The following is a 57,401-nucleotide window of genomic DNA, read 5'->3' on the forward strand; positions in this document are numbered from 1 at the left end:
GCCACGTCAACGTACCCGGCCAGCTCCCCGCGGCCCACGCCGGCGGCGGCCCACTCCCTGGCGGCCGCGACCGCCGCCGCCACCACCGCGCTCGAGAACGCCCGTCCGGCGAGATCGGCCAGGGCGGCCTGCCCCGGTCTGGCGCCGACGAACTCGTGCACGAGACCCACCTGCACGAGAAATCTGGCCAGCGCGGATGCTTCCAGCTCACTGCTCGTCGCCATCAACTCATACTGGGTGAGCGCCCAGGGCACCCGGCCGGGCCCGAACCCCGCGGCCACCCGCAGCAGAGCCTGTCGCACCGATTCGGTGACCGGGGCGGCCCTGTCGCAATCGGCGAGGGAGGCGGGCAGAACGTCCAGGCCCGCATCGACATCCACCCAGAGCAGATCGCTCTTGGCCGAGAAGTAATTGAAGAAGGTGTTGCGGCTCACCCCGGCCCGCCGGGCGATATCTCCGATCGTGGTACCGGCGTAGGTCTGCTCCAGGAACAGCTCCGCCGCGGCTTCTTCGAGCATGGCCCGGGACGACGCCTGGGGTCGACCGGGGGCACGGGAATCGGACACGGCTCTCCTGTGTTCTACGATGAGACTCAACACATCTTTTTTTGGACTGAGTCCAATAATGCCACAGCAGGCTTCCCCCGTATTTCCCCTGAACCGCACCGCTTTCGTGAAAAGAGACCGCCGCATGCCCCGTCCGGGAATCATTCCTTCGCGCTCCACCACCCTCGCCGCCCTGGCCGGTGCGGCCGCCCTCGGCCTCGCCCTGACCGGCTGCACGAGCGCCGCGTCCTCCGGAGGCGGCGACGAGCCCACCAGCGGTGGAACCCTGACCTACGCGTCCGGTGACGCCGAGCCCACCTGCCTGGACCCCCACGTCGGCGGCAACTACCCGCAGGCCCTGGTCAGCTCCCAGTTCCTGGAATCCTTGGTCTCCCTCGACGCCGACGGCGCCATCATCCCGTGGCTGGCCGACAGCTGGACGGTGAGCCCCGACGGCCTCTCCTGGGAGTTCACGCTGAAAGACGGCGTGACCTTCACCGACGGCACCCCGCTGGACGCCGCCGCGGTGCAGGCCAACATCGCGCACCTGCAGGACCCGGAGACCGGTTCATCGACCGGATACCTGGCCCTGGCGAAGGTCACCGGTACCGAAGCGGTCTCGGATTCCGTGGTGCGGCTTACCCTGGCCCAGCCAGACAGTGCCCTGCTCGAGTCGCTCGCCCAGCCGTGGCTGGCCATCGAATCCCCCACCGCGCTCATGCGCAGCCAGGACGAGAACTGCGCCGCACCGGTGGGCACCGGACCATTCATCGTCGACTCCTGGGTGAAGCAGAACGCCATCACCCTGGTGCGGAACGAGGACTACAGCTCTCCCCCGGCCGATGCCGAGCACGACGGGCCGGCGTACCTGGAAGAAATCGTCTGGCGCTTCATCCCGGACTCGGCCTCCAGGTACGCCGCCCTGCAGGCCGGCGAGGTCGATGTGATCGACAACGCCCAGCCCGACACCATCAGCCAGGCGGAGGCCAGCGACACCATCGTTCACCTCGACGCGCCGCGCCCCGGCGCCTCCAATCGCATCGAACTGAACTCCGGCAAGGCACCGTTCAACGACGCCGCGGTGCGTGAGGCGTTCATCCGCTCGGCCAACGTCGACGACGCCGTTGCGTCGTTGTTCCAGGGCAGCGCCGAACGGTCCACCTCCGCACTGTCCAGCGTCGAACCGCTCGGGGTGTCCAGGCCGGATCTGTTCGATTACGACCCTGACGCCGCCGCCGAGCTTCTCGACGGTGCCGGCTGGGCGGAGAAGGACTCCGACGGCTACCGGGTCAAGGACGGAGTGCGACTCACCGTGGTCTTCCCGGTCAGCACCAACCAGTCCATCCCCGCCGAACAGTCGCTGTTCGAGCAGATTCAGGCGACGGCCAAGGAGACCGGGTTCGACGTTCAGCTGACCAAGCTGGACCTCTCCAGCTGGTACACCGCCCTGGGCAGCAACGCGTACGACGCCGTCAGCGCGCCGTACACCAAGATCGGCCCCGACGTGCTGCGAATCCTGTTCCACTCCGACGGCATCACCCCCGCGCCCAGCGGCTACTTCGCCAACCACGCCCAGGTGAACGATCCCGAACTGGACTCGCTCCTCACCGAGGCGAACCAGGTCTCGACAGGCTCGACCAACGGTGGTGACGCCGACCAGCGCGCCGCGCTGTACGAGGACGCTCAGGACCTGATCCTGGAGGGCTTCTACATCCTGCCGCTCTACGACCAGCAGAATCACTTCCTGCTCGGCACGGCGGTCGAGGGCGCTCGCGCGCTGCCGACGGTGTCGACGCCGGCGTTCTACGACGCGTGGCTGAACCGCTGACGACAGCCGCCCGGCGGGGCGCACGGCCTCGGCTCCGAGGTCTCGCCCGGCGACTCGCGGGCGCGGTCTTCGTGCTGTGGGCCGTCGCCACCGTCACGTTTTTCGCCGTGCGACTGATCCCGGGCGACCCTGCCGAGGCGATCCTCGGCGGTCCGGGCTCACAGACCTCACTGGAGGCGCTCGCGGCGGTGCGCGCCGAGTACGGGCTCGACCAGCCGCTGCTGGTGCAATATCTGCAGCAGCTGGGCCGCCTGGCCACCGGCGACCTCGGCCGGTCCTATGCGCTCAACATGGATGTCGGCCCGCTCGTGCTCAGCCAGCTCGGCGGCACCCTGGTCCTGGCCGTTCTCTCGCTCGCGGTCGCCTGGCTGATCGCCCTCGTCCTGGCCACGTGGTCCACCGGGCGCGGCCGCCTCGCGGCCCGGATCGGCACCGGCCTCGAGATCGTCGCTGCGGCTCTGCCGCACTTCTGGCTGGCCACCACGCTCATCGTGGTCTTCAGCGTCTGGTGGGGGGTGCTGCCGCCGATCAGCACCGCGGATGCCCGCGGCCTGGTCCTGCCCGTCGTCACCCTGGCCATCCCCCTGGCCGGTTTCCTCGGCCAGGTCATGCGGGAGAGCCTGAACACCGCCCTGGAATCACCGTTTGTGCTCTCGGCCAGGGCCAGGGGGGAAAGCGACCGCGGGGTGCTCTGGCGGCACGCCCTGCGGCACGCCGCACTGCCCGCGATCAGCCTGTCCGGCTGGGCGTTCGGCTCCCTGATCAGCGGCGCCGTGGTGGTCGAGACGATCTTCGCCAGGCCCGGCCTCGGCCGCACCCTGCTCAACGCCGTCACCGTGCGCGACGTTCCGGTGGTGGTCGGCGTGGTGATGGTGGTCGCTCTGGCCTACATCCTGATGACCATCGTCACCGACCTCGCGTCCGGCCTGGCCGACCCACGACCCACCGAAATCGGGAACGGAGCGCTCTCGTGAGCGAACTGGAGATTCAGGCGTCGGCGACCGGTCACAGTGCCGGCCGCTCCCAGTCATCCGCTCCCGGCGGGTTCGGCAGCATGCGGGCCTCCGTGGTGGAGCTCGCTGCCGTGCTGGTGGCCATGCTGCTGCTCACCGCGGCGATCGCGCCGCGCCTGCTCGCCCCGGGCGACCCGCTCGCCATCGACCCGCTGGCCGCGTTCGGCGCCCCGTCGTGGGACCACTGGTTCGGCACCGACGAATCGGGCCGGGACATCTACACCCGCGTCGTCGACGGCGCCAGGGACTCCCTCCTGATCGGCCTCACCGCCACCGTGATCGGGCTCGGCCTCGGTGCGGTCCTCGGCACGATCGCCGGCACCCTCGGCGCGGCCGTGGACTTCACGGTCAACAGGTTCCTCGAGGTGCTGTTCGCGTTTCCCGGGCTGCTGCTGGCGCTGCTGTTCATCCTGGTGTTCGGTCCGGGTCCGGGCAGCGCCATTGTGGCGGTGGGGCTCTCCACGGCGCCGGGCTACGCGCGCATCATCCGAGCCCAGCTGCTGCGGGTGCGCTCCTCGGCGTTCGTGGAGGCCGCCACCGTGCAGGGCCTCGGTCGCGGCCGGATCCTGGCCAGGCACATCCTGCCCAATACGCTAACGCCGCTGTTCGTTCTCGGCACCCTGGGAATCGGTCAGGCCATCGTCTGGGCCGCCGCGCTGAGCTACCTGGGGCTGGGCGCGCAACCGCCGGCCGCCGAGTGGGGCGCCATGCTCTCCGCCGGCCGCACCTACATCACCTCGGCCTGGTGGATGAGCTTCTTCCCCGGTCTGTTCATCGTGCTCACCGCTGTGTGCGCGACGACCCTCGGCCGCTCGATCGAACGACGGATGAGGCACGCATGAGCGCCACGGATTCACGCAGCGCCGGCCCGCACCCGGCGGTCGCCCTGCGGGTGCGCAACCTCCGGGTGGGTTTCGGCGATGCGTCCGCCGCCGATGTCGTGCGCGGCGTCTCGTTCGAGCTCCCCGCCGGCGAATGCCTGGCCATCGTGGGCGAGTCCGGTTCGGGGAAGAGCGTCACCGCGCGGAGCATCCTCGGACTGGCCGGCACCGCCGCTCGGGTCAGCGCCGACGAGCTCAGCCTCGCCGGCGAGTCCGTGCTCGGGTTGTCGGAGGCAGCCTGGCGCCGCCGCCGCGGCCGGGACGTGGGTCTGGTGCTGCAGGACGCCCTTGCCTCCCTCGACCCGCTCCGCCCGATCATTCGCGAGATCGGCGACTCGCTGCGCCTGCACACCCGCCTCGACCAGACCGAACGCAGCCGCAAGGTCCTCGAGATCCTCGCCGCCGCAGGACTGGCGCAGCCGGAGCTCTACGCGGGCCGGCGCTCCGGGGAGCTCTCCGGCGGCCAGCGCCAGCGGGCGCTGATCGCCGCCGCCCTCGCCCTCGATCCCCCGCTGTTGGTGGCCGACGAACCCACGACGGCCCTCGACGTGACCGTGCAGGCCCAGGTGCTCGACCTGCTCGAGCAGGTGCGCGGCCGGGGAACGGCCATCGTGCTGATCAGCCACGACCTCGCCGTGGTGGGCCGCATCGCCGACCGGATCGCGGTGATGCACGAGGGCCGCATCATCGAGACCGGCACAACGGCCGAGGTGCTGCAAAACCCCCGGCACGCCGAGACCAGGCGGATGCTGGCCGCGGTTCCCGTGGACAGGCCGCGCGGGTCCAGGCTCGCGCCGGCGACGGCCGTGCGGGAGCCTGTTGTCGCGAACCCGCCCGCGCGCGTCCCCGAGCGGATCCCCGTCAGTGTTGCGTCCCGCACCCCGCCGGTAGAGTCCGTTGCCGAACCGGTCATCGCCCTGGAGGCCATCGGGCTGTCCAAGTCGTTCCGCGGCCCGCACGGCACCATGCACCACGCCGTCGACGAGGTGTCCTTCCGGCTGCCCGGGGGAAGCACTCTGGGCATCGTGGGCGAGTCCGGCTCCGGCAAGACCACCACCGCCAGGCTCGCCCTCGCGCTCACGGCCGCCGACACCGGTGAAGTGCGCCTGCTCGGCGAGGCGTGGAGCACGTTGCCCGAACGCGACCGCCGGGCCAGGCGGCCCCTGGTCGGCGCGGTCTACCAGGACGTGCTGGGATCATTCGACCCCCGGCTGAGCGTGCGCGAGATCCTCCGCCATGCCGTCGCCGCCACCGCCGGGAGCAGCACCGGAGGTGGTTCGGCGGGGCGCCGCGCCACGGCCGCCCGCGTGTCCGCACTTCTTGACGATGTCGGCCTGGCCGAGACCCTGTTGGATCGCCGGCCCACCGACCTCTCCGGCGGGCAACGCCAGCGGGTGGGCATTGCCCGGGCCCTGGCCTCCAGCCCCCGGATCCTGATCTGTGACGAACCCGTTTCGGCGCTCGATGTGAGTGTGCAGGCCCAGGTCCTCGACCTGCTCGACGAGCTGCAGCGTGAGCTGTCGTTGAGCCTTCTGTTCATCTCCCACGACCTTGGCGTGATCCAGCACGTCAGTGACCACGTCGCCGTGATGAACGACGGCCGGATCGTCGAGACCGGCACCGCCGCCGAGGTCTTCACCAGGCCGGCGCATCCCTATACCCGTGCGCTGCTCGCCGCCGTCCCGCGTCTGGCCTAGTACCAGCGAAAACGAATTCTCGCATCCCGTAAAATTTTGGTGGATTAGTTTCCCACCGTCTCGGCAGTTCGGGCTGCGACTGAACACTGTCTAGTTTGCTGCCTCAGGTGACGAAGCGCCCCCTCGCATCAGTTTGGGGGCGCTTCGCCGAATTAGGTTACGTTAGGACCAAGCGAAACCCGCGCGGGTGTCACCTTGACGGTAGATCGCGGTGAGTGCAAAAACCTTCTTCGCGACCAAGTTCAAAACTGCTGCGGCCTTCGCTCTATTACCTTTTTGCGCATAGTCCCGAAATTGAGCGGCAGCCTGCTGCACTCCTGCTGATCCAGCTGGCACGGTCCCGGCAAGTAACTCGAGAGTGTTATTCGCCTGTCGGATGGCTTCTTCCCTGTTTGCCTGTGGGGTACTTCCTGTCGCGATCCTATTCGCATAGGATTGCAAGTCTGAAGCCATGTTATCGAGTGCGCTGACGTTGGGCTGGATTGCCGCGCTCGCTGATTGCGGCAGGCCGAGACCTAGGGCCAGGGCCAGCGCCGCGACCAAGGCCACAATCAAGACGGGAATCCGTCTGGCTGAAGTGTCAGTGGGTGATGATTGTGAACTGCCTAATGCCAAAGCTCCGTTTACCATGATGTTCCTCTTTCATTTGATGAGTCGATCACTACCGGCTAAGTTGCGGGCGAAATTTCCCCCCCTGCATTCACCGTTGGGGTGAGCCTAGTGGGTCAATAAATCTACGAAGGCTAGTGAAGGCGATCGTCGTGGTCCGGTCCGTCTGCCGTTATGCCAACCGACAGCGGATGCCAACCACGAGCCGTGACCATCAGTTGGGTGACAAGGGCGCTCCCCATCCGCGTAGAAGGTTATTCTTCAGCGTGTTGTTGCGATCGGCAGCGCCAGAGGCGCGTCCTCTCGCGAAGTTTTGGTCGCGTTGCCCTCACCGAAACGGGCGCAAGAACCTTGTTCTGACGCTCGCCGTGCTCCAGTCTGCTCGACTGTAAACTTACATTCGCGACCGCTCCGCGGTGTTTCGGCAGACCCCAGGCCGACCATTGGACGACGAGAGTCTCACCAGCCGCAGGAAGGCCTCCAAGCTCGGCTTCCCATCCTCGTCAACCAGAGCACCTCAGTTCTATGATCAATGAGGCACCCGCCTCGTCGGTCAGTTCACGTTGGTTCGGGCGGCTTTACCCTTGGCGCAGTCAGCGGGGCTAAACGCGTGTGAGCGCTCAGCAACACCGGCATTCCCGCCCGAGGAGGTGCTACACGCCTTCGAACAGATCGCCATCCCAGCAGCATCGACGCTACGTCCACCGCTTAGGGAGCATCTTGAAGGTTTGTGCACGCCACCACCCGATCGGCTTGGAGTCGCGACCCGTTTTGACGCAAAAGGACCGGGTCTTCTCAAAACTGGACAAGAGCAGTCGAGCATCACCACCAAACAGCGTTCCACCTGTGATTTTGACTGGGAAGTCAGGGCAGCAAGGCTGCGGGACCTAGCTGTACTGAGCCGACAGGTTGGTGACATTCGGGGTTAAAAAGGGGAGAACCTCCGGTTCTTGGGGAGATGTCAAAGTCGCCACGAGCACGGAGGTTCTCATGCCCCACGCTAATACCCGTTTGACCCTTCATGGAAGGTCGTTGCTGATCGAACGGGTGATCGTCGCTCTTGGCGATTTCGAGGGTGGCGGGACATGTTAGCGAGCGAAGGGACCGTCGATGCGTCCGGGTCCGCGGCTCCTCCACAGGCGGCCGGTTTGAGTGCCTTTCCCCACCCGGTTCTGAAGGGGCTGGAGTGTCGGTGGTCGGTGCAATTATCGGGGTATGAGCAGCCCAGCAGAGCGGTTCCCGACCGACCCGGAGGACCCGGGTCACGACGCCCGCGACAGCGCGGGCGGACCCAATCCCAGCCCGAATCCCAACTCTGAAGCAGCCCCCGATGCCGGCGCAGCGGCGCACGCCCGCCGGCGCCGCCGCACCCTGCAGGAACAGGCCCAAGCCACCCTCGCGCGGAAGGTAGCCACGGCCAGGAAGGCCCACCGCAGCATCGCGAAGGCGACCGCCAAGCGGGCTCGCGCGCTGGCGGACCTGCAGCGGTGGAGTTCCGACCCGGCCACCGCGAAACTGCTCAACCCCGACTACGCCGCCGAGTCGGTGCGCGGGCCGGTCCTCGCCGACGCCGACGCCAGCCCGCGGAAGATCCCGGCGTGGGAGGACCAGGAGATCGCCCGCCGCACGATCACGACCGAGGTCGCCTGCTCGCTGCGCCTGGCCGATCGCACGGCGGAGAACCTGATCGGTGAATCCTCCTTGTTCGCCGGCCCGATGAAAGCCACCCTCACCGCGATGAGCTCCGGCGACATCAGCTACCGGCACGGGCAGGTGCTGATGGACCAGCTCAGCTTGCTCCCGCTCGAGGAGGCCGCCGAGTTCGAAGCGAGGTTACTGCCGGAAGCGAAAGACCTCACGGTCGGCAAGCTCGCGGTGAAGGCGAGGCGGATGCGGGAACGCGCGCACCCGGAGACCCTCAGCACACGGGCCACCGCGGCGGTTGCCGAGCGCGGGGTGTGGTGGGAGGGCCGGGCCGATGGCATGGGCACTCTGACCTGGTACGGGACCGCGGTGCAGACTCAGGCCGCACTCGACAGGTTGACCAGCATCGCCGAGAGCACCCAGGCCTTAGAACGACACGACGCGTCGATTCCCGAGATGGACCGGCGCACGATCGGTCAGATCTGCGCCGACGCCATGGCCGACCTGGTCCTGGACGGCGTCACCGCCGCCGGCACCGGCGGCGGCATCCGAGGCAGCGTGATGGTCACCGTCCCGGTCTTCACCCTGATGGGAAAAAGCGAAGCACCCGGTTTCCTGGAAGGGTACGGGCCGATCCCGGCCGACGTGGCCAGAGAGATCGCGGCCGGAGCGCCCAGCTTCACCCGGCTGCTGGTGCACCCGGAAACCGGGGCGGTGCTCTCAGTCGGTAAGGAGCAGTACCGGGTCCCGGCCGATACACGCCGGTGGTTGGGGTTACGGGACGGCACCTGCCGTTTCCCGGGCTGCACCCGGCCCGCATCCCGCAGCGATATCGACCACACCATCGCCCGAGAACACGGCGGACCTACCGACTTCGACAACCTGGCCCACCTCTGCCGCGCCCACCGCCGGCCCAAACACCAAACACTATGGGCCGTGGTGCAAGAACCCGGCGGGGTGCTGCGCTGGACCTCCCCGGCCGGGGAAACCCACCGCACCTACCCCGAAACCACCCTCGGGCCACCACCCACCCTGGCCCCCACACCCAAACCACCAGCGACACCGGCACGGCCGCGGACAAGCGACCTGCCCGACGATCCGCCGTTCTGATCGGGCGGGTTCGGGCGAACTCCGCTATTCCACGACTACGGAGCGATCGTGAAACCGGGGCTGACCCCCGCCGCGAGGGTCCCCGACGTCGCGGTGAGCGTGTAGCTCCCCGCCCGATTCACCCGGCAACCGGCGAACGTCGCCACACCGGACACCGCGGCACGAGGGTTACTGGTACACGTGAGAGTGGCGCCTGCCGGGGTCGTCAGCCTGACAGTGACCGAGGCCGAACTCGCAACGACGTTGCCGCTCGCATCCTGGATGGCCACGCTCGGCTGGGTGCCCCAGACCTGGTTCACCGACCCACCCGACCCAGCCGCAACGAAGACCAGCTTGCTCGCGGCACCGGGCGTGACCGTGAATGCGGGACTCACGGTCGTCAGGGTGCCGGCGGTTGCGGTGAGTGTGTATGTACCGGCCTTGTCGATGCTGCATCCCGAGAAGATGAATCCCCAACCGACGTACGACGGCGCGGGATTTGTCGCGCAAGCCAGTGTTGCGCCGGCAGCATTGGTCAGGGCAAGCGTGGCCTGCCCGGTCGCGGTGACAGCGTTACCGCCTGCGTCTTGCACGGTCACTGTCGGCGTGTTTCCGAACGTGGTCGCCGAGGTCGTCGACCCTGGTGAAGAGACGAAGACCAGCCGGGCAGCGGGCCCGGTCGCGATCGTGAAGCTTGCGCTCGTGGCGGCGGTGAGATTGCCGGACACCGCCCGCAGTGTGTAGCTGCCGGCGCGGTCGACGGCGCAGCCGGCGAATGCGGCTGCGCCCGACAGCGGGGAGACCGGGTTCGTCGTGCAGGTCAGAGTGGCTCCGTTTGCGGTGGTCAGGCTCAGTGTCACCGGCGTGGTGCCGGTCGCGATGTTGCCGCCGGCGTCCTGCACCACGACCGTGGGTTGGCCGGAGAACGCCACGCCGCCGGTCGACCCACCGGGGTTGACGCTGAAAGCCAGTTTCGCTGCAGGACCAGGGGTCACCGTGTAGCTGCCACTGACCGCCGGGGTCAGGACGCCGGATGTGGCGGTCAGCGTATAGCTGCCTGCCTTGTCGATCCTGCAGCCGGAGTACGTCGCAACCCCGGACGCTGCCGCCTTGGGGTTTGCTGTGCAGTACAGCGTGGCCCCGGCAGCGGTCGTGAGCTTCAGGGTCACTGCGGCGGTGCTCGCGACGGTGTTGCCGCCGGCGTCCTGAATCGCGACCGCGGGTTGGGTGTCAAAGGTGGTGTTGTACCGGGTCGTGCTCGGTGCCGACGTGAAACCCAGTTTCGTGGCGGGTCCGACCGCGATGGTGAAGCTTGCGCTCACGGCCGCCGTGAGTGTTCCCGAGCTGGCGGTCAGGGTGTAGGTGCCCGCCCGCCCGATAGAGCAGCCGACAAATGCGACGGTCCCGGTGCCCGTGGCCGGGTTCGCGCTGCAGGCGAGGGTTGCCCCCGCCGCTGTGGTGATCGCCAGGGTGACCGGCATGGTGGTGGCGACGGCGTTGCCACCCGCGTCCCGTACGGCGACCACGGGCTGGGTGCCAAAAGCTCTCCCGCCGGTTGAGCCGGACGGGCTGGTGGTGAAGACGAGGCGAGCGGCGGGACCAGCGCTGATCGCGACGGATCCGCTCACGGCCGCGGTCAACCCGGCCGAGGTCGCGGTCAGGGAGTAGTTCCCGGGCTTGGTGATCTTGCAGCCGGCGAAGGTAGCGGTTCCGGCCACGGCAGCTCTCGGGTTGGCCGTACAGGTGAGGCCGGCCCCTGCTGCGCTGGTCAGGCCCAGGGTGACGGCCGCTGTGCTGCTGACGGTGTTCCCGCCGGCATCCTGGATCGCCAGTATCGGCTGGACGGCAAAGGCTGTGTCCACCGATGTGGAACCCGGTTGGGCCGTGAAGACCAGCTTCGAGGCCGGGCCCGTCGTGATGGTGAATGTGGCGCTGAGAGCGGCGGGAAGTGCGCCGGAACGGGCGGTCAGGGTGTAGGTTCCGGCCCGGTCGATGCGGCAGCCGGCGAATGACGCCCGGCCGGAGACGGCGGCTACCGGATTGGCCGCGCAGGCCAGGGTCGCCCCAGCCGGATTGGTCAAGGTCAGGGCCACGCTGGCGGTGCTCGACGCGGTTTCCCCTTCGGCGTTCTGGATGGCCACGACGGGTTGACGGGCCCAGGCGACGCCGCCGGTTGACCCGGAGGGGGCGGTCGTGAAGGCCAGTTGGGTTGCGGGGCCGGCGGTCTCCCAAGAGCTGCCGGCCATGGTTGTGGAGGCGCTGAAGGCGGCGGTCACCTCGGTTGGCGGTGCCGCCACCAGTGTGACGGCGATCAGGGTCGCAACGACTCCCACTGCAGCCAGTTCGGCCGGAGCAACCCGCGGGCCCCTCCCCTGGCGGGACGGTCGGAAGTGACGTCCACGGGGCCGGCGCGGCCGGGGGTTCGCGGCGCCGTCCAGCGCGACGACGATGACGGCCGCGGCGGTGAGGATCAGCCACAGCACTAGCGGAGTAATGGCCGTCGTGGTCAGCCAGAAGGCGGGCAGCCCGATCCAGGGGATCAGGAGCTGGGCTTGGCTGATAATGTCGCCCCGGTCCAGGGGGCTGCTGTCCACGCTCTGGTTGGCGTCACCCGCCGTGATGAGCGACCCGTCCTCGTTGGCCCCGACGACCCGGTGCAGCATGGTGCCTGCGGTGGCAGATCCGGCCGGGGCGGGGAAGCTCACGACGCGCCCGAGGGGCGGCGGAGTGTCGGCCTCCATGGGCTCGGAGAGCACGACGTCGCCGGTGCTGATCAGCGGTTCCATGGACCCGCTCTGCACGATCGAACCCGTGAGGCCGGTGAGCATCGGCAGGGTGGCGCAGGCGCCCAGGGCAAGCATCAGCACCAGGTAGGCCCTCGACAGGGTGGCGATCGTCAGGAATCCCCAGCCCCCGCGCACGGCGCGGGGCTGGCGACCGACGGTGCTGTCGGTGGATCCGCTGTCGAGGGACACTGCTACCTGATCTGTCGGGGCGCTACCTGGTGGTGGGATGGCCGAACTAGTTGCTGTTCTGCAGCTCCCAGACGAGGTCGATGCTGGTGGAGGCGCCCTGCAACGCGTCGACCTGCAGCTGGGTCAGTCCGGTCGCGTCGAAGGTCCAGGTGCCCTTGTAGGTCTTGGACTCCCCGCTGGCGTTTCCTGTGGTCGTCCACGCGCTACCACCGGTGGCGTAGTCGCTATTGACCGTGGACAGCGTGGCCAACGACGCTGCCGGCAGGACCGGGACCGCCGGGTCGATGACGAAACCCGTGCAGTCGGCGAAGCTCCCGCCGGTGCCCTGTTCGATCTTCAGCTTGATGTATTTCTCCAGTCCCTGCGCCGAGGGCGACAGGTTCTGCACATAGGCCTTGACTACCCCGGCGACGGACGACGATGCCGTCACGACGAGGCACTTCTCGCCAGTGTCGCCAGGCGTGACATTGGTGACCTGGAAGCCGGCGGTGCCGTTGTCGTCGTCCGTGAGGGCCACGCTTCCGGTGCTCCAGCTATTGCCGGGGTTTCGGGTCGAGGATGAGAAGGCGGCGTTCGACGCCTGGAACACCATCGCGCCGGCGAGCAGGATGGCGGCCGGGCCAACACCAACGGTCACAATACGCCGGGCGAGGGTACTGGGTTTACGCATGACGGAATCCTTCGGTTCAGGGCAGGCCGGGGTCCAGAATGAAGGCCGCAGTATGCGACCCAATCGAAACCCTGAGTTGACCCAGTCAGGAAGGAAATTCCCCGGTAGACCCAAAAAAATCGGTTGCCCCTTCGCTCAAACTAGCGGTCTCCCACCACCGCGCACAAGTTAAATCTGAAGTATTTTCATGTCAATATTCTTCGCCATTCTGGCGACCGCCCCGGCACCGCGCCGCCCGCCCGCCAGATGTCCGCCGAAAGGCAGATTCGGTGGGAGCCAACGTCGCGATCCTCGCTCGGATCAGCCCGTTCGCCCCCTCGTCGTGCGGCCTCGGGCGCAGAATCGGCTAGATTGGTTCAGCAGTACTGAAGGCACCTCACCATCGACACGGTGCCGCTGAACCGAATCGGAGTGTCATGACCAACGCTGACCGCGTTCCCGAAAAGCCCGCCCTCGAAGGGCTGGAAGCCAAGTGGGAGACCAGTTGGGAAGCACAGGGCACCTACCGCTTCGACCGCGCGGCCGCCACGAAGGAGTCGATCTTCTCGATCGATACTCCCCCGCCGACCGCCTCCGGCTCACTGCACATCGGCCATGTCTTCAGCTACACGCACACCGACGTCGTGGCTCGCTTCCAGCGCATGCGCGGCAAGAGCGTCTTCTACCCGATGGGCTGGGATGACAACGGCCTGCCCACCGAACGACGTGTGCAAAACTTCTACGGCGTGCGCTGCGACCCATCGCTGCCGTACACGCCCTACTTCGTGCCGCCCTTCGAGGGGGGCGACGGCAAGAGCACCAAGGCCGCCGACCAGCTCCCCGTGAGCCGCCGCAACTTCATCGAACTCTGCGAACGCCTCACCGTCGAGGACGAGAAACAGTTCGAGGAACTGTGGCGCACCCTGGGCCTCAGCGTCGACTGGAACCAGAGCTACCGCACCATCGCGCCGGAGTCCATCACCGCCTCCCAGCTCGCTTTCGTCGGCAACGTCAACCGTGGCGAGGCCTACCAGGCCATGGCTCCCACCCTCTGGGACGTCACCTTCCGCACTGCCGTCGCCCAGGCCGAACTCGAGGACAAGGAGATGCCGGCCGCGTACCACCGGGTCTCCTTCCACAAGCCGGACGGCTCCACCATCGAGATCGAGACCACCCGGCCGGAACTCCTCGCCGCCTGCGTCGCTCTTGTCGCGCATCCGGACGACGACCGCTACAAGCCGTTCTTCGGCAGCACGGTACGCACCCCGGTGTTCGACGTCGAGATCCCGATTCTCGCTCACCACCTCGCCCAGAAGGACAAGGGCTCGGGGATCGCGATGATCTGCACCTTCGGCGACGTGACCGACGTGGTCTGGTGGCGTGAACTCGACCTGCCCAACCGCGCGATCATGGGCTTCGACGGCCGTATCATCGCCGAGGCCCCCGACGTCATCGTCACCCCGGCCGCGCTGGCCGCCTACGCCCAGCTTGCCGGCAAGACGGTCTTCTCGGCCAAGCAGGCCATGGTGGAGCTCCTCCGTGAGTCCGGCGACCTGATCGGCGACCCCAAGCCGATCGTGCACCCGGTCAAGTTCTTCGAAAAGGGCGACAAGCCCCTCGAGATCGTCTCCACCCGCCAGTGGTACATCCGCAACGGTGCCCGCGACGAAAAGCTTCGCGCCCGCCTGATCGAACACGGATCCGCTCTGCAGTGGCATCCTGAATTCATGCGCGTGCGCTACGAGAACTGGGTCAACGGCCTCACCGGTGACTGGCTTGTCTCCCGCCAGCGCTTCTTCGGAGTTCCCCTGCCCGTCTGGTACCCGCTCGACGCCGAGTCCAACCCGGTCTTCGACCAGCCGATCATCGCCACCGCCGACCTGTTACCCGTCGACCCGTCCTCGGATGTGGCCCCCGGCTACACGGCCGAGCAGCGCGGAGCGGCCAACGGCTTCGTCGGCGAGGTCGACGTGATGGACACCTGGGCCACCTCGTCCCTCACCCCTCAGCTGGCCGGCGGTTGGGAGCGCGACCCCGAACTCTTCGACCTCGTGTACCCGTACTCGCTGCGTCCGCAGGGCCAGGACATCATCCGCACCTGGTTGTTCTCCACCCTGCTGCGCGCCGAACTCGAACACGGCGAATCGCCGTGGAAGCACGCGGCACTGTCGGGCTTCATCGTCGACCCCGACCGTAAGAAGATGTCCAAGTCCAAGGGCAACGTGGTCACTCCCGCCGACGTGCTCAGTCAGCACGGTTCAGACGCCGTACGGTACTGGGCGGCGTCCTCGCGGCTGGGCACCGACGCGGCGTTCGACCCGAAGAACCCCACCCAGATCAAGATCGGCCGCCGCCTGGCGATCAAGATCCTCAACGCCAGCAAGTTCATCCTCGGCTTCGCCGGCGATGACGCAGCACCGGTGACCGAACCCATCGATGTGAGCATGCTCGCCCGTCTCGACGTCGTCGTCGGCCAGGCGACCGCCGCGTTCGACGCATTCGACCATGCCCGTGCGCTCGAGACCGCCGAGAGCTTCTTCTGGACCTTCTGTGACGACTACCTCGAACTGGTCAAGGAACGCGCCTACGGCGAGCCCGGTCCGGAGCAGGCGTCGGCCGTCGCCGCGCTGCGCACCGCCCTGTCGACCCTGCTGCGCCTGTTTGCCCCGTTCGTGCCGTTCGCCACCGAAGAAGCCTGGTCGTGGTCCAACGACGACTCGGTGCACCGTGCCCCATGGCCGGTCGCCTCTGGCACGACGCCGGATGCCGACAGCCTCGCGCTGCTGGACCTGGCCAGCCGGGCTCTCACAGGCATCCGCCGGGCGAAGACCGACGCGAAGGCGTCACAGAAGTCTGCCGTCGTCTCCGCCACCATCGGCGGACCGGAAGCAGAGGTTGCCCTGCTCGCGCAGGTCGCCGCCGATTTGAAAGCAGTAGGCCGGATCACGGACTTGACCTTCGTCAAGGCCGATGAGCTGGTCGTAACTGATATCGTGCTCGCCACGGTGTCGGAAATCTAAGGAGAACCGCATGTCAATCAAGGTCCGCCCGCTGGGCGACAAAGACTTCTTCCCGTGGCTGGGCCTGCTCGAAGGGTATAGCGAGTTCTCCAAGAGCGACCTGACCGACGAGAAGGCTCTGCGTGTGTGGAGCTGGATCATCGACAAGAACCATGACCTCGACGGCGCTGTCGCGGTCGACGACAACGGGGACTTCGTCGGATTCACGCTCTACCGACCGTTCCCACGCACCCTCAGCGGCGACGTCGGACTGTTCATCGACGACCTCTTCGTCACCTCGGCTGTCCGTGACGGCGGGGTGAGCAAGTCCCTGCTGGAATTCGCCCGCGAGTACGCCAAGGCGCACAATTACCGCACCCTGCAGTGGGTCACCACGGCAGACGACAAGTCCGCCAAGAAGCTCTACGACGAGGTCGGCACCCGCACCAGCTTGGTCACTTACCAGGCCGAGGTCTAACCATGCAGCTCGGAACCCGCTGGTCCCTCGGCGCAGAACCGCCGACCGGGCTGCCCGAGGTCGTCGTCATCGCCCTGCAGGCGGTCGAGGGCGACCTCGAGGCGCTGCCCGACGACACCAGCGCCTGGCGATGGACGTTGACCTGGCTGGAAGGCAACCCGGTCATCGAGCTCGACGACGGCACCGTCATCCGGTTCGACCCGAAGGAAGACAGCGCCACCATCACGCAGCCCGCCATCGTCATGGACGATGACGAGGACTGGATCTAGTCTTCGTTCCGCCACTGCCCTTGTTCCGCCACTGCCCGTTTTCTCCCAGCGCCCTAGCTCTCCCACCGCCACAGGGCGGCGAGCCCCAGTCCGCCCGCGATGCTCAGGGCGCTCAGGGATAGCTCGCCCGCCGAAGCCTCGGCGCGGCACTGGCTGAGCAGGCGCAGAACCAGCAGCGCGCCGGAAGCTCCGTAGGGGTGCCCGAGCGCGATGGCACCGCCCTGCAGGTTGGCGCGCTCCACCGGGACCGCTATCAGGTCCAGCGATGCCAGCGTCTGCGACGCGAACGCCTCGGTGAACTCGACCCGGCCCAGCTGCGCGGCCGATACACCGGTGCGGGCGAAGAGTCTGAGCGCAGCCGCCCCGCCGCCGATCCCGAGCAGGTTGGGGTCGACGCCCGCCGGCACCGCATCTACGAAGGCCAGGCAACCGGATGCGCCGAGAGAGGCCGCCCGCGCCCGGCTGGTGACAACCACAACCACGGCGCCATCCGCGTCGCCGCAGGAGTTACCGGCCGTGACCGTTCCCCCAGCAGTGAACACCGCCGGAAACCGGGCCAGGAGGCTCGGGGTCAAGGTCGGCCGCGGTCCGGAATCCACCGAGACCGGCCCGTTCGCCGTCTCAACGTCGACGATCTCGGTGGCGAACGCGCCCGCCTGCCCGGCCGCAACAGCGAGCCGGTGGCTGCGGAGGGCAAAGGAATCCTGCCGCTCGCGTTCGATGCCGTAGGCGGCCGCGACCGTCTCTGCCGCAACGCCCATGTCCGGGTCGCCGATGTCGTCGGGCGAGAATCGCACCCGGTCGTAGAAATCCGGGGCGCCGTCCGTGGAACTGAGCCGGTGGGCTCGCAGCGGAGCCGTGCTCGTGCTCTCGACCCCGCCCGCGAGGTACAGGCTGCCGGCACCGGCCTGCACGAGCCGGCAGGCGAGAACGATGGCCTCGAGGCCCGATCCGCATTGCCGGTCGATGGTCACCCCGGGAACGGCCGGCGGAAGTCCCGCCGTGAGCAGGGCCAGTCGCGCCACGTTGCCGCCGCCGGCCACGGCATTGCCGATGATCACGTCATCGACGTCTGCGGCGGGCAGGCCACTGTCGGCCAGGACTGCCTCGAGCACCGGCGCCAGCAGCTCTGCGGCGGTCACGCCGCGTAGGGCCCCGTTGAAACGGGTGAACGCCGTGCGACGGCCCAGCAGGATGACGGGCTGCCGGTCATCAGGGATGACACCCGGCGTGGGGCTGAGCGGATCAGCGGAGGCGAACGACACGGGGGTCCTCCTCCTCGATCCACCGGGCCAGCAGGCCGCGACTGACCTTGCCGGCCGTCGTCACGGGAAGCTCGGTCAGCCGGAAGAAATCACGCGGCCGGTGCTCGCCGGCCAGCGCTGAGATGCAGGCGTTCCGCAGCCGGGCGGCGTCCACCACGGGCGCGGCGATCACGGCGGCGACGACCCGGGTGCCGACGACGGCATCGGGGCATCCCGTCACCACGGCGGCCTGCACTCCTGGCACCCGGTGCAGGGCGGCCTCCACCTCCTGCGGATACACATTGGTGCCGGCGCTGACGATCATGTCGGCACGGCGACCCAGCACGTGCAGCACGCCGGACTCGTCGAGAAAGCCCTGGTCGCCGACCGTGCACCACGCGCCGACGCGTGTAAAAGCCTCTCCGTCATCACCCCACAGGTAGCCGTCACAGACGAAGTCGCTGGCAACCTGGATGGTTCCGGTCGCACCGGCGGGGAGCGGTCGGCCGTCGTCGTCCGCGATGCGGATGCTGACCCCGGGAAAGGGCTGGCCCACGGCACTGTCGGCGCCGGCGCCGGCGCTGCCGGCAGCGTCGCCAGGGGCCACCGACGACGCCGCGACGAAGCCCAGTTCGGCGGCGCCGTAATAGCTCACGATGGTGGCGTGGGGCGCCCACCGTTGCAGCAGCCCGGTGGTGGCCGCGTCGAGCCTGGCCCCACCGCTCACGATGCAGGTGAGCCCGCGATCCACCCGGCCGGCCGCCACCGCCCGGTCGGCGAGCATCCGCAGCACGGTCGGAACGGCCACCAGCCTGCTGATCCGTTCCCGCTCGAGGCAGCCCAGCACTGCCGCCACATCAAACCTCTCCAGGGTATGGAAGCTGCCGCCGGCCTGCAGCGATTCGGCCAACGCGTAGAGGTTGAGGCTGGCCGTGAGCGGACCCGGCGCGAGAGTGCGGTCATGCCGGGTGAGGTGCAGCACCTCGGCGCTGTGCTCGAGTGACCGCTGCCAGGACCGCCGCGTGCGGCGGAAGGCCTTGGGCAGGGAGGTTGTTCCCGAGGTGAATCCGTAGAGGAAGGTGGACTCTGCCGGACCGTCGGTAAGACGCCCCGCGGTGCCTCCTCCAGGACCGGACGCACCCGGCGCACTGCGCGCATCGGATCCGGTGGCGATGCCGCGTAGGCGCCCCTCGACCTCGGCGCGCTGCTCTGCCGGCCAGTGCGGGTCGAGCATGGCGACGCATCCGCTGCCCGACACAGCCGCGAGGAAGTCAGCGACGACGTCGATGCCGTTGACCCTGTTGAGCACGGTGAGGCCGGTGCTGCCGGGGTGGTCGAGAATGCGTTGGCGCAACTGGGCATAGCTGACCACGTCGTCGTCAACGGCCACGGCGACCTGGTCGGGGAACGACTCGGCCCAGAGTTGGAGGGACGTGAGAATGGGCATCGGTACCATTTCTACCGCACTGTGCCGGCGGATCAGGACGGTTGGACGGCGATGATCTCGCCGTGCGGCATGCAGAACCAGCCGTCCGGATCCTCGGCCCACCGGTGCCACGCGGCGCTGATCTCGTGCAGGTCGCTCAGCCGGGCGGCCCCGGACTCGATGGCGTGAGCGGCGAAGTCCGCCTCGATTGCGCGCGCCGCCCAGGATTCGCCCCACCATTCCCGCTCCGCCTCCGACGAGAAGCACCAGATCGACGCGCTCACGCTCACCGTGTCGAAGCCGGCCTGCCTGGCCCAGGCCTTCAACGCCCGACCGGCGTCGGGGTCACCGCCGTCGAAGCTGTGCACCGCGCGGTACACCTGCATCCAGGAGCCGAGCCCGGCCAGCTTCGGGTACCAGGCCACGGCACCGTAGTCCGCATCGCGGGCGGCGAGGATGCCGCCGGGCTTGAGGACCCGCCTCATCTCACGCAGCGCCGCCACCGGGTTGTCCAGGTGCTGCAACACCTGGTGCGCGTGCACAATGTCCACGGATGCGTCCTCCGCCGGCAGCGCGTAGGCGTTCCCGACCGCGAACCTGGCGTTGTGCACTCCCTCATCGAAGGCCAGGCCCGCCGCCTGCTGCACGGCCAGGGCCGACGTGTCCACGCCGAGAACGGAGCCCGGCGCGAGCCGTCGGGCCAGATCGAGCGTGACGGTGCCCGCTCCGCTCGAGACATCGATCAGGCTGAGGCCGGGTCGCAAGTGCGGGAGCAGGTAGCCGGCGGAATTCTCGGCGGTGCGCCAGGTCAACACCCGTTGCGGGTGCTCGTGACCGAACGGATGCCCGGCACGAGGTGCGGTCTCCTGTCGCTCCGGGGTGTCACCCCGGCCTCCATTGCTCGTGCCGACACTGTTCATGCCGCCACTGTACGACGCCTGGCCCCGTTGTGAGCGGCCCCGTCAACCGGCGTCCTAGGCTGGGTCCATGGCCGACTCCGCGAATCCCTTCCTTGCTCCCAGCACCCTGCCCTACCAGCTGCCCCCCTTCGGTGAGATCCGCAACGAGCACTATCGTCCGGCGTTCGACGCCGGGATGGCCGAGCAGCTCGCCGAGATCACGGCCATCACGGCAGACCCCGCGGAGCCGACCATCGAGAACACCCTCATCGCACTCGAACGCAGCGGACAGGTTCTGCAGCGCGTGGCCACGGTGTTCTTCTCGCTGAGCTCGTCGGACGCCACAGAGTTCGGCACCGCACTCGAGGAGGAGCTCGCACCGCTGCTCGCAGCGCACGCCGACGCCATCCGGCTCGACCCTGCGCTGTACGCCCGTATCGCGTCGCTGCAGGAGCGACGTGATTCCCTGGATCTCGACCCGGAGACCGCGTACCTGCTCGAGCGATATCACACCGAGTACACCCTCACCGGCGCGGCGCTCTCTGACGCTGACAAAGTATCCCTGCGCGACCTGAACATGCGTCTGTCCACCCTCACCACCCGGTTCGAGAAGAACCTGCTCGCCGACACCAACGACCTCGCCGTCGTGATCGACGACGTCGCCGAGCTCGACGGGCTCGGCGACGGCGAGATCTCGGCGGCCGCCGGCGCCGCCGCCGAACGGGGTCATACCGGCAAGTACGTCATCACCCTGGTGCTGCCGACCAGCCATCCGTACCTCGCCTCGCTCACCAACCGCGCGGTTCGGGAACGCCTGCTGACCGCGTCCCGGTCACGCGGCATCCGCGGCGGCGAGCACGACAACCGCGAGCTGGTGCTCGAGATCACCCGCTTGCGAGCCCGGCGCGCGCGGCTACTCGGCTTCGCCAGCCACGCCGCATACGTCACGGCCGACGAAACCGCGAAGTCCCCGGAAGCCGTCGCCGGGATGCTGGATCGACTCGCGCCCGCCGCGGCACGCAACGCGCGCGACGAACAGCAGGCGCTGCAGGCCGCGGTACGAGACTCTGGCGGCGACTTCGAGCTCGCCGCCTGGGACTGGGCGTTCTACACCGAGAAGGTACGACAGGCCAGGTACGACGTCGACACGAGCGCCATGCGGCCGTACTTCGAACTGGAGCGGGTGCTGCACGACGGGGTCTTCTACGCTGCCACCCGGCTCTACGGGATCACCTTCACCGCACGGCCCGACCTCACCGCCTGGAATCCCGAGGCTCGCGTTTTCGAGGTCGCGAACGAGGACGGCTCCCCGGTGGGCCTGTACATCGCCGATTTCTACACCCGCGACTCCAAGCGCGGCGGTGCCTGGATGAACGCGCTGGTCTCGCAGTCCACCCTGCTGGGCACTCCCACCATCGTCACCAACAACCTCAACGTGCCCAAGCCCGCCGCCGGCTCCCCCACCCTGCTCACCTTCGACGAGGTGACCACCTTGTTCCACGAGTTCGGGCACGCCCTGCACGGTCTCTTCGCGCAGGTCACCTACCCGCGCTTCGCCGGCACCAATGTCTACAGGGACTTCGTCGAATTCCCGAGCCAGGTCAACGAGATGTGGATGCTCTGGCCCGAGGTCCTGGCGAATTACGCCAGGCACTACCGCACCGGCGAGTCCATGCCGCAGGAGCTCGTGGACCGCATCCGCGAATCGGCGACGTTCAACGAGGGATTCGCCACCAGTGAGTACCTTGCCGCCGCCCTGCTCGACCAGGCCTGGCACCGCATCACCGCCGACGACACCGTGGCGGATGTGGCTGCCTTCGAGGCGGCCGCGCTGGCCGCGGTGGGCCTGGACAACCCCGTGGTCCCCACCCGGTACGCGAGCACCTATTTCGCGCACACCTTCTCCGGCGGCTACGACGCAGGCTATTATTCCTACATCTGGAGCGAGGTGCTCGACGCGGACACCGTGGCCTGGTTCACCGAGAACGGCGGCCTGACCCGGGCCAACGGTGACAGGTTCCGTGACCGGCTGCTCGGCGTGGGCGGCAGCGGCGACCCGCTGGTCGCCTACAGGTCCTTCCGCGGTCGCGACGCGCACATCCAGCCCCTGCTCGACCGCCGCGGGCTCGACTAACCGGCCGTAAACGTAATCGACCGTGGACGCAGAACCGCCCCCGATGTGAGGTCGGGGGCGGTTCGGGACGGACGGGACCGGTTACGCGGACTTCTCCTCGCGCCGAGCCGAGTGCAGCACGATGGTGGGAGCCGCGTTCTCGAGGACCGATTCGCGGGTGACCACGACGCGGGCGACATCCGTGGCAGACGGTACCTCGAACATGATCGGTCCGAGCACCTCCTCCATGATGGCGCGGAGGCCTCTGGCACCGGTCTTGCGCAGGACCGCGAGGTCGGCGATGGCCTCGAGCGCGGGCTGTTCGAAGTCCAGTTCCACACCGTCGAGCTCGAACATGCGCTGGTACTGGCGCACCAGGGCGTTCTTGGGCACCGTGAGGATCTGCATCAGGGCGACCTGGTCGAGTTGGGTGACCGTGGTCACCACGGGCAGCCGGCCGATGAATTCGGGGATCAGCCCGAACTTGTGCAGGTCTTCCGGCAGCACCTCACTGAAGAGGTTGATGTCGTCGCCCTTGCTGTGCAGCGGGGCGCCGAAGCCGATGCCCTTCTTGCCGGCACGCTGGGAAATGATGTCGTCGAGCCCGGCGAAAGCGCCGGCAACGATGAACAGCACGTTGGTGGTGTCCACCTGGATGAACTCCTGGTGCGGATGCTTGCGGCCGCCCTGCGGCGGCACCGAGGCGACGGTTCCCTCGAGGATCTTCAAGAGCGCCTGTTGCACGCCCTCCCCGGACACGTCGCGGGTGATCGACGGGTTTTCGGCCTTGCGGGCGATCTTGTCGATCTCGTCGATGTAGATGATGCCGGTCTCGGCGCGCTTCACGTCGTAGTCGGCGGCCTGAATGAGCTTGAGGAGGATGTTCTCGACGTCTTCACCCACGTAGCCGGCCTCGGTGAGGGCCGTGGCATCCGCGACGGCGAACGGCACGTTGAGCCGCTTCGCGAGGGTCTGGGCGAGGTAGGTCTTGCCGCAACCGGTGGGGCCGATCAGCAGGATGTTGGACTTGGCGATCTCGACGTCGTCATGGATGGCGTCCGCCGCGGTCAGGGTGGCGCGGCTGCGCACGCGCTTGTAGTGGTTGTAGACGGCCACGGCGAGGGCGCGCTTGGCGGCTTCCTGCCCGATGACGTACTCCTCGAGGAATCCGAAGATCTCCCGGGGCTTGGGCAGCTCGAATTCGCTGCCGACTTCTTCGGCTCCGGCCTCGGCCAGACGTTCTTCGATGATCTCGTTGCAGAGCTCAACGCATTCATCGCAGATGTACACGCCGGGTCCGGCAATGAGCTGCTGCACCTGCTTCTGGCTCTTTCCGCAGAAAGAACACTTCAACAGGTCGGCGCTCTCGCCTATTCGGGCCATCCGTGAGCCTCCTCCATCAATGACGCTGAATTCGAGCCTAGCTTGTGCGTGTGACAGATGCGTGCAGCCACGGAACAATGCGAAACGGCGCGCCGCCTCGGGGCGACGCGCCGTTCGGTGAACAGGCTGACCAGAGGGCCAACCCGTCCGTTGCGGTACTACTTGACCAGCGTGGGCACGTTCTTGCGGCTGGTCAGGATCTGGTCGATCAGACCGTATTCGAGGGCCTCTTTCGAGCCGAGGATCTTGTCGCGGTCGATATCCTTGTGGACCTGCTCCTTGGTGCGGTTGGAGTGACCGGCGAGGGTCTCTTCAAGCCATTCGCGCATCCGCTGGATCTCGGCCGCCTGGATTTCGATGTCGGAGGCCTGGCCGCCACCCTGGCCGCCGGCCGACGGCTGGTGGATGAGGATGCGGGCGTTCGGCAGCGCGAGGCGCTTGCCGGGTGTTCCACCGGCCAGCAGCACGGCGGCGGCGGAGGCCGCCTGGCCGAGGCAGACCGTCTGGATGTGCGGACGGATGTACTGCATGGTGTCGTAGATCGCCGTCATGGCGGTGAAGGAGCCACCGGGCGAGTTGATGTACATCACGATGTCGCGGTCGGGGTCCTGGCTCTCGAGGACCAGGAGCTGGGCCATGACGTCGTCGGCCGAGGCATCGTCAACCTGCACGCCGAGGAAGATGATGCGGTCCTCGAACAGCTTGGCGTACGGGTCCTGGCGCTTGTAGCCGTAGGCGGTGCGCTCCTCGAAGGTGGGGAGGATGTAACGCGACTGCGGGGCCTGCGGTGCCATTCCACCGGGCGCCATTCCGCCGGCCTGGTGGCCAAAATTAGTGAATTCCATTTTCTGCCCGTCCTACTTCTTGTTCACTGAGTCGTCGGTGCCGCCGCCGCCGACAACCTGCGTCGCAGATTCGCGCAGGTGGTCAACGAATCCATAGTCCAGAGCTTCCTGGGCGGTGAACCAGTTGTCGCGGTCGTTGTCGATGAGGATCTGCTCGACCGACTTGCCGGTCTGCTCGGCCGTGAGCTCTGCCATCCGCTTCTTCATGTCGAGGATGACCTTGGCCTGGGTCTGGATGTCGGCCGCCGTGCCGCCGAACCCACCGGACGGCTGGTGCAGCAGCACGCGCGCGTTCGGGGTGATGTACCGCTTGCCCTTGGTGCCGGAGGAGAGCAGGAACTGGCCCATCGAGGCCGCCAGTCCGATTCCCACGGTGACGATGTCGTTCGATACGAACTTCATGGTGTCGTAGATTGCCATGCCCGCGGTGATCGAGCCACCGGGTGAGTTGATGTAGAGGAAGATATCCCGCTGCGAGTCCTCTGCGGCCAGCAGCAGGATCTTGGCACAGATCTCGTTGGCGTTGTCGTCTCGCACCTCTGAGCCGAGCCAGATGATGCGGTCGGCCAGCAGTTTGTCAAAAACGCCGGGTGTAAGTGCCATTTCGGCCATGTCGCGCTCCGTTTCGCTTGTCGCTTCAGAATGAATCTATAGGGTCCAACGCGCGCAAAAGGCTCTGTTCGCCCTCGGCAGATTCACGCCGGCGGCGGTACACGCAGAACGGGCCGGATGTCCGCAGACATCCGACCCGTTTACCAGCGCCATCAGGCGTCGGGGTTACTTCTTTGCAGCAGCCTTCTTCTTCGGCTTGGCCTCGGCGGCCGGGGCCTCCTCGGCTGCTTCATCAGAGGCGGCTTCATCAGAGGCGGCTTCGTCAGAGGCGGCTTCGTCAGAGGCGGCTTCGTCAGAGGCGGCTTCGTCAGAAGCAGCCTCGTCGGCTGCAGGCTCGTCGTCGACGACGGCCGTGAACTCGGACAGGTCGACGGAGGCACCGTTGGAGTCGGTGACCTCGGCCTTGCCCAGGGCGATCGCGAGGGCCTTGTTGCGGGCGACCTCGGCGACCATGGACGGGATCTGGCCGTTGCCGGACAGGGCCTGAACGAACTCGCTCGGGTCCATGCCGTACTGCGAGGCACCCTGGATCAGGTACTGGGTGAGCTCGTCCTGGCTGACCTTGACCTTCTCAGCCTCGGCGATGGTGTCGAGCAGGATCTGCTGACGGAAGGTCTTCTCGCTGGCCTCGGTGACCTCGGCGCGGTGGGTCTCGTCTTCAAGGCGGTTCTCGCCCTCGAGGTGACGGTGCACCTCGTCGGCGATGATGGCCTCGGGAATCGGGACCTCGACGGAGGAGAGCAGCTGCTCGATGAGCAGCTCGCGGGCCTGGTTGCCCTGGCCGAAGACCTTGGAGCGGCCGACCTGGACCTTGAGGCTCTCGGTGAGCTCGTCGATGGTGTCGAACTCGCTGGCGATCTGCGCGAAGTCGTCGTCGGCGGTGGGAAGCTCGCGCTCCTTGACAGCGATGACGGTGACGGTGATCTCCGCGGTCTCGCCCTCATGGTCGCCGCCGAGCAGCTTGGAGGCGAAGGTGGTGGTCTCACCGGCGGTGAGGGACTCGAGGGCCTCGTCGATGCCCTCGATGAGGTCGCCGGAGCCGACTTCGTAGGAGATGCCGCTGGCGTTGTCGACCTCGACACCGTTGACGGATGCGACGAGGTCGATCTGGGCGAAGTCGCCCGAGGTGGCGGGACGGTCGACCGTGATCAGCGTGCCGAAGCGGCTGCGTAAGGTGTTGAGTTCTTCGGTGACCTCATCGTCGGAGATCTCGACGGCGTCGACGGTGAGCTTGATGCCCTCGTAGACGGGCAGGTCGATCTCGGGACGCACGTCGACCTCGATGGCCAGCTGCAAGTCTCCGGAGAAGTCCTTGTCGCTGGGCCACTCGACGATGTCGGCCTCCGGACGGCCGAGCGGGCGCAGCTTGTGCTCGTCAACGGCCTTGCGGTAGAAACCGTCGAGGCTCTCGTTGACCGCGTGCTCCAGCACGGCGGACTTGCCGACGCGCTGGTCGATGATGGCGGGCGGGACCTTGCCCTTGCGGAAGCCGGGGATGTTGATGTCTTCGGCGATGTGCCCGTAGGCGTGGGTGATGCTGGGCTTCAGCTCTTCCGGAGTCACCGAGATGGTGACCTTGGCGCGCGTGGGGCTCAGCTTTTCTACCGTGGACTTCACGTTTAAATCTCCTGTGTTCGACAGATTATGTTCGACAGATGTGCAGGGGGGTGATGGTCGGGGCGACAGGATTCGAACCTGCGACCTCTCGGTCCCAAACCGAGCGCTCTACCAAGCTGAGCTACGCCCCGGATGTCATCTCACCCGTTGGGGCCACCAACTTGGCACGCATACTCACGCGACAGGCGGATTGACCTCCGTCAGTCTAGTGCACCACCCGCAGCCCGGGGCGTCCCTGCGCGGATTCCGGGCGCGTTCCGGGGTGTTTGTCGGCGCTGGGGAAATCACGCACCGAAACCTGTACTACGATATTCGAGTGCCAGCAGGTGTGGCACATGGGGATGTAGCTCAATGGTAGAGCCTCAGTTTTCCAAACTGATGGCGCGGGTTCGATTCCCGTCATCCCCTCCATATTGCAAGGGTCTCGGGCCCTTCCGGGTCAGGCGAAGACGTAGGTCACACCGGTGAGGCGCTCGCTCTCCGTCCAGAGGCGGCGGGCGTCGTCGGTGTTCTGTGCGCGCTTGGAGCGTGTGACGGGCACCGGATGCCCGTGCTGCTGCCCGAACCCCTCCGGCCCGACGAACGAGTTGCCGGCCAGCCCGGGCAGGGTGGCCGCGTACAGTGACGGCAACGCACCCCACACCGCCGGTTGGGCGAATTCCCGGGTCAGCGTCGCCATCAGGCGGCTGCGCCTGGTGGTGGTCTTCGCACCGCGCATGGCAGGACCGGCGGTCTGCAGGTTCGTCAGGGCGAAGCCCGGATGCGCAGCCATCGCCCGCAGGGACAGCTTCGCGGCCGCCGACCGACGCTGCAGCTCGCTGGTGAACAACAGGTTGGCGAGCTTGCTCTGCCCGTACGCCGGCCACGGCCGGTAGCGCCTGGTGCCCATCAGGTCGTCGAAGTTCATCCGTCCGATGCGGTGCACCGTCGACGACAGCGTCACCACGCGCGCATCCGGGCCGGCCACCAGCAGCGGAAGCAGCCGCCCGGTCAGTGCGAAGTGACCCAGGTGGTTGGTGCCGAACTGCATCTCGAAGCCATCGACGGTGCGCCGCTCGGGCAGGTTCATCACACCGGCGTTGTTCACCAGCAGGTCGAGACGACCGGGGCCGGCGATGAACTCCTCGGCGAAAGCGGCAATCGAGACCAGGCTGGCCAGGTCCAGCACTCGAACCGACAGATCGGCATCCGGCAGGCGATCCCGCATCCGCTCCACGGCCGCCGCTCCCCTGGCGCCGTCCCGCACGGCCAGGGTCACGGATGCGCCGTGCGCGGCCAGCTGCGCCGCGGTCACGAAGCCCAAACCCGAGTTGGCTCCGGTCACGATGGCGGTGCGGCCGGTGAGGTCGGGAATCTTGTCTTCGGTCCAGCCGTAGCCGAGTTTCGGTTCCACGGGTCAGGCCAGTCCGAGGGTGTCGAGGGAGGCGCGGAGGGTGGCGGCGGAGTGTTCGAACAGCGCCTGCTCCTTGGCCGAGAACGGCACGTCGATGACGCGGGCGATACCGCTGGCGTCGATGACGCTGGGCACCGACAGGGCCACCCCGCTGACACCCCGGTAGTCGGTGAGCACCGAGCTGACCGGCAGGATGGCTCCCTCGTCACGCAGCACCGCCTCGACAATGCGGGCGCCGGAGAGGCCGATGGCGTAGTTGGTGGCGCCCTTGCCCTCGATCACCTTGTAGGCAGCGTTCTTGACCTCGTCAGCGATCGACTCGAACTCGGCCTCGGAGAACGGCACAGATCCGCTGCCCTGCGCCGGTCCGGTGGCGCCGCGGGCCAGCATCCAGTCGGCCAGCGAGATCGGCCCGATACGCGCCTGCGACCAGAGCGGGAACTCGGAGTCGCCGTGTTCGCCGACGATGAGGGCGTGCACGTTGGAGATCGCCACGCCGACGCGTTCGGAGAGCATCCAGCGCAGCCTGGAGGAGTCGAGCACGGTGCCGGAGCCGAACACCCGCGCCGGCGGCAGGCCGCTGAACTGCTGGGCGGCCACGGCGAGCACGTCGACGGGGTTGGTGACGAGGACGAAAATGGCGTCGGGGGCCCGCTCGACGAGCTTGGGCATCAGGTCGCGCAGGATCTCGACGTTCACGCCGGCCATCTCGAGGCGGGACTGGCCGGGATGCTGGCGGGCGCCGGCGGTGATCACGACGACGTTGGCGCCACTCACCACGTCGAGGTCATCGCCGCCGGTGACCCTGGATGCCCCGGTGAACTGGGTGCCGTGTGCGAGGTCGAGCACCTCGGCGGCCACCTTGGCCGAGTTGATGTCGTACAGAGCCACCTCACGGGCGGACTCGCGGATCAGGGCCGCGTAGGCCAGGGATGTGCCGACGGCGCCGGCGCCGACGATGGCCAGTTTGGAGTTCTCAATCACGCTCATGGTCCCAGTGTCCTCTATCGTGGGTCCGCTCCCTCACGCCGTGCCCTGTCACGCCGGGTGCCCTGTGCGGCCTGGCGGATGCGGGCCACTATGGCTGCATGCCCGACGAGGAACCGGCGCCGGCCCGCCCGAACCCGGAGGTACCGCCCGCGGTGCGCGCCCAGCTGCTCGCCACCGAGCACTGGAGCCTGCTGGCTTCGCGCAGCACCACCCAGGGTGAGGTGCTCACCCGCATCAGCATGTTCCTGTACCTGGTCTCGGCCGGGCTGGTAAGCCTGGCCCTGGCCGGGCAGGCCACCCAGTTCGACGAGGGCTTCCCCGGTTTCGCCCTCACGGTGCTCGGCATCATCCTGCTCGTGGGTGTCCTCACCCAGGTACGGGTGACGAATGTGAGCATGGAGGACCTAGCCTACGTGCTGGCGATGAACAGGTTGCGGGCGGCGTACGTGGAGCTTGACCCCGGGGTCGCGCCGTACCTGATGGCGTCCCGGTTCGACGACCTGCCCGGCACCCAGACCACCTACTACTTCCTGGGCGGCAAGCCGCGGAATTTCAGCCAGGTTCTGGGCAGCAGCATGATGTTCATCATCGCGGTGAACTCCACCCTGCTCGGCCTGTTGCTGGCCGGGATCACTCTGGGGCTTGGCCTGCCGCTGCTCGTCTGCCTCGCGATCTCCGTAGTGGGCGGCATGGGCTTCCTGGCCGGCTCGATCGTGGTGGGCGGCACCCGCTATCTCGGCTTCTGGCGGCGGTACACGCCGTTGTTCCCGTCTCCCCCTGCCGAGTGATCCCTGCTCTTCGCCGACGTGCGAACGAAGCACCGTGTGCGGGCGTTGACGGGGCACGGTGCCGCAAGTCAGGGGCGCCCTGCAGTTGCTAGCCCTGCAGGAAGGCCAGCACCGCGAGCACCCGGCGGTGATCGGACCCTGTGTCGTCGAGGCCGAGCTTGACGAAGATCGCGGTGACGTTCTTCTCCACCGCGCCGACCCCGATCACGAGGCGCTCGGCGATGCCCACGTTGGTGCGCCCTTCCGCCATCAGGCCGAGCACGTCACGCTCCCGCGGGGTCAGCGCCGCCAGCGGACTGGTGCGGCGGGCCAGCAGTTCGCGCACCACCTGCGGGTCGAGCACCGTGCCGCCGGCGCTCACCCTGGCGACGGCATCCTGCAGCTCGTCGAGCGACGCGACCCGGTCCTTGAGCAGGTAGCCCAGGCCACCCTCCCCCGACGCCAGCAGCTCCTGCACGTAGGTGCCCTCGACGTACTGGCTGAGCAGCAGGATGCCGATGCCCGGCAGCCGGCGCCGCAGCTCGATCGCGGCGCGCACCCCCTCGTCGCGGAAGGTGGGCGGCATACGAACGTCGAGCACCGCCAGGTCGGGTCGCAGGGCTTCTATCTCGGCGAGCAGGGCGTCGGCGTCGCCGTAGGCGGCCACGGTGTCGAAACCTGCCTCGGCGAACAGCCGCACCAGACCCTCACGCAGCAGCACGGAGTCCTCTGCCAGGACCAGGCGTAGCGGTGCGGTCGGGGTGGGACGCTGGAGTGTGCTCACCCGTTCAGGATAGGGCGCACTCATCACCGAACGACGGAGCTGCCCAGGTCGTGCACCACAGGGATGTGCGCGCCCACCGCGGTGGGGCCGCCGTGCGGGCTCCGCACCGACAGGATGCCGCGCAGGCCCTTGAGGCGTTCGTCCAGGCCGGCCAGACCGTGGCCGTCCTGCAGCACCGCGCCGCCGCGGCCGTTGTCGATCACCCAGAGGTCCAGCCAGGTGGAGTCGTCCTCCGGGACCCGGCGGAGTTCCAGGTGCAGCCGGATGCCAGTGGCCCCGGCATGCTTGGCCACGTTGGTGAGCAGTTCGGCGGCGATGAAGTAGCTGCTGCGCTCGATCTCCGAGGGCAGCCGCAGGTCGTGGTCCACCTGCAGTTCCAGCTGAACGGGCACGGTGCTGCGAGCGGCCAGCGACTCCAGGGCCACGATCAGGCCGCGGTCCTGCAGGATCGGCGGCACCAGTCCGCGGGAGAGTGCCCGCAGTTCCTCGAGCGTGTCGCGCGCCTGTTCGCGGGCCTCGACGAGAAGCCGGCGCGCGGCATCCGGGTCGTCGTCGAGCCGGCGTTCGGCGCTGGCGAGATCCATCTGCAGGCGCACCAGGCGCTGCTGGGGCCCGTCGTGGATGTCGCGTTCGAGCCGCCGCAGCGACTGGTCTTCAGCCGACACGGCCGCGCCGCGGGAGGCGCTGAGGTCGGCGACCTCGCGCTGCAGGGCCTCGGACGACCAGGCGCCGAGCATCACGCTGGCGATGCCCTGGTGCATCAAGACCATGCCGCGGGTGACGAACGGCAGGGTGAGCAGGAAGGCCAGGCCCAGGGCGGCGTTCAGCACGTTCTCGGCGGCCAGGTTCTGGCCGCTGTCGGGGCCGAACGAACCGGTGATCAGATCGAAGAGCCCCACGGACTCGCTGTCGTTGGGCAGCGACCAGCTCCAGATCCAGTAGGTGAGCCCGCCGAGCGCGCCGGACAGCCACACGATGACGATCGACCAGGACACGACGCCCACGATGAAATTCACGATCATGCCGTGCAGCAGGTACAGCCAGTAGTGACCGGACACCAGCGGGCCGAGGATGGCGCGCAGCGGCGTCGCGGGTTCGCCGCGCGGTGTCCACTGCGGCGGGGTGATGGCCGGCTGGCCGGCCCAGCGCAGCCGGGTGAGCTCGACGACGCCGAAGCCGCGGGCGGCGTACAGGGCGGCCACGACGATGAACAGGCCCACGAACAGGGCCACCAGGCTCACTCCCGTGGCGAACAGGGTCACCAGGACGGTCAGGGACACGATGACGATGGGCAGGGTCGGCAGCAGGAAGCCGAGCTCCCTGGGCGTGCGCGCCCACAGGCTGAGATAGCCGGTCGGGCTCGGGCCGCTCTCGGCGGGCTTGATGGCGGGCTGCACGAAGCCCAGCGTGGCAGAGTTCGGGCTCCCGGTGGTGTCACCGGCGCCCGTGGCGGAATTGAGGGTGTCGTTGGTCATGGTTCCAGCGTGCTCTCGGCGGCGGCCTGCGCCCATCCCCTCAGCCGCCGGATCTGTGTGGGGGTTATCCCCCGCACCTCAGAGTGTGCTGTGCGTGAACCGGCCACCGAGCAGTGTCGCGGCCACGGGCATCCGTCGCAGATCGGCCACCGACGCCACAAACGGGTCGATCTCGCAGATCGCGAGGTCGGCGATCTGGCCCACACCGATGCCGTGCCGGCCTCGGGCGGATGCCGCCAGCGCGGCCTGCCGGGAGATCGCCTGGTCGGGGTGCCAGGCGGCGCGCTCGCCCCGGCTGCGCCCCACGGCGGCCGAGATGGCCACCCACGGGTCGAGTGGCGCGACGGGTGCGTCGGAGCCGAGCGCCAGCTGCACCCCGGCGGACAGCAGGTCGGCCAGCCGGAACGCCCGTTCGGTGCGGCCGGCCCAGTACCGGTCGGCCACGTCGCGGTCGTCGAGGGCGTGTTCGGGTTGAACGCTGGCTGTGATCCCCAGGCGGGCGAACCGGGCCACATCGGCCGCGGTGAGAAGTTGGGCGTGCTCGATGCTGCCGGTGCAGCCCACGGCCTCGAAGGCGTCGAGGGCGAGACTGTTGGCGTTGTCGCCGATGGCGTGCACGGCGGGGCGGATGCCGGCGGCGGCGGCCCGCCGCATCAGGGCCTCGAGCTCGTCGGCGGGCACGGTGAGCATGCCACGGTCGTGGTCGCCGGAGAGTCCGGGGTAGGCGTCGAAGCAGTACGCGGTGCGGGTGTTCAACGAGCCGTCGGTGATCACCTTGTACGGGCCGACGGTGAGCAGCCCGCCGGTGCCGTCGATCACCTGGCCGCTGGTGAGACCCTGCGCGATCGCGTCGTCGAGGTGGTGCGTGTACAGGCCGAAATCGACCCGCAGGCTGTCGGTGCCCGCATCGATGCGGCGCCGCCAGACGTCGAGGTTCCAGGTCATCTCCAGGTCGACGATGCCGACCACACCGCGGGCGGCCGCAGCACGGGCGGCCTCGTCGGCCCAGGCGTCGAGGTCGGCGTCCGGCACGTTGTCGATGGCGTGTTCCACCGCGAAGGCGTCGTCCTCGCGCAGCAGCCCGGTCTGGTGGCCCGCGAAACCGTAGACCGCGAGGGCGGCGGAATTCAGCCAGCAGCTGTGCAGGTCGCCGCTGACCAGGACCACCGGCACCGGCCCTGACGCGGCGTCGAGCAGAGTGCGGCTCGGGGCATCCGACCACAGGGCGTCCCGAAAGCCGAAGCCGACGAGTCTGTCGTGCTTGCCGGCGGCCGGCACCGCGGCCAGCCGGTCGGCGACCAGATCGGCGGCCGCCCGGGCGCTCGTCGCGTCGGACACGTCGAGGCGCCTGGCGGTCTGGGACCACTGGCTGAAGTGCACGTGATTGTCCCAGAGCCCCGGCGTGATCCAGCGCCCGTCCAGATCAACGGTCCGGGTCGCCGGCGAGTGGCCGCTCGCGGGTGCGAGGTAGCCGATCGAGGTGATCAGGCCGTCGTCAACGCGCACGTCGACGAGGTCGTCGCTGCCGGGCAGGCGGCCGTTGCGCAGTACCAGGCTCATTCGGCGGCGCTGGGTTCGGCGGCGCTGTCGCGGGCCCGGCGCATCCGGGCGGCCAGCGCCGGGCTCGCGTACGGACCGTCACCGTCGAGCTCGGCGAGGATACGGTCGACTGTGGCGGCCGGCTTGTTCTGGCTCATTTTGTCCTTCGCCGTGAAGCGCGTCACCCGCAGGCGGAAACCCACGGTACCGGCGACGATGCGGGCAGCGTAGTCGGCGTTCTCCGGGGTGCCGTTCATGCGCCGGGGCTCGTCCATGCGGTCCTCGAAGTGGTCGACCAGGGCCGCGAGTACCCGCAGGTTCTCGGCGTCGGAGAGTATCTCGGGAGTGCCGTGCAGGTGCGCGGTGACGAAGTTCCAGGTGGGCACGGCGGGGCGGGCGTCGTACCAGCCGGGCGAGATGTAGCCGTGCGGGCCCTGCACGATCACGAGGATCTCGTGCGCGCCCAGCTCGTGCAGCTGCTCATCGGGCCGACCGACGTGGCTGAGCAGCACAATCTCGCCGTCGGCGGCCGCCGTGTCGAGGATCACCGGGTAGTGCGAGGCGACGAGCTCGCCCGCCTCCGTGGAGCTCACCAGGGTGACCCAGGGGTACTCCTGAATCAGACGGCGTACCTCGTCGACCTGGTCGAGCGCGAAGCTGGGGTTGGTTCTCACGGGCGGGCTCCTGGGGTGCGGGCGGGGTCAGCGATGACAGACGCAGGTGCGGCGGATGGGACGGGTCAGGCCTGGCAGGACGGGCAGTAATAGAGCTTGCGGGCGCCCATTTCCTCGAGGGTGATGTGGGTGCCGCAGATCCGGCAGGGCAGGCCCTCGCGCTTGTAGACCCAGTGCCGGTCGGCGCGGTTCTTCATCGCGAGTCGGTAATCCTCGCCGGTCAGGTCGTCCATGGTCATCATCTGGCCGGTGTTCACACCGATGGCCAGCAGATGCGCCCAGTCCCGCCAGAGGGCCCGCAGGCTCTCCTCGGTCAGCGACTTGCCCGGGGCGTGCGGGTTGATCCTCGCCCGGAACAGCAGCTCGGCGCGGTAGACGTTGCCGATACCGCTGACGACTGACTGGTCCATCAGCAGCAGGCCGATACGGGTGGGCTTCTTGCGCACGGTGTCCACGAAGCGCTGTTCGGCCTCCGGGCTGTCGTCGAGCTGCGGGTCGGGGCCGAGCCTGGCCAGCACAGCGTCGACCTGGGCGGGGTCGAGCACCTCACAGGCGGTCGGGCCGCGGAGGTCGGCCGAGACCGTGTCGGTGAGCAGGCGCACCCGCACCTGGCCGACGGGTTCGGGCGGGAACGTGTCGAGCTGGTCGATCTCCTTTTCTTGCTCGGCCATGCGCACCCGGGTGCGGCGGGGCGCACCGATGCTGTGCATGGAGTTCTCGCCCGCTGAATCGAGCACCGGCGCGAGGTCGGTGCCGCGCTGGTTGGTCTGTCCCATCCGGCCGTTGCTCGAGGCGATCGTGGCGTCCATGATGATGTCGCCCGCGAAGTCCCAGGCGCCGTACATGCCCAGGTGCACCCGTAGCCAGAGCCCGTTGTCGAACTCCAGGAACATCTGTTTGCCCACGGCGCGGGCATCCGTCATGACGTGACCGCTCAGTTGTGCCGCACCGGCGGCGAACCGGCCCTGCGGCGACGAGAGCTGCACCGGGCGGCCCACGAAGTTGCGCGCGAATTGCCGGGTGATGCGATGGACGGAATGACCCTCTGGCACGGCGATGCCTTTCCGACTCGGTGGATCAGGTGAGGTACAGCTCAGTTGCTCAGGACGGTGCCGGCGATGGTGCCGGTGGTCTCGTATTCGGCCAGCTGGTCGATGCGGCGCTGGTGGCGTTCCTCGCCGGGGAACGGGGTGGCGATGAAGGCGTCGATGAACGCGATGACGTCCTCGATGGGGTGCTGGCGGGCGCCGATCGCGATGACGTTGGCGTTGTTGTGTTCGCGGGCGAGGGTGGCGGTGGCCGCGTTCCAGACCAGCGCGGCGCGTGCGCCGTGCACCTTGTTGGCCGCGATCTGCTCACCGTTGCCGGAGCCGCCGAACACCACGCCGAGTGCCTCGACGCCGGCCGCCTGGTCGGCGACCACGGCCGCCGCCGCGCTGATGCAGAACGCCGGGTAGTCGTCGAGCGGTTCGTAGCTGGTGGGCCCGTGGTCGATGACCTCGTGCCCGGCCGTACCGAGGTGGCTGATCAGGAGGGTGCTGAAGTCGAGGCCGGCGTGGTCGGTGGCGATGTGGATGCGCATGATGAGCAGTCTATTTAGTCGGGCGGGATGCTGCGGCGCTGCTACTCGGCTGCCGCAACGAGGGCGGGCGCGAAGATCGGGTCGCGGCTGCGGCTGCGCTTGATCTCGAAGAAGCCGTCGTAGCCGGCCACCGCGACCACGCCGTCCCACAGGGCCAGCGCTTGATCCCCGGTCGGTGCCGGCGAGATGACCGGGCCGAAGAAGGCAACGTCGTTCACGGCGATCACCGGGGTGCCGACGTCCTGGCCCACCCGGTTGATGCCGTCGAAGTGGCTGGCGCGCATCTGCACGTCGAACTCGTCGCTCTCGGCGTAGCGGGCGAAGTCGGCCGGCAGGCCCACCTCGGCGAGCGCCGCGGGAATCACGGAATCGGCATCCGAGTTGCCCTCGTGGTGGATTCGGGTGCCCAGCGCGTCGTAGAGAGCCTTGACGGTCTCCTGGCCGTGCAGCTCCTGAGCGGCCTGCACCAGACGGGTGTATTTGAGGGCCCGGGGGAAGAACGCGCGGTACTCCTCGGAAACGTCGGTGTTTTCGTTCAGCACCGCGAGGCTCATCACCCGCCAACTCACCTCGAAGCCGCGCAGATCACTCACCTCGTCCACCCAACGAGAAGTCATCCAGGCCCAGGGGCAGGAGGGGTCGAACCAGAAGGTCACAGAGTCGCTCATCGACCCAGCCTAAGCGAGTCACAGGTCCCGAAATGCCGCCGAAGCGGCGCGCACCGAACCCGGCTAAAGCCCTGTCCAGAGCGGCTATCGAAAGAGAAATGCCTGATTCTGAGGCAAATTGCGCTAAAATTGATGCTTATGCCCATCGAGGGGCGGCCCCGCATCCGGGGCACATGACCTCCATCTGAGGCATCTCACGACCTCCATTCGAGGCTCGACGTGCCTGCGCAAGAGTCATGTCATGACCTCCACAAGAGGCATCTCTACTGTCAGAAAGTGACACATGTCAAACGCTATTAACGGTGCTGATCGCACCGTGAAGAAGATCAAGAAGCCGCTGTTGCGCCGGAAGCTCAAGGTCTCCGACGTGAACGTCGTCGACCGCCCGATGCTGAAGAAGGCGCTCGGCGGCACGATCGTCGGAAACACCATGGAATGGTACGACGTCGGAGTCTTCGGCTACCTGATCACCACCATGGGTCCCGTCTTCCTCCCCGAAGCCGACCCGACCGTGCAGACGCTGTTCCTGCTCGGCACCTTCGCCGCCACCTTCATCGCCCGCCCCCTCGGTGGCGTGTTCTTCGGTTGGCTCGGCGACAAGCTGGGCCGCCAGAGGGTGCTCGCCATGACGCTGATGCTCATGGCCGCCTCCACCTTCGTGGTCGGCATCCTGCCCGGCTACGCCCAGCTCGGCATCTGGGCAGCGGTGCTGCTCGTGCTGACCAAGCTCGTGCAGGGCTTCTCCACCGGCGGCGAGTACGCCGGTGCCACCACCTTCGTCAGCGAGCACGCTCCGGACAAGAACCGTGGCTTCCTCGCCAGCTTCCTCGACATGGGCAGTTACCTCGGCTTCGCGATGGGTGCCGCTCTCGTGTCGATCCTGCAGGTGACTCTCGGTCAGGCGGCCATGGAAGAGTGGGGTTGGCGTCTGCCGTTCCTGCTCGCCGGACCGCTGGGCCTGATCGCCATCTACTTCCGGATGAAGATCGAGGAATCCCCGGCCTTCCAGGCCAGCCTGGACGCTCAGGAAGTCAACGCCAGGAACCCCGACTTCGTGGAGGACGACAGCATCCCCAAGGGACCTGTCGCCATCTTCAAGAACTACTGGCGCGGCATCGTCCTCGCGATGATCCTCGTCGCCGCCGCGAACACCGTCGGATACGCTCTCACCTCGTACATGCCGACCTACCTCACCAGCACCATGGGGTACGACGAGCTGCACGGCACGCTGCTGACCATCCCGATCCTCGTGATCATGGCCTGCTGCATCCCGCTCACCGGTCGCCTGAGCGACAAGATCGGCCGTCGCCCAGTGCTCTGGATGGGTTCGATCAGCGCCGTGGTCTTCGCCATCCCCGCGTTCCTGCTCATCGGTATGGGCTCCGTCTTCACGACCCTCGCCGGTCTGGCCCTGATCGCCCTCCCGGTGACGTTCTACGTCGCCAACCTCGCCTCGGCGCTGCCGGCCCTGTTCCCCACGGCCAGCCGCTACGGCGCGATGGGCATCGCGTACAACTTCGCCGTCGCCATCTTCGGTGGCACCACGCCGTTCATCATCGCGGCGCTCATCGCCGCCACCGGTGACGACATGATGCCGGCCTACTACCTGATGGCCACCTCGTTCATCGGTGGAATCAGCATCTTCTGGCTCAAGGAATCCGCCAACCGCCCGCTGCCCGGCTCCATGCCGAGCGTGGAATCGGTCGAAGAGGCACACGAGCTCGTTGCCGGCCAGTTCGAGAACCCCCTGCTCGACCACGACGAGATGCCGTTCGACGCCACCTTCGAGCCGCCGACCTCGTCGATGGACCTGAGCGCGCTCAAGACCGAGACCGACTCGGAGCCGGCCAAGGTCTAGCTCCACCTCGCACCGCCCCGTCCACTTCGGAGGACTGCTTTACACAAGCAACTGTGGCCGGTGCGGACAATTGTTACCCGCACACCGGGCGCAATTGTCCGCACCGGCCACAGTTGTCTGTTCGCCCGGCTGTGTGAGGGGCGGATGCGCCGTCGTAGAATTCTCTGATGACCACCGAGCAACACCCGCAGAGCACACCCGTAGAGCCCGCATCCGTCGCGTCCGTCGATGATGCTCCCACCGGCGACGCATCCGCGACACCCGCGATCGACCCCCACGACCTCGAGGTGGCCCTGCGCGTGCTCGCCTCCCTGGCCACCATCGACCCGGACGACCCCGACTTCGTCACCGTGCGCCAGGCCACCGCCAAGATGTTCAAGTCGGTGAAGACCGTGCGCCGCCACGAGAAGCGCCAGCTGATCGCGGACGCGGACCGGGAGGTCATCGCCGCCACCGCCACCGGGGCTCCCACCCGCATCGACGACGAGACCATCGGCGCCCAGCTGCGTCTGGGCACCGACCGGCCCTCGGCCGGCGAACTGCTCGTGCCGCGCGCCTGCTACATCTGCAAGCAGAAGTACACCCTCGTCGACGCGTTCTACCACCAGCTCTGCCCGAGCTGCGCGGCGATGAGCCACACCAAGCGCGACGCCCGTACCGACCTCACCGGCAAACGCGCCCTGCTCACCGGCGGCCGCGCCAAGATCGGCATGTACATCGCCCTGCGGCTGCTGCGCGACGGCGCCCACACCACCATCACCACCCGGTTCCCCCGCGACGCGGTGCGCCGGTTCAGCGCCATGCCCGACTCGAAGGACTGGCTGCACCGCCTCCGCGTTGTCGGCATCGACCTGCGCGACCCCGCCCAGGTGATCGGCCTGGCCGACTCCGTCGCCGCGCAGGGTCCGCTGGACATCCTGATCAACAACGCCGCGCAGACCGTGCGCCGCTCCCCCGGGTCGTACTCCCCGCTGGTGGAGGCCGAGTCCTCGCCGCTGCCGGACGGCGAACTGCCCGAGATCGTCTCGTTCGGGCACACCAACGATGCGCACCCCACCGCGCTGGCCGCGTCCGTGGCCAGCCACCCGATCCTCGCCGCCGCGGCCACCGGCGCCGCCCTCACCGCCGACGACCTCACCGCGTTGGCCCTGGCCCCCGGCTCCTCTTCGCTGGCACGGCTGGCCGCTGGCACCGCCATCGACGCGGGCGGACTGGTGCCCGACCTGCACGAGGAGAACAGCTGGACGGCCAACGTCGAAGACGTCGACCCACTCGAGATGCTCGAGGTGCAGCTGTGCAACACCACGGCCCCGTTCCTGCTGGTGAGCCGTCTGCGGGCCTCGATGGCGGCATCCGAGGCTCGGCGCACCTACATCGTGAACGTGTCCGCGATGGAGGGTGTCTTCGGCCGCGGTTACAAGGGTCCGGGGCACCCGCACACCAACATGGCCAAGGCCGCCCTGAACATGCTCACTCGCACCAGCGCCAAGGAGATGCTCTCCGACGGCATCCTGATGACCAGCGTCGACACCGGCTGGATCACCGACGAGCGCCCGCACCCCACCAAGATCCGCCTGGCCGAGGAGGGTTTCCATGCCCCACTCGACCTGGTTGACGGCGCCGCCCGGGTGTACGACCCCATCGTGCGCGGCGAGGCCGGCGAAGACGTGCACGGGGTCTTCCTCAAGGACTACCGCCCCGGTACCTGGTAGGGGACCGCACCACCCCCTCCTAGCGAAAGGTTCATCTCGCGAAAGCGGGTTCACGGCTGCCTCCGCGGCGCTGAAGCAACCGATTCACCGCTTTCGCGATGAGTTGTGGAGAGGATGCGCGGCACTCCCGGCCGCCTCACCGGGAGTGTCGGTGGGCGCCGATAGGGTCGGAACGTGCAGACATCAACCGCCAAGACCGCGATCGCCGACATCCCCTCGCTGTGCGTGTTCGACCTGGAGACCACGGGTGTGAACACCGATGAGGACCGCATCGTCACGTGCTTCATCGGCCGCGTCATGCGCGACGGCACGGTGAACGGCTCGTACAGCTGGCTGCTCAATCCCGGCATCCCCATTCCGGAGGGAGCGTCCGCCATCCACGGCATCACCGACGAGGTCGCCCAGCGTGACGGCGTCGACCCGGCCACCGCCATCGCCGAGATGCTCACGGTACTGCGCCGCAGCATCGACGGAGGCCGCCCGATCGTGGCCTACAACGCCAGCTTCGACCTGTCGATGCTCAACGCCGAGGCCCGCCGCTACGGGCTGGCGCCCATCGAGGACTTCGGCCCGGTGCTCGACCCCTACGTGATCGACAAGGCTGTGGACCGCTACCGCAAGGGCAAGCGCACCCTGGTGGCCACCGCCGAGTACTACGGCGTGCTGCTCGAGGGGGCCCACGACGCCGAAGCGGATGCCGTGGCCACCGGTCGGGTCGCCTGGGCCCTGTTGGCCAAGACCGAGGAGACCGACCTGTACACCCTGCACGACCGCCAGGTCGGTTGGGCCAGGGAGCAGGCCGAGAGCTTCCAGACCTACCTGCGCAAGTCCAAGGGCGACGACCTGATCGTCATCGACGGTGCCTGGCCGATCCGGGCCGGCGCCGACCGTGCCGCGGCTGCGCCCATGCTGGCCACACCGGCGATCTAGCCTGCCCTCAGCCGAGCCAATGCACCGCGCGACCGTGCGGCTGGGCTAGCGCGACCGCCCGGCCGTCCAACGACAGCACGAAGTCAGCCGAACCGGATGCCGCAGGCAGCGTCGACGGCAGCGTCCCGGCCACCCCTGGCACCACGGTGCGCCCCTCATTGGCCAGCCAGCGCACCCCACGCTCGGCCCTCAACCGGGCCATGGTCGCCACGAACCGGTCCCGGCCGGCCTCGTCGAGATAGGCCAGCACCGCCGTGTGGAACACCACGACGGTCGCATCCGGCGGGGCCTCGGCCACGAGAGCCTCGACCTGCTCGTTGAGGTCGCCGCGCACTAGCCGGGGCGGGGCTGTGCGGGCGACCTGCACGGCCGCCCGCAGCCGGGCCCGCCGGTCATCGTGCTCCGGCCAGATCAGAGCCTCCAGCCAGGCCACGTCGGCGGGATCGGTCACGTCGAGCGGGTTGAGGTCGATGCCGGCCCGCCACACCACGCGAGGCAGCCTGCTCGGCACGGGAACAGAACCGGTCACCGCGCACTCCAGCAGCACTGGGCTGGTCCCAGCGGGCGGGTCGAGCAGGGCCGCGCCGTCACCCGGGCCGTCAGCACTGCGACCGCCCGGCCAATACCGATAGCTGTATAAGTCCGGCAGCAGGCAGAGCCCGGCCGACGCCCCCACCTCGATCAGGGCGAGCGGCCCCGGCAGACTCCCGAGCGTCGGGAGCAGCACCGCGCATCGGCCCGGCTCGTTGGTCTGGGTCGCGTGGCTGCGGCACGTCTGCTCGACCACCGCCCAGTTCTCGGCCAGCCAGGCCCGGAAACCCAGATAACCGCCGGCCTCGGCGCCGTGGAACCTGGCCGCGCTGAACACCAGGTTGGGTTGCCGTTTGGTCGGCGGCAGCCGGTCGATCAATCCGATCGTCGCCGCATCGCGCGCCACCCCCGCCGCCCAGGCCTCGTAGCAGGCGCTCAGCCCCCGGGCCTCCACCTCGGCGAAGGCTCGATAGCGCAGCGCGGTATCGGCGCCGGCATCCGTGCTGGTTCTCATGCCGGCAGCCTAATCAGGCGCGCCACCAGCGCGACCGTGGCTAGGCTTGTTCTCTATGCGGATGCGCCAGAGCGCTCTCGCGAAACGAAGATGGAGAAACCGTTGCCCGGAGAAAACCTCACCAGGATCGAAGCCCAGGAGCGCAAAGCGCTCGTCAGCGTGACCAGTTACGACGTCACCCTTGACCTGACGACGGGTCCCACGACCTTCGCCAGCACCACCACGGTCGCCTTCAGCGCCGTGGCCGGTAGCTCGACCTTCATCGACGCGATCACCGAGAGTGTGCACAGCGTCACCCTCAACGGCGCCTCGCTTGACCCGGCTGTCGTCAGCGACGGCGTCCGCATTCAGCTTGACGACCTCGCGGCCGAGAACGTGCTCACCGTCGTCGCCGACGCCGCGTACACGAACACCGGCGAGGGCCTGCACCGTTTCGTCGACCCCGTCGACAACGAGGTGTACCTGTACAGCCAGTTCGAGGTGCCAGACTCCCGCCGCGTCTTCGCGGTGTTCGAGCAGCCCGACCTCAAGGCCGCCTTCACCTTCACCGTCACCGCGCCCGGCGCCTGGGAGGTCATCTCCAACTCGGCCACGCCAGAGCCCACGGATGCCGGCAACGGCAACAAGACCTGGGCGTTCGAACCCACCCACACCATCTCCAGCTACATCACCGCCCTCGTGGCCGGTCCGTACGCCGTGGTGCGCAGCGAGCTCACCTCCAGCGACGGCCGCATCATTCCGCTGGGCCTGTTCAGCCGCAAGAGCCTGTTCGAGTACCTGGATGCCGACTACATCTTCGAGAAGACCCGCCAGGGCTTCGCCTACTTCGAGGAGAAGTTCGACTTCCCGTACCCGTTCGACAAGTACGACCAGATGTTCGTGCCGGAGTTCAACGCCGGCGCGATGGAGAACGCCGGCGCGGTCACCTTCACCGAGACCTACGTCTTCCGTTCCAAGGTCACCGACGCGATCAAGGAACGCCGGGTCGTCACGATCCTGCACGAGCTGGCGCACATGTGGTTCGGCGACCTGGTCACCATGAAGTGGTGGAACGACCTGTGGCTGAACGAATCGTTCGCCGAGTGGGCATCCACCATCGCCACCGCCGAGGCCACCGAGTGGACCGAAGCCTGGACCACCTTCGCGGCAATGGAGAAGAGCTGGGCGTACCGTCAGGACCAGCTGCCCTCCACCCATCCGGTCGTGGCCACCATCACCGACCTCGAAGACGTGCAGGTCAACTTCGACGGCATCACCTACGCCAAGGGTGGATCCGTTCTCAAGCAGCTCGTCGCCTGGGTCGGCATCGACGCGTTCTTCACCGGCGTCGCCTCCTACTTCAAGAAGCACGCCTGGGGCAACACCGAGCTCTCCGACCTGCTCGTCGAGCTCGAGGCCGCCAGCGGCCGTGACCTCTCCGGCTGGGCCGCCCTCTGGCTCGAGACCGCCGGTGTCAATACCCTGCGCCCGCAGATCGAGGTCGACGATGCCGGGGTCATCACCGCGTTCGCCGTGCTGCAGACCGCCACCGAGGATTACCCCACCATCCGCCCGCACCGCCTCGCGATCGGGTTCTACGACCTGGTCGACGGCGCCCTGGTGCGCACCCACCGCGTCGAGCTCGACGTCGACGGCGTGCAGACGGATGTGCCGGAACTCGTCGGTCGCACCCGTGCCGATCTGATCCTGCTCAACGACGACGACCTCGCCTACGCCAAGGTACGCCTCGACCCCGCCTCGCACGCCGTGGCGCTCGAGCACCTCGCAGCGATCGAGAGCCCGCTGGCCCGCTCGCTGGTCTGGGGCTCCGTCTGGGACGCCACCCGCGACGCCGAGACCTCGCCGCGCGACTTCGTGAAGCTGGTGCTGGGCAACGTCGCCACCGAGACCGAGTCGACGACGCTCCGCACGGTTCTCGGCCAGGTGTCCCTCGCCGCGCAGTATTACGTGGCCCCGGAGCACCGCGACGCCACCGTCGCCTCGGTCGGCGACGCACTCTGGGCCTTGGCCCAGGGCGCAGAGGCCGGCAGTGATGCTCAGTTCCAGTTTGTGAAGTTCTTCGCCTCCGTCGCCGAGACGCCGGCCCAGCTGGCCGCCGTTGCGGGCCTTCGCACCGGTTCGTTCAAGCTGCCGGGCCTGGACATCGACACCGACCTCAGCTGGGAGCTGCTCGCGGCGCTGGTCGCCGGCGCCGAAGCCGGTGAGGCGGAGATCGCCTCCGCCCTGGCCGCGGACAACACCGCCACCGGTGCCCAGTCAGCCGCCAACGCGCGCGCCGCGATCCCCACCATCGAAGGCAAGCAGGCAGCCTGGGCCTCGCTGATCGACGTGGACACCGCACCGAACACCATCGTGCGGGTCACCGCCGCCGGATTCCTGCGCGCACACGACACGAGCCTGCTCGAGCCGTTCGTCGGCCAGTACTTCGATGTGCTGCAGAAGGTGTGGGCCGAGCGCAGCTACTCCATCGCCGAGAAGCTGATCGTGGGCCTCTACCCGTCGCCGCTGTCGAACCAGGCCCTGGTCGACGCGACCCGGGCGTGGTTGGACGCCAACCCGGAGCCCGCGGCGCTTCGCCGTCTCGTGGTGGAGAACCTCGCCGGCGTCGAACGCAGCCTGCGCGTGCAGGCCCGCGACCAGGAGTAGTCCGCCGGCACCACCGGACAACGGCGCCGCTTTCGATGATTTTCATCGTGGCGGCGCCGTTGTCGTATGGCACCTTCAGGAAGCGCCGAGTCGGCGCTCGGTAGACTGGTCGATCTATGAACTGGGACACTTTTTGGGCTACGGCCGACTACATCTGGAACCTGACCATCGTGCAGGTCGTCGTCATCATCATCTTCGCGCTGGTCGCCCGCTGGGTGTTGCTCTTCGTGATCAGGCGGGTCGTCACGCAGATCGTGTCCGGGGTGAAGAAGGGCCAGAACGTCGACGACACCCAGTCGCTGGACGTGTCACCGGTCACCGCCGTGCGTGTCGTGCAGCGCACCCGCACACTCGGGTCGGTATTGACCAATATCGTCAACGTCCTGGTCGTCATCGTGACCACCCTGCTGATCGTCACGACGATCAACGAGAACATCCTCGGGTCATTCGCCCTGCTCACCGCCGCTCTCGGCGCCGGCCTGGGTTTCGGCGCCCAGAACATCGTGAAGGACGTGCTCAACGGTCTCTTCATGGTGATGGAAGACCAGCTCGGCGTGGGCGACGTGGTGGACCTCGGCCTGGCCACCGGAGTCGTCGAGTCCGTCGGCATCCGCATCACCCAGGTGCGCGACATCGAGGGCACCCTCTGGTTCGTCCGGAACGGCGAGATCCTGCGCACCGGAAACATGTCCCAGGGCTGGGCCCGCGTCATCGTCGACCTTGCCATCCCCTACTCGTCGGATGTCGAGGCCGTGCAGGCCGAACTGCTCAAGGTCGCCCGAGCCTTGGCGTCCAGCCGCAAGTGGCGCGGGGCGATGCTCGGCAAGCCCGAGATCTGGGGCCTCGAATCCATCTCGGCGGAGGCCCTCGTTGTGCGCCTGGTCGTGCGCACCCGGGTGGGCGCCCGCTGGGACTTCGCCCGTGACCTGCGGCTCCATCTCAAGAAGGCCCTCGACGGGATGGGCTCAGGACTCACCCCGCTCAACAGCGTGGTGATGGCCGCGGCCGACGGATCGGTGTCCGCCGGAAGCAACAACGGTGACGGCGCGGCAGACGGCGCCCCGGTGGATGCAGCGGCCCAGGCCGCCGCCGCGCTTCCGAGCACCGACACGGCGCCCTTCGAACAGCCCGTGCCCGCCCGCCGGGTTCGTGCCCCGCGCCGGCCGAAGAAGCCCGCGGCGGACCAGCAGCCCGATTCCGGATCGACCGGCACGCCAGGCGGCGCAGCGGCCACCGAACAGGAGAAGCCCGATGACAAGTGACAACATCCCGCTCGGAGTACACCTTCGGTCGAGCGAGAACGCCGCCGCCGTGAGCCCGTCGTTCTACCAGGAGGTCGGCGGCCGGCCGTTCTTCGAGAAGCTCGTCGCCGAGTTCTACCGGGGCGTCGCCGGCGACCCGGTCCTCAAACCGATGTACCCTGAGGAGGACCTTGGCCCCGCTGCGGAGCGGCTGACCGGTTTCCTCGAGCAGTACTGGGGCGGGCCGGGCACCTACAGCGAGCAACGCGGACACCCGCGGCTCCGCCAGCGTCACCAGCCTTTCAAGGTGAACCCGGATTCCCGGGACCGCTGGTTGCTGCACATGCGGAACGCCGTCGACTCCTGCGACCTGCCCCCGCTGCAACGCGCCACCCTGTGGGACTACCTCGAGCGAGCCGCACACGCTATGGTCAACACCTTCGACGCGTAACACTCGAACCGCACCATCCGCCCCGCAGCACCCTCACTGACAATGGAGTCACCATGAGCCCAGCCCGCCCCGGCCTGCCCACGCATCCGAACACCTCCGCCGACGTGATCGTGGTGGGGGCCGGCCTGGCCGGCCTGGTGGCCACGGCCGAACTCGTGGAGGCGGGGAAACGGGTGCTGCTCGTCGACCAGGAGAACGCCGCCTCGCTCGGCGGTCAGGCCTGGTGGTCGTTCGGCGGGCTGTTCCTGGTCGACTCCCCCGAACAACGCCGAATGGGAGTCACGGACTCCCTGGCTCTGGCCCGGCAGGACTGGTTCGCCAGCGCCGGGTTCGATCGCGGTGAGGACTACTGGCCGACCCGGTGGGCCGAGGCGTACCTCAACTTCGCCGCCGGCGAGAAGCGGGCCTGGCTCAAGGAACGCGGCGTGACGTTCTTCCCGGTCGTCGGCTGGGCCGAACGTGGCGGTTACACCGCCCTGGAACACGGCAACTCGGTACCGCGCTTCCACATCGTCTGGGGAACCGGGCCCGCGATCCTGGAGCCGTTCATCACCAGGGTCCGTGAAGGGGTGCGCGCCGGCCTGGTCACCACCCTGCACCGGCATCGCGTCGACGAGTTGATCGTCGAGGGAGGCGCCGTGGTGGGAGTGCGGGGCAGCCTGCTCATCCCGAGCGCTGCGGCGCGCGGTCAGGCCAGCAGCCGGGAGATCGTCGGCGAGTTCGAGCTGCGGGCGTCCGCGGTGATCGTCACCAGCGGTGGGATCGGCGGCAACCACGACCTGGTGCGCGCCCAGTGGCCGGCCCGGCTGGGACCGGCACCCGCGAAGCTGCTCTCCGGTGTGCCCGCCCATGTCGACGGCCGGATGCTCGGGATCACCCAGAAGGCCGGCGCCCGACTGATCAACGGCGACCGTATGTGGCACTACACCGAGGGCATCGTCAACCACGACCCGGTCTGGCCGGCCCACGGCATCCGCATTCTGCCCGGCCCGTCATCCCTGTGGCTGGACGCCACCGGAAAACGCCTGCCGGCCCCGCTGTTTCCCGGTTTCGACACCCTCGGCACGATGGAATACCTGCTCAAGACCGGCCACGAGCACAGCTGGTTTGTGCTGACCCAGAAGATCATCGAGAAGGAGTTCGCCCTCTCGGGCAGCGAACAGAACCCCGACCTCACCGGCAAGGACCTGCGCCTGCTCGCCCAACGGCTCGGATCGGGCGCGCCCGGCCCGGTGGAAGCGTTCAAGAGCAAGGGTGAGGACTTCGTGGTGGCCGATACCCTGCACCAGCTGATCAAGGGCATGCAGCAGCGTTCCCCCGAGGTGCGCATCAATGCCGCGCAGGTGGAACGGGAGATTCTGGCCCGCGACAGGGAGCTCGACAACGACTTCAGCAAGGATGCCCAGATCAACGCGATTCGCCAGGCCAGGCACTATCGCGGCGACAGGCTCATTCGGGTGGCGAGCCCGCACAAGCTGCTCGACCGCGCCAACGGGCCGCTGATCGCGGTGAAGCTGCACCTGCTCACAAGGAAGAGCCTGGGCGGCATCGAAACCGACCTCTCCGCCCGGGCTCTCGGAGCCGACGGGCAACCGGTCCCCGGACTCTACGCGGCAGGCGAGGCCGCCGGCTTCGGCGGCGGCGGCGTGCACGGCTACCGCTCGCTGGAGGGCACCTTCCTCGGCGGCTGCCTGTTCTCCGGCCGCACCGCCGGCCGGGCCGTCGCCGCCGCGCTCTAACCCGTCCCGCACCCGGGTGGAGGGTCAGGCGCGCAAGGACCAGGGCTTGCGGCGTACCAGAATGTGGCCGCGGGCTGTGCTCAGACGCGTCCAGGGGCCGGTCTCGAAGAGCTGCACCGGCTCATCCGCCGCGAGGAAGCCCAGGCTCACCGCGGCGAACCCGGCACCGGCGGGTACGAAGTCCAGGGCCTCGATCGGGCGGCCCCAGACCTCGGACCGTACCCGTTGGACGATCTGCTCACCGGTGCCGGTCGGGATGACGGACGCGACTTCGGCGATGCCCTCGCGGGCGGCGCCCTCCAGCACAGCCGGTGAGGCGCTGCCATGGGATGTCCAGCCTCCCTTCGGCGGCGTGATGCCCGCCCAGGTGACCGAGGATACCTGCAGCGGCACGGTGACGGTGACCGGAGCATCCGCGTCGGTGACGGCGGCCTCGAGGCGCAGCAGCCGATCCAACAGCGACCGCACCGGAACGACGACGTCGAGGTCAACAGGTTCGGTGAGCGCGAAGGTGCGCAGGCCCAACACCGTGGGGCTCGAGTCCAGCAGACCACGCGGGTACAGGATCGCCGTGTACACGGCGAGCACGCCCGCCGCGGAGACGAGCCGCACCGATCCGTCCTCCACCCGGCTGGCGCGCGAAAGGTAGACCCGGAGGTCACCGAGGGACAGGGAATCTGAGAGGGAAAATGACTGGCTCATCTGCTGTCTAAACTACCAAGGTACGTCGGTGTCCCGGGGACCCGAGCTCGAACAAGGAGGCAGCATGCACGCACCGCTGGAGGGTCTTCTGGCCGCTCTCGACCTGACCGACACCGGTGCCCGCACCAGTGAGGACATCTTCACCGGCCCCTCGCAGTGGATGCCACAAGGTCGCGTCTTCGGCGGCCAGGTGCTCGCGCAGTCCCTCGTCGCCGCCATGCGCACAGTGCCCGACGAACGAAACGTGCACTCCATGCACGGTTACTTCCTGCGCCCCGGCGACGTCAACCACCCGATCACCTTCTCGGTCGACCGCATCCACGACGGCCGATCGTTCTCCACTCGACGCACCCAGGCGTACCAGAACGGCGTGCCGATCCTGTCGATGATCGCGTCGTTCCAGGACACCGACGAGGGTCTCGAGCATCACATCGAGATGCCGACCGACCTGCCCGACCCCGAATCCCTGCCGACCACGGCAGACACCCTCGGTCACATCGACCACGACTTCGCGCGGGCCTGGGCCAACGACCGCCCGTTCGACATGCGCCACGTGCCCTCGTCGATCTACCTCACCGTGGACGGCGAGCACACCAGCAAGCAGATGATCTGGATGAAGACCTTCGAGCCCATCCCCGACGACCCCGACCTGCACCGCGCCGCACTCGCCTACGTCAGCGACTATTCGATCATGGAACCCGTTATGCGCCGGCACGGCCTGCCCTGGGCCACCCCGGGCCTCAAGGTCGCCAGCCTCGACCACGCCATGTGGTGGCACCGCTTCGGCCGGGTCGACGAGTGGATGCTGTACGTGCAGGACTCCCCCTCCGCCCAGGGCGGCCGGGGACTGTCCACCGGCAGCATCTACAGCCGCGAAGGCCTGCTGCTGGCCACGGTGGCCCAGGAGGGCATGGTGCGGGTTCCCAAGCCCCGTGACTAGGCTGCAGCCCAACCTGTCCGAGCCAGTAGGAGCATCATGACCCACGACGCTGACCTCACCCGTCGCACCCTGCTCGTCGCCGGAGGCGCCGGTACCGCCCTGGCCCTGGCCGCCTGCGCACCCGGCGACCCGAACACGGATACCGACGCCGGCACGGCCTCACCCGCCGAGGTCGCGGTACTCTCCGACATCCCCGTTGGCGGCGCCATCGCTGTCATGTTCGATGGTGCGCAGATCATCGTGTCGCAGCCCACCGCCGGCGAGGTCGTGGCGTTCAGCGCCATCTGCACCCATCAGGGCTGCATCGTGGTTCCGGAGAAGAAGGGCCTGAACTGCCCTTGCCACAAGTCTCTCTTCGACACCGCCACCGGCGCGGTCATCCAGGGACCAGCCACCGACCCCCTCCCGGCGGTCACGGTCACCCTCGACGGCGACAAGGTCCTCGCCGGCTGACCCGTTCGCGCTCGTGAGCGGGGCTACTTGCGGGTGAAGGGGACCGCGGGCTCCAGGTATGGGGTCCAGGCGGCTCGTTCGACGTCGTTGATCTTGCGGGGGCGCTCCGTCGCCGCGTCCACCAGCACGATCGTGGTGGTCGCGCGGGCGTACAGCCGCGCGGACTCCTGCCCGGCCGGTCCGTATACCTCGTAACACACGTCAAGGCTTGCGCCGCCGAGCTTGCCGATCCACAGCTGCACGTCGATGGGCTCCCGCAGATACGGGATCGGCGCGAGGTACTCGATCTCCATCCGGGCGATCAGGGTCAGCGTCGCCGCCCCCGGCCGCCCGTCCAGCACCGCGGTTCCCCGCGCACCCGATGCACCGGCCGCCTCGTCGTTGACCCAGAACGCCTGGATGCGCGCCTCCTCTAGGAGGCGCAGCATCTCGGCGTTGTTCACGTGGGCGTAGGCGTCGAGGTCCGACCAGCGCAGCCGGATGGGAACGTGCAGCCGCATGGGGTTCCTAGTCGCGCGTCAGTTTGCGGTATGCGGACCGGTGCGGCTTGGCCGCGTCCGGGCCTAGTCGCTCGATCTTGTTCTGCTCGTAGGACTCGAAGTTGCCCTCGAACCAGTACCAGTTCCCCGGCGCCTCAGCGGTGCCCTCATACGAGAGGATGTGCGTGGCGATGCGGTCGAGGAACCACCGGTCGTGAGTGATGACCACGGCGCAGCCGGGGAACTCGAGCAGCGCGTTCTCGAGCGAACCGAGGGTTTCGACGTCGAGGTCGTTAGTCGGTTCGTCGAGCAGCAACAGGTTGCCGCCCTGCTTGAGCGTCAGCGCCAGGTTCAGGCGGTTGCGCTCACCACCGGAGAGCACACCGGCCTTCTTCTGCTGGTCGGGGCCCTTGAAGCCGAACGTGGACACGTAGGCGCGAGACGGCACCTCGGTCTTGCCGACCTGGATATAGTCCTGGCCGTCGGAGACGACCTCCCACAGCGACTTGTTCGGGTCGATGCCGCCACGGCTCTGGTCGACGTAGGAGATGTCGACGGTCTCGCCGATCTTGAGGTCACCGGCATCCAGCGGCTCGAGGCCCACGATGGTCTTGAACAATGTCGTCTTACCGACACCGTTCGGGCCGATCACGCCGACGATGCCGTTACGCGGCAGGGTGAAGGAGAGATCTTCGACCAGCACCCGGTCGCCGAAGCCCTTCTTGAGCTTCTTGGCGTCGATGACCTGGGCGCCCAGGCGGGGGCCGACGGGGATCTGGATGTCTTCGAAGTCGAGCTTGCGTCCGCGCTCGGCCTCGTTCACCATCTCCTCGTAGCGGGCCAGGCGGGCCTTCGACTTGGCCTGACGGCCCTTTGCGTTGGAGCGCACCCATTCGAGTTCCTCGGCGAGACGCTTGGAAAGCTTGGCGTCCTTCTTGCCCTGCACCTGCAGGCGCTCCTGCTTCTTCTCCAGGTAGGTGGAGTAGTTGCCCTCGTAGGGGTACAGGTGGCCGCGGTCGATCTCGGCGATCCACTCGGCCACGTGGTCGAGGAAGTACCGGTCGTGGGTGACGGCGAGCACGGCGCCGGGGTACTTGGCGAGGTGCTGCTCGAGCCACAGCACGCTTTCAGCGTCGAGGTGGTTAGTCGGTTCGTCCAGGAGGAGCAGATCGGGCTTCTGCAGCAGGAGCTTGCAGAGCGCCACGCGGCGCTTCTCACCACCGGAGAGGTCGACGACGGGGTAGTCGCCCGGCGGGGTGCGCAGCGCATCCATGGCCTGCTCGAGCTGGGAATCGAGGTCCCAGGCGTCGGCGGCGTCGATCTCTTCCTGCAGGGTTCCCATTTCGGCGAGCAGGGTGTCGAAGTCCGCGTCGGGTTCGGCCAGCGCGGCGCTGATCTCGTTGAACCTGTCAACCTTGGCCTTGATCGGGCCAACGCCTTCCTGCACGTTCTCCAGCACGGTCTTGGTCTCGTCGAGCTCCGGCTCCTGCATGAGGATGCCGACGGAGTAGCCCGGCGAAAGCCTGGCCTCACCGTTGCTCGGGGTATCGAGCCCGGCCATGATCTTCAGGATCGTGGACTTACCGGCACCGTTGGGGCCCACCACACCGATCTTGGCTCCGGGGAAGAACGACATTGTGACGTCGTCGAGGATGAGTTTGTCGCCGATTGCCTTGCGCGCACGCACCATCGAGTAAATGAATTCAGCCATAGTGTTTACCAGTCTATTTGGCGCGTGGCTCCCACGAGACACGTTCCGGTTGCGAGCAGGGGGGCGACGACGCTGTGGTAGCCGCCGGTGGAGGGACCGTTCTGGCCGATCAGGCACTCTCCGGCGATGTTCACGGAGAACTGGATGGAGTCCGCCGGTTCACCCTTGGTGGTGGTGTCGGCGGTGACCTCCATCGTTGTCTTGTCGAAGCCGGCGGCGACCAGGGCGTCGATGTAGCTGCGGCCGGCGACGTTGGGGTCGGCGGCGAGCGCCGCGGTGATGACCGAGTCGAAGTAGGGCAGGTTCTCGGCGGCGGTGCCCTCAGGCACGAGCGCCGGCGGAGCAACCTCCGTCGGGGTTGGGCTTGCGGTCGCGGGCGCTGTCGCTGTCGGCGTCGGGCGGTCGACGGGGGCGGCGGAGCATCCGGCCAGGCCCAGGCCGAGGACAAGACATGTTGCCCAGATCGTCGCTCTGCGGCTGTGCCGCACGGGTGCGTCCAAAATCCAGGCCACGCGTAGTCCTCCCCCACCGCCGCACGCTGCGACCGAGAAGTCGAGTCTAAGCGGACCGTGTTTCCGATTCCCCCTGCCCGGTGTCAGGTTCGGCCGGCGCGGCATCCGGTTCGGCCGGCGCGGCCGTGGCCTCGCCCGCAGTGCCGCCCGCTGTGCCGCCCGTTGCGCCGCCCGCTGGGTCCGCATCCCGCTGCTCGGCGGCGGACGGGGCGGTGCTTCGCATCAGCGCCGTCGTTCCCCACGTCAGGTTGTGGCCCACGGCGTCGGCCTCCACCTCCACCGAGGTGCCCGTACGGTCCTCGTTCTCCCAGTCCCGGATGCGCAGGCGCCCGGTCACGAGCACCGGCTCGCCCTTGTGCACGGACCGCTCCACGTTGTGGGCGAGCTGCCGAAAGCTGGAGACGGTGTACCAATTGGTGTCGGCGTCCACCCAGGCGTTCTTCACCCTGTCGTAACGGCGTTGCCGGCAGGCCAGCCGGAATGAGGTGATGGCCAGGCCGGAACTGGTGACGAGGTGCCGCGGTGTGGTGGCCACGATTCCGGTCAGGGCTATGGTGTCGGTCACGGGAGTCTCCTGGGCGGCACGAGGCTGATGGAGGTATCGAACGCGACCCGGGAGCAGTCCTCGTGCCGGGTTCGTGTTCCCGGGCCGCGCTGCATTCACCCTCCCCGTTCCGGCACCTCCTCTGGGGCCGGCCGTCCAGGGTGTGCAGAACCCGAGCCGCAGCCGCCTGGGGAGGAAGCGCGGATCTAGAGTGAGACCATGACCTTCGATGCTGCAGAGAACCGTTATTCCGAGATGCCCTACCGCCGAACCGGGCGCAGCGGCCTGAAGCTGCCCGCCCTGTCGCTGGGGTTGTGGCACAACTTCGGCCACGAACGCCCGATCGACACCCAACGCGGCATCCTGCGCCGGGCATTCGACCTCGGCGTGACGCACTTCGACCTGGCCAACAACTACGGCCCGCCTCCCGGTTCCGCCGAAACCAACTTCGGGCGCATCTTCGCCGAGGACTTCCGTGGGTATCGCGACGAGATGATCATCTCCAGCAAGGCCGGTTACGACATGTGGGCAGGCCCCTACGGCGACTTCGGCTCGCGAAAATACCTGCTGTCGTCGCTGGATGCCAGCCTCGGCCGGCTGGGAATGGACTACGTCGACATCTTCTACTCCCACCGCCCCGATCCCGAGACCCCTATCGAGGAGACCATGGGCGCCCTGGCCACCGCGGTGCAGTCGGGCAAGGCCCTCTACGCGGGCATCTCGAACTACAGCCCGGAGCAGACCGTAGCGGCCTACGCCGCCCTGGCCGAGCACAAGATCCCGCTGCTGATCCACCAGCCGCGCTACTCGATGTTCGACCGGCACATCGAAGAGGGACTCTTCCCGGTGCTCGACGACCTCGGCATGGGCAGCATCGTGTTCTCCCCCCTCGCCCAGGGTCTGCTCACCGACCGCTACCTCGACGGTGCGGTGCCGTCGGACTCCCGGGTGGCCACGAGCCGGTTCCTGAACGAGAGCTCCCTCAACGCGACCTACCTTGAGCGCGCCCGCGCCCTGAACGCCATTGCGGCCGACCGCGGCCAGACCCTGGCCCAGCTCGCGGTCACCTGGATCCTGCGCCAACCGCAGGTCACCAGCGTGCTCGTGGGGGCCAGCAGCATCGGCCAGCTCGAGCAGACCGTGGCGGCGCTCGAGGCGCCGGCGCTGGACGCCGATGAGATCGCCGCCATCGAGCCGTACGCGGTACACGGCACCGGCATGAACTAACCCACGCCGGTCCCAGGCAGGGGCGAGGGGTGGATGTCGGTGGCCGGTTCTACGGTAAGGCCAACGGCATCCGCCCTCGCATTGGAGCACACCATGAGCACTGGGACCATGAGCACCGCCACCATGAGCACTGCAGCCAGAGCTGTCCAACCCCGGACTGTTCTCCCCGCAACCGCACGACGCACGACCATCGCCCACGCCGCCGGCCCGGCCCGGCCGAGCAACTCCGCCCGGTCGAGCGGTCCCAGCCTGGTCGCCGTGCGCGACGGGCTGTGGCGGGTCGTCGACCGGTCCGGCGCGGTACTGGGGCACATCGAGCGTGAGACGCACGCCGACGGCGAGCGGTACCTCGCCCGGCGCCTGGTGATGCCCACCAGGCGCATCGAGCTCGGTGCCTTCTGGCGCATCGATGACGCGGCTGACTGCTTTCGCTGACTCCGCCGTACCCACCCCGGTACGCTGAAACGATGTTGCCCCAGCCCACTCCCGTCCCCCCAGTTCCGGCCCGGCAGGGGCTGGTTCCCGACCTCCTGGCGGGGGTGGGGTACCTGGGTCGTGGTTTCGGCATGTGGATCACCTCCCCGAAGCTGATGCTGCTCGGCGCGCTGCCGGCGGTGGCGGTCGGTGCCGTGTACCTCGTCGGCATCGTGCTTCTGCTCGTCAACCTCACCTCGATCGTCACGTGGGCGACCCCGTTCGCCGACGGCTGGGCCGAGCCCGTCATCCTCACGACGCGGGTGGCTGCGGCGCTGGTCTTCGTGCTCGTGGCCGCCCTCTTCGTGGTCTACACGTTCACTGCCGTGACCCTGATCGTCGGCGACCCGTTCTACGAACGCATCTGGCGCGCCGTCGAGACCAACCTCGGCAACCCACCCACCGCACCGGAGCGCGGCTTCTGGGGATCCCTGGGCCGTGCCATCGGCGACGGCCTCCGGCTCCTGATCCCCGCCGTCGGTGTGGGCCTGCTCCTGTTGGCCTGTGGCTTCATTCCGTTGGTGGGGCCGATCATGGTGGCGGTGCTCGGCGCCCTGTTGGGCGGCTGGTTGCTGGCGGTCGAGCTCACCGGATTCGCCTTCGACGCTCGGGGGTTCACTGTGCGCGAACGTCGTCGCGCCCTGCGCACGCGACGCGGCATCGCGCTGGGCTTCGGAGCGGCGTCCTACCTGCTGTTCCTCGTGCCGTTCTTCGCAATCGTGGCCATGCCCTCCGCCGTGGCGGGTGCCGCAATGCTCAGTCGCGACGCCCTCGAGCGGTCGACCAGCGCGTCGGCCGGCCGGACGGCCTGACCGCGCCGGAGTCTCGGTTTGACACCGCGTATCGGCCACGCCGCCACGGTTCCCTAGGATGCGCCGGCCCACGAGGTAGCGTTCCGCACATGCAGTGGTGGAATGATTTCGTAACCTGGCTCACAGCGACCAGGAACCAGCCCATGATTTTCAGCGCAATCGTGCTGATCGTCGCCATTATCGTGGCCAGCCTTCTGGCGGCCTGGATCGCACGCGGGGCCATCAAGCGCCTGCTCGCCCAGCACGATCGCGAGCTGCGGGCCGCGGCCATCGGATCGATCGTGGATGCCGCGACCGAGGCATCCGTGTGGAACTCGCTCACCCCGCAGGAGCAGGTGATGAACGACCGTGCCGTTGGCATGGCCGACATCCAGATCCGGCTGCTGCCGATCAAGGGATCGAGCGTCGCGGCGGACTGGGCAGCGCACCAGCTCGCCGAGCTCAAGCGCACCTCGGCCACCTTCGGCTACCAGCTCGAGCCGGCCCTCGTGGAGTTCCGCGACCGCCTCATCGACTGGCAGAACAAGCCGTCCCGGGCCCGCAAGATCTTCCAGGGCGACCTCGAGCGTTGGAAGTCGCAGAACACCTCCACCGAGAAGAGCCTCCTGGCCGAGCAGGATGCCTGGGTGGCGAAGCAGCACCACGACCAGTTCGCGACCCCCGCCGCACCGGCACAGGCTCCGACCGCGCAGCCGCTCGGCTATGTCCCCGCTGCGCCTCCCCCCGGGGCCGTGTCGTCGCCGGCCGCGTCTCCGTCTACGGAGACCCAGCGCCTCCTGGACGACGTTCAGGCCCTCGAAGTGCGTCCAGCGCCGCTGCCGCACCCCTAGTTCCCGCTATCCAGAAAAACGCCGGTCCGCTCACGCGGACCGGCGTTTTTCGCTGCCAGGCTGCGGCTCACAGAGCGGCGGACCGGCGGGCCGGATCGGACTACTTCCACCAGTCGTCGAACAGGGATGCCGGCACCTGGCGCTTGTGCTCGGTGCGCAGGTAGCGCCGCTCAATGGCCTCGGCGACGTGGTCCGCTACGGGCTTGCCCTCGAGGAAGTCGTCGATGTGCTCGTATTGCATTCCCAGGTTCGCCTCGTCGGTCTGTCCGGGGTTGTCGTCGAGCAGGTCAGCGGTCGGGGCCTTCAGGTAGAGCTGCTCCGGGGCGCCGAGCGCCATCAGCAACTGCCGGCCCTGGCGCTTGGTCAGACCGGTCAGCGGCAGCAGATCCGCGCCGCCGTCACCGAACT

At 68.2% G+C, this 57,401-nt stretch carries 50 protein-coding genes and 2 tRNA genes (2 of these 52 running past the window's edge); 24 read left to right on the forward strand and 28 right to left on the reverse strand.

The genetic code is table 11. The annotated features are described in order from the left end of the window. Window positions 1–566 carry the 5' portion of a TetR/AcrR family transcriptional regulator gene (locus E3O60_RS14430; RefSeq protein ID WP_240632186.1) on the reverse strand. Its footprint begins 58 nt before the window's first position, so the window shows 566 of its 624 coding nt (coding positions 1–566); it begins with the start codon at window positions 564–566; its stop codon lies off the left edge, out of view. Between the two features lie 124 nt (window positions 567–690). On the opposite strand from E3O60_RS14430, the gene E3O60_RS14435 reads away from it, so the two are divergent. The 4 genes from E3O60_RS14435 (at window position 691) to E3O60_RS14450 (ending at window position 5,964) form a co-directional block, all read left to right on the forward strand. Further along, window positions 691–2,373 (forward strand): ABC transporter substrate-binding protein, encoded by a 1,683-nt coding sequence (locus E3O60_RS14435; RefSeq protein WP_174776233.1) that lies wholly within the window; start codon window positions 691–693, stop codon window positions 2,371–2,373. Beyond that, the gene (locus E3O60_RS14440; RefSeq protein ID WP_240632187.1) at window positions 2,358–3,347 is read left to right on the forward strand and encodes an ABC transporter permease; all 990 of its coding nucleotides are present in this window, start codon (window positions 2,358–2,360) and stop codon (window positions 3,345–3,347) included. Before E3O60_RS14435 ends, E3O60_RS14440 begins: the two co-directional genes overlap by 16 nt. A gap of 80 nt (window positions 3,348–3,427) precedes the next feature. Next, entirely contained in the window at window positions 3,428–4,228 is an 801-nt protein-coding gene (locus E3O60_RS14445; RefSeq protein WP_134498717.1) for an ABC transporter permease, read from the forward strand. Further along, window positions 4,225–5,964 carry an ABC transporter ATP-binding protein gene (locus tag E3O60_RS14450; protein WP_134498462.1) on the forward strand — a complete coding sequence of 580 codons (1,740 nt, stop codon included), beginning with the start codon at window positions 4,225–4,227 and terminating at the stop codon, window positions 5,962–5,964. Before E3O60_RS14445 ends, E3O60_RS14450 begins: the two co-directional genes overlap by 4 nt. Window positions 5,965–6,126: 162 nt before the next feature. Here the strand turns inward: E3O60_RS14450 and E3O60_RS14455 are convergent, their stop codons facing one another. Continuing rightward, entirely contained in the window at window positions 6,127–6,594 is a 468-nt protein-coding gene (locus E3O60_RS14455; protein WP_133163859.1) for a hypothetical protein, read from the reverse strand. A gap of 1,194 nt (window positions 6,595–7,788) precedes the next feature. Here E3O60_RS14455 and E3O60_RS14460 point away from each other — a divergent pair. Further along, window positions 7,789–9,327, forward strand: a complete 1,539-nt coding sequence (locus tag E3O60_RS14460) for an HNH endonuclease signature motif containing protein (RefSeq protein WP_134498464.1) — start codon at window positions 7,789–7,791, stop codon at window positions 9,325–9,327. Between the two features lie 35 nt (window positions 9,328–9,362). On the opposite strand, the gene E3O60_RS14465 is transcribed toward E3O60_RS14460, so the two are convergent. Next, window positions 9,363–12,281, reverse strand: coding sequence for a S26 family signal peptidase (locus E3O60_RS14465; protein ID WP_134498466.1), 2,919 nt, complete (start codon window positions 12,279–12,281; stop codon window positions 9,363–9,365). 46 nt (window positions 12,282–12,327) lie between these two features. Beyond that, window positions 12,328–12,951, reverse strand: coding sequence for a hypothetical protein (locus tag E3O60_RS14470; protein WP_088456382.1), 624 nt, complete (start codon window positions 12,949–12,951; stop codon window positions 12,328–12,330). A gap of 416 nt (window positions 12,952–13,367) precedes the next feature. On the opposite strand from E3O60_RS14470, the gene valS reads away from it, so the two are divergent. From valS to E3O60_RS14485, 3 genes are read left to right on the forward strand one after another with little or no spacing between them, the layout of a single operon-like run. Next, on the forward strand, window positions 13,368–15,950 hold the full coding sequence (gene valS, locus E3O60_RS14475; protein ID WP_134498468.1) for a valine--tRNA ligase: 2,583 nt from the start codon (window positions 13,368–13,370) through the stop codon (window positions 15,948–15,950). A gap of 10 nt (window positions 15,951–15,960) precedes the next feature. Continuing rightward, on the forward strand, window positions 15,961–16,407 hold the full coding sequence (locus E3O60_RS14480; RefSeq protein WP_088456384.1) for a GNAT family N-acetyltransferase: 447 nt from the start codon (window positions 15,961–15,963) through the stop codon (window positions 16,405–16,407). A gap of 2 nt (window positions 16,408–16,409) precedes the next feature. Then, window positions 16,410–16,676 (forward strand): hypothetical protein, encoded by a 267-nt coding sequence (locus E3O60_RS14485; protein ID WP_088456385.1) that lies wholly within the window; start codon window positions 16,410–16,412, stop codon window positions 16,674–16,676. Between the two features lie 53 nt (window positions 16,677–16,729). Here the strand turns inward: E3O60_RS14485 and E3O60_RS14490 are convergent, their stop codons facing one another. Genes E3O60_RS14490 through E3O60_RS14500 form a run of 3 tightly spaced genes read right to left on the reverse strand, consistent with a single transcriptional unit; the run spans window position 16,730 to window position 20,266 of the window. Then, the gene (locus tag E3O60_RS14490; protein WP_088456386.1) at window positions 16,730–17,941 is read right to left on the reverse strand and encodes a thiolase family protein; all 1,212 of its coding nucleotides are present in this window, start codon (window positions 17,939–17,941) and stop codon (window positions 16,730–16,732) included. Further along, a complete protein-coding gene (locus E3O60_RS14495) occupies window positions 17,922–19,367 on the reverse strand; it encodes a class I adenylate-forming enzyme family protein (protein ID WP_088456387.1) in 1,446 nt (481 codons plus the stop codon). Before E3O60_RS14495 ends, E3O60_RS14490 begins: the two co-directional genes overlap by 20 nt. Before the next feature lie 32 nt (window positions 19,368–19,399). Further along, window positions 19,400–20,266, reverse strand: a complete 867-nt coding sequence (locus E3O60_RS14500; protein ID WP_088456388.1) for a class I SAM-dependent methyltransferase — start codon at window positions 20,264–20,266, stop codon at window positions 19,400–19,402. Between the two features lie 67 nt (window positions 20,267–20,333). Between E3O60_RS14500 and E3O60_RS14505 the strand changes: the two genes are divergently transcribed. After that, window positions 20,334–22,379 (forward strand): M3 family metallopeptidase, encoded by a 2,046-nt coding sequence (locus E3O60_RS14505; protein WP_134498470.1) that lies wholly within the window; start codon window positions 20,334–20,336, stop codon window positions 22,377–22,379. Window positions 22,380–22,460: 81 nt separating this feature from the next. On the opposite strand, the gene clpX is transcribed toward E3O60_RS14505, so the two are convergent. The 5 genes from clpX to E3O60_RS14530 form a co-directional block, all read right to left on the reverse strand. Further along, a complete protein-coding gene (gene clpX / locus E3O60_RS14510; protein ID WP_088456390.1) occupies window positions 22,461–23,741 on the reverse strand; it encodes an ATP-dependent Clp protease ATP-binding subunit ClpX in 1,281 nt (426 codons plus the stop codon). 158 nt (window positions 23,742–23,899) lie between these two features. Then, a complete protein-coding gene (locus E3O60_RS14515) occupies window positions 23,900–24,586 on the reverse strand; it encodes an ATP-dependent Clp protease proteolytic subunit (protein ID WP_370028119.1) in 687 nt (228 codons plus the stop codon). A gap of 12 nt (window positions 24,587–24,598) precedes the next feature. Then, the gene (locus tag E3O60_RS14520; protein ID WP_088456392.1) at window positions 24,599–25,198 is read right to left on the reverse strand and encodes an ATP-dependent Clp protease proteolytic subunit; all 600 of its coding nucleotides are present in this window, start codon (window positions 25,196–25,198) and stop codon (window positions 24,599–24,601) included. 165 nt (window positions 25,199–25,363) lie between these two features. Next, the gene (gene tig, locus E3O60_RS14525; protein ID WP_134498472.1) at window positions 25,364–26,815 is read right to left on the reverse strand and encodes a trigger factor; all 1,452 of its coding nucleotides are present in this window, start codon (window positions 26,813–26,815) and stop codon (window positions 25,364–25,366) included. Window positions 26,816–26,869: 54 nt separating this feature from the next. Next, window positions 26,870–26,946, reverse strand: a tRNA-Pro gene (locus E3O60_RS14530). A gap of 206 nt (window positions 26,947–27,152) precedes the next feature. On the opposite strand from E3O60_RS14530, the gene E3O60_RS14535 reads away from it, so the two are divergent. Continuing rightward, window positions 27,153–27,226, forward strand: a tRNA-Gly gene (locus tag E3O60_RS14535). A 28-nt stretch (window positions 27,227–27,254) separates the two neighbouring features. Here the strand turns inward: E3O60_RS14535 and E3O60_RS14540 are convergent. Next, window positions 27,255–28,208, reverse strand: coding sequence for an oxidoreductase (locus E3O60_RS14540; RefSeq protein ID WP_103479561.1), 954 nt, complete (start codon window positions 28,206–28,208; stop codon window positions 27,255–27,257). Window positions 28,209–28,211: 3 nt separating this feature from the next. Next, window positions 28,212–29,198, reverse strand: a complete 987-nt coding sequence (locus E3O60_RS14545) for an L-lactate dehydrogenase (RefSeq protein WP_103431987.1) — start codon at window positions 29,196–29,198, stop codon at window positions 28,212–28,214. 98 nt (window positions 29,199–29,296) lie between these two features. Here E3O60_RS14545 and E3O60_RS14550 point away from each other — a divergent pair, with 98 nt between their 5' ends. Continuing rightward, window positions 29,297–29,986, forward strand: coding sequence for a hypothetical protein (locus tag E3O60_RS14550; RefSeq protein ID WP_134498474.1), 690 nt, complete (start codon window positions 29,297–29,299; stop codon window positions 29,984–29,986). 88 nt (window positions 29,987–30,074) lie between these two features. On the opposite strand, the gene E3O60_RS14555 is transcribed toward E3O60_RS14550, so the two are convergent. From E3O60_RS14555 to E3O60_RS14585, 7 genes are all read right to left on the reverse strand, one after another. Further along, window positions 30,075–30,773 carry a response regulator transcription factor gene (locus E3O60_RS14555; RefSeq protein WP_088456397.1) on the reverse strand — a complete coding sequence of 233 codons (699 nt, stop codon included), beginning with the start codon at window positions 30,771–30,773 and terminating at the stop codon, window positions 30,075–30,077. Further along, a complete protein-coding gene (locus tag E3O60_RS14560; RefSeq protein ID WP_241993281.1) occupies window positions 30,773–32,224 on the reverse strand; it encodes a sensor histidine kinase in 1,452 nt (483 codons plus the stop codon). Before E3O60_RS14560 ends, E3O60_RS14555 begins: the two co-directional genes overlap by 1 nt. Window positions 32,225–32,302: 78 nt before the next feature. Beyond that, complete coding sequence (locus E3O60_RS14565) at window positions 32,303–33,784, reverse strand: amidohydrolase (protein WP_134498476.1); 1,482 nt, start codon at window positions 33,782–33,784, stop codon at window positions 32,303–32,305. Continuing rightward, window positions 33,781–34,437, reverse strand: a complete 657-nt coding sequence (locus E3O60_RS14570) for an FMN-binding negative transcriptional regulator (RefSeq protein WP_134408746.1) — start codon at window positions 34,435–34,437, stop codon at window positions 33,781–33,783. Before E3O60_RS14570 ends, E3O60_RS14565 begins: the two co-directional genes overlap by 4 nt. Before the next feature lie 65 nt (window positions 34,438–34,502). Next, window positions 34,503–35,489, reverse strand: coding sequence for an Fpg/Nei family DNA glycosylase (locus E3O60_RS14575; RefSeq protein ID WP_134498478.1), 987 nt, complete (start codon window positions 35,487–35,489; stop codon window positions 34,503–34,505). 41 nt (window positions 35,490–35,530) lie between these two features. Next, entirely contained in the window at window positions 35,531–36,019 is a 489-nt protein-coding gene (locus E3O60_RS14580) for a ribose-5-phosphate isomerase (RefSeq protein ID WP_088456402.1), read from the reverse strand. Between the two features lie 41 nt (window positions 36,020–36,060). Beyond that, window positions 36,061–36,687 carry a DsbA family protein gene (locus E3O60_RS14585; protein ID WP_134498480.1) on the reverse strand — a complete coding sequence of 209 codons (627 nt, stop codon included), beginning with the start codon at window positions 36,685–36,687 and terminating at the stop codon, window positions 36,061–36,063. Window positions 36,688–36,970: 283 nt separating this feature from the next. Here E3O60_RS14585 and E3O60_RS14590 point away from each other — a divergent pair, with 283 nt between their 5' ends. From E3O60_RS14590 to E3O60_RS14600, 3 genes are all read left to right on the forward strand, one after another. Continuing rightward, complete coding sequence (locus tag E3O60_RS14590; protein WP_088456404.1) at window positions 36,971–38,545, forward strand: MFS transporter; 1,575 nt, start codon at window positions 36,971–36,973, stop codon at window positions 38,543–38,545. Window positions 38,546–38,712: 167 nt separating this feature from the next. Further along, window positions 38,713–40,257 carry an SDR family oxidoreductase gene (locus E3O60_RS14595; protein ID WP_088456405.1) on the forward strand — a complete coding sequence of 515 codons (1,545 nt, stop codon included), beginning with the start codon at window positions 38,713–38,715 and terminating at the stop codon, window positions 40,255–40,257. A 174-nt stretch (window positions 40,258–40,431) separates the two neighbouring features. Then, a complete protein-coding gene (locus tag E3O60_RS14600) occupies window positions 40,432–41,187 on the forward strand; it encodes an exonuclease domain-containing protein (protein WP_240632188.1) in 756 nt (251 codons plus the stop codon). A 7-nt stretch (window positions 41,188–41,194) separates the two neighbouring features. On the opposite strand, the gene E3O60_RS14605 is transcribed toward E3O60_RS14600, so the two are convergent. After that, window positions 41,195–42,232: a DUF2332 domain-containing protein gene (locus tag E3O60_RS14605; protein ID WP_134498482.1), complete on the reverse strand. Its 1,038-nt coding sequence runs from the start codon at window positions 42,230–42,232 to the stop codon at window positions 41,195–41,197. Window positions 42,233–42,334: 102 nt separating this feature from the next. On the opposite strand from E3O60_RS14605, the gene pepN reads away from it, so the two are divergent. The 4 genes from pepN (at window position 42,335) to E3O60_RS14625 (ending at window position 48,309) form a co-directional block, all read left to right on the forward strand. Beyond that, complete coding sequence (gene pepN / locus E3O60_RS14610; RefSeq protein WP_088458021.1) at window positions 42,335–44,878, forward strand: aminopeptidase N; 2,544 nt, start codon at window positions 42,335–42,337, stop codon at window positions 44,876–44,878. A 116-nt stretch (window positions 44,879–44,994) separates the two neighbouring features. Continuing rightward, complete coding sequence (locus tag E3O60_RS14615; protein WP_134498484.1) at window positions 44,995–46,140, forward strand: mechanosensitive ion channel family protein; 1,146 nt, start codon at window positions 44,995–44,997, stop codon at window positions 46,138–46,140. Then, a complete protein-coding gene (locus E3O60_RS14620) occupies window positions 46,130–46,570 on the forward strand; it encodes a globin (RefSeq protein ID WP_088456408.1) in 441 nt (146 codons plus the stop codon). Before E3O60_RS14615 ends, E3O60_RS14620 begins: the two co-directional genes overlap by 11 nt. A 53-nt stretch (window positions 46,571–46,623) precedes the next feature. Then, on the forward strand, window positions 46,624–48,309 hold the full coding sequence (locus E3O60_RS14625; RefSeq protein ID WP_088456409.1) for an FAD-binding dehydrogenase: 1,686 nt from the start codon (window positions 46,624–46,626) through the stop codon (window positions 48,307–48,309). A gap of 24 nt (window positions 48,310–48,333) precedes the next feature. Here E3O60_RS14625 and E3O60_RS14630 read toward each other — a convergent pair whose 3' ends face one another. Next, window positions 48,334–49,011, reverse strand: coding sequence for a hypothetical protein (locus E3O60_RS14630; protein WP_088456410.1), 678 nt, complete (start codon window positions 49,009–49,011; stop codon window positions 48,334–48,336). A 64-nt stretch (window positions 49,012–49,075) separates the two neighbouring features. Between E3O60_RS14630 and E3O60_RS14635 the strand changes: the two genes are divergently transcribed. Next, entirely contained in the window at window positions 49,076–49,951 is an 876-nt protein-coding gene (locus E3O60_RS14635; RefSeq protein ID WP_174776328.1) for an acyl-CoA thioesterase II, read from the forward strand. Window positions 49,952–49,987: 36 nt separating this feature from the next. Further along, window positions 49,988–50,404 carry a ubiquinol-cytochrome c reductase iron-sulfur subunit gene (locus E3O60_RS14640; RefSeq protein WP_088456411.1) on the forward strand — a complete coding sequence of 139 codons (417 nt, stop codon included), beginning with the start codon at window positions 49,988–49,990 and terminating at the stop codon, window positions 50,402–50,404. Between the two features lie 23 nt (window positions 50,405–50,427). On the opposite strand, the gene E3O60_RS14645 is transcribed toward E3O60_RS14640, so the two are convergent. From E3O60_RS14645 to E3O60_RS14660, 4 genes are read right to left on the reverse strand one after another with little or no spacing between them, the layout of a single operon-like run. Beyond that, entirely contained in the window at window positions 50,428–50,904 is a 477-nt protein-coding gene (locus E3O60_RS14645; protein WP_088456412.1) for a thioesterase family protein, read from the reverse strand. Between the two features lie 7 nt (window positions 50,905–50,911). Then, a complete protein-coding gene (gene ettA / locus E3O60_RS14650) occupies window positions 50,912–52,594 on the reverse strand; it encodes an energy-dependent translational throttle protein EttA (RefSeq protein WP_088456413.1) in 1,683 nt (560 codons plus the stop codon). Window positions 52,595–52,599: 5 nt separating this feature from the next. After that, window positions 52,600–53,106 (reverse strand): hypothetical protein, encoded by a 507-nt coding sequence (locus tag E3O60_RS14655; protein WP_370448658.1) that lies wholly within the window; start codon window positions 53,104–53,106, stop codon window positions 52,600–52,602. A 46-nt stretch (window positions 53,107–53,152) separates the two neighbouring features. Then, complete coding sequence (locus E3O60_RS14660; protein WP_134498486.1) at window positions 53,153–53,671, reverse strand: single-stranded DNA-binding protein; 519 nt, start codon at window positions 53,669–53,671, stop codon at window positions 53,153–53,155. Between the two features lie 198 nt (window positions 53,672–53,869). Here E3O60_RS14660 and E3O60_RS14665 point away from each other — a divergent pair, with 198 nt between their 5' ends. The 4 genes from E3O60_RS14665 (at window position 53,870) to E3O60_RS14680 (ending at window position 56,993) form a co-directional block, all read left to right on the forward strand. Then, a complete protein-coding gene (locus tag E3O60_RS14665; protein ID WP_088456416.1) occupies window positions 53,870–54,877 on the forward strand; it encodes an aldo/keto reductase in 1,008 nt (335 codons plus the stop codon). 93 nt (window positions 54,878–54,970) lie between these two features. Continuing rightward, the gene (locus E3O60_RS14670) at window positions 54,971–55,312 is read left to right on the forward strand and encodes a hypothetical protein (RefSeq protein WP_134498488.1); all 342 of its coding nucleotides are present in this window, start codon (window positions 54,971–54,973) and stop codon (window positions 55,310–55,312) included. 32 nt (window positions 55,313–55,344) lie between these two features. Next, window positions 55,345–56,163 carry an EI24 domain-containing protein gene (locus E3O60_RS14675; protein ID WP_088456418.1) on the forward strand — a complete coding sequence of 273 codons (819 nt, stop codon included), beginning with the start codon at window positions 55,345–55,347 and terminating at the stop codon, window positions 56,161–56,163. A gap of 143 nt (window positions 56,164–56,306) precedes the next feature. Continuing rightward, window positions 56,307–56,993, forward strand: coding sequence for a hypothetical protein (locus tag E3O60_RS14680; RefSeq protein WP_134498490.1), 687 nt, complete (start codon window positions 56,307–56,309; stop codon window positions 56,991–56,993). A 100-nt stretch (window positions 56,994–57,093) separates the two neighbouring features. Here E3O60_RS14680 and nadE read toward each other — a convergent pair whose 3' ends face one another. After that, window positions 57,094–57,401, reverse strand: partial view of an ammonia-dependent NAD(+) synthetase gene (gene nadE, locus E3O60_RS14685; protein WP_088456419.1) — the 3' end only. The gene runs 514 nt beyond the window's last position; the window shows 308 of its 822 coding nt (coding positions 515–822); the start codon falls outside the window, past its right edge; the stop codon is at window positions 57,094–57,096.

It is taken from the genome of Cryobacterium sp. TMB1-7 (assembly GCF_004402435.1).
In the GTDB taxonomy this organism is placed as follows: Bacteria; Actinomycetota; Actinomycetes; order Actinomycetales; family Microbacteriaceae; genus Cryobacterium; species Cryobacterium zongtaii.

Bases quoted from the DNA above. Each gene is read 5' to 3' on its own strand.
- E3O60_RS14435 (WP_174776233.1), top strand. From the start codon at position 691: ATGCCCCGTCCGGGAATCATTCCTTCGCGCTCCACCACCCTCGCCGCC.
- E3O60_RS14445 (WP_134498717.1), top strand. From the start codon at position 3,428: ATGCGGGCCTCCGTGGTGGAGCTCGCTGCCGTGCTGGTGGCCATGCTG.
- E3O60_RS14450 (WP_134498462.1), top strand. From the start codon at position 4,225: ATGAGCGCCACGGATTCACGCAGCGCCGGCCCGCACCCGGCGGTCGCC.
- E3O60_RS14455 (WP_133163859.1), bottom strand. From the start codon at position 6,594: ATGGTAAACGGAGCTTTGGCATTAGGCAGTTCACAATCATCACCCACT.
- E3O60_RS14460 (WP_134498464.1), top strand. From the start codon at position 7,789: ATGAGCAGCCCAGCAGAGCGGTTCCCGACCGACCCGGAGGACCCGGGT.
- E3O60_RS14470 (WP_088456382.1), bottom strand. From the start codon at position 12,951: ATGCGTAAACCCAGTACCCTCGCCCGGCGTATTGTGACCGTTGGTGTT.
- valS (WP_134498468.1), top strand. From the start codon at position 13,368: ATGACCAACGCTGACCGCGTTCCCGAAAAGCCCGCCCTCGAAGGGCTG.
- E3O60_RS14480 (WP_088456384.1), top strand. From the start codon at position 15,961: ATGTCAATCAAGGTCCGCCCGCTGGGCGACAAAGACTTCTTCCCGTGG.
- E3O60_RS14485 (WP_088456385.1), top strand. From the start codon at position 16,410: ATGCAGCTCGGAACCCGCTGGTCCCTCGGCGCAGAACCGCCGACCGGG.
- E3O60_RS14495 (WP_088456387.1), bottom strand. From the start codon at position 19,367: ATGCCCATTCTCACGTCCCTCCAACTCTGGGCCGAGTCGTTCCCCGAC.
- E3O60_RS14500 (WP_088456388.1), bottom strand. From the start codon at position 20,266: ATGAACAGTGTCGGCACGAGCAATGGAGGCCGGGGTGACACCCCGGAG.
- E3O60_RS14505 (WP_134498470.1), top strand. From the start codon at position 20,334: ATGGCCGACTCCGCGAATCCCTTCCTTGCTCCCAGCACCCTGCCCTAC.
- clpX (WP_088456390.1), bottom strand. From the start codon at position 23,741: ATGGCCCGAATAGGCGAGAGCGCCGACCTGTTGAAGTGTTCTTTCTGC.
- E3O60_RS14515 (WP_370028119.1), bottom strand. From the start codon at position 24,586: ATGGAATTCACTAATTTTGGCCACCAGGCCGGCGGAATGGCGCCCGGT.
- E3O60_RS14520 (WP_088456392.1), bottom strand. From the start codon at position 25,198: ATGGCCGAAATGGCACTTACACCCGGCGTTTTTGACAAACTGCTGGCC.
- E3O60_RS14545 (WP_103431987.1), bottom strand. From the start codon at position 29,198: ATGAGCGTGATTGAGAACTCCAAACTGGCCATCGTCGGCGCCGGCGCC.
- E3O60_RS14550 (WP_134498474.1), top strand. From the start codon at position 29,297: ATGCCCGACGAGGAACCGGCGCCGGCCCGCCCGAACCCGGAGGTACCG.
- E3O60_RS14555 (WP_088456397.1), bottom strand. From the start codon at position 30,773: ATGAGTGCGCCCTATCCTGAACGGGTGAGCACACTCCAGCGTCCCACC.
- E3O60_RS14560 (WP_241993281.1), bottom strand. From the start codon at position 32,224: ATGACCAACGACACCCTCAATTCCGCCACGGGCGCCGGTGACACCACC.
- E3O60_RS14565 (WP_134498476.1), bottom strand. From the start codon at position 33,784: ATGAGCCTGGTACTGCGCAACGGCCGCCTGCCCGGCAGCGACGACCTC.
- E3O60_RS14580 (WP_088456402.1), bottom strand. From the start codon at position 36,019: ATGCGCATCCACATCGCCACCGACCACGCCGGCCTCGACTTCAGCACC.
- E3O60_RS14585 (WP_134498480.1), bottom strand. From the start codon at position 36,687: ATGAGCGACTCTGTGACCTTCTGGTTCGACCCCTCCTGCCCCTGGGCC.
- E3O60_RS14590 (WP_088456404.1), top strand. From the start codon at position 36,971: ATGTCAAACGCTATTAACGGTGCTGATCGCACCGTGAAGAAGATCAAG.
- E3O60_RS14595 (WP_088456405.1), top strand. From the start codon at position 38,713: ATGACCACCGAGCAACACCCGCAGAGCACACCCGTAGAGCCCGCATCC.
- E3O60_RS14605 (WP_134498482.1), bottom strand. From the start codon at position 42,232: ATGAGAACCAGCACGGATGCCGGCGCCGATACCGCGCTGCGCTATCGA.
- E3O60_RS14615 (WP_134498484.1), top strand. From the start codon at position 44,995: ATGAACTGGGACACTTTTTGGGCTACGGCCGACTACATCTGGAACCTG.
- E3O60_RS14620 (WP_088456408.1), top strand. From the start codon at position 46,130: ATGACAAGTGACAACATCCCGCTCGGAGTACACCTTCGGTCGAGCGAG.
- E3O60_RS14625 (WP_088456409.1), top strand. From the start codon at position 46,624: ATGAGCCCAGCCCGCCCCGGCCTGCCCACGCATCCGAACACCTCCGCC.
- E3O60_RS14630 (WP_088456410.1), bottom strand. From the start codon at position 49,011: ATGAGCCAGTCATTTTCCCTCTCAGATTCCCTGTCCCTCGGTGACCTC.
- E3O60_RS14635 (WP_174776328.1), top strand. From the start codon at position 49,076: ATGCACGCACCGCTGGAGGGTCTTCTGGCCGCTCTCGACCTGACCGAC.
- E3O60_RS14640 (WP_088456411.1), top strand. From the start codon at position 49,988: ATGACCCACGACGCTGACCTCACCCGTCGCACCCTGCTCGTCGCCGGA.
- E3O60_RS14645 (WP_088456412.1), bottom strand. From the start codon at position 50,904: ATGCGGCTGCACGTTCCCATCCGGCTGCGCTGGTCGGACCTCGACGCC.
- ettA (WP_088456413.1), bottom strand. From the start codon at position 52,594: ATGGCTGAATTCATTTACTCGATGGTGCGTGCGCGCAAGGCAATCGGC.
- E3O60_RS14665 (WP_088456416.1), top strand. From the start codon at position 53,870: ATGACCTTCGATGCTGCAGAGAACCGTTATTCCGAGATGCCCTACCGC.
- E3O60_RS14670 (WP_134498488.1), top strand. From the start codon at position 54,971: ATGAGCACTGGGACCATGAGCACCGCCACCATGAGCACTGCAGCCAGA.
- E3O60_RS14675 (WP_088456418.1), top strand. From the start codon at position 55,345: ATGTTGCCCCAGCCCACTCCCGTCCCCCCAGTTCCGGCCCGGCAGGGG.
- E3O60_RS14680 (WP_134498490.1), top strand. From the start codon at position 56,307: ATGATTTTCAGCGCAATCGTGCTGATCGTCGCCATTATCGTGGCCAGC.